At 72.2% G+C, this 57,671-nt stretch carries 50 protein-coding genes (1 of these 50 running past the window's edge); 31 read left to right on the forward strand and 19 right to left on the reverse strand.

Annotation, left to right across the window (positions count from 1 at the left end):
- A partial coding sequence (locus tag ABD691_RS29950) for a TNT domain-containing protein (RefSeq protein ID WP_344685474.1) occupies positions 1 to 966 on the forward strand: 966 nt, incomplete at its 5' end.
- Entirely contained in the window at positions 963 to 1,265 is a 303-nt protein-coding gene (locus tag ABD691_RS29955; protein ID WP_344685476.1) for a hypothetical protein, read from the forward strand. The genes ABD691_RS29950 and ABD691_RS29955, both read left to right, overlap by 4 nt.
- Before the next feature lie 107 nt (positions 1,266 to 1,372).
- Here the strand turns inward: ABD691_RS29955 and hisN are convergent, their stop codons facing one another.
- Positions 1,373 to 2,140, reverse strand: a complete 768-nt coding sequence (gene hisN / locus ABD691_RS29960; protein WP_344685478.1) for a histidinol-phosphatase — start codon at positions 2,138 to 2,140, stop codon at positions 1,373 to 1,375.
- 111 nt (positions 2,141 to 2,251) lie between these two features.
- Between hisN and ABD691_RS29965 the strand changes: the two genes are divergently transcribed.
- Both ABD691_RS29965 and ABD691_RS29970 read left to right on the forward strand, forming a co-directional pair.
- A complete protein-coding gene (locus ABD691_RS29965; RefSeq protein ID WP_344685481.1) occupies positions 2,252 to 2,926 on the forward strand; it encodes a response regulator transcription factor in 675 nt (224 codons plus the stop codon).
- A 2-nt stretch (positions 2,927 to 2,928) separates the two neighbouring features.
- Complete coding sequence (locus tag ABD691_RS29970; RefSeq protein WP_344685482.1) at positions 2,929 to 4,203, forward strand: ATP-binding protein; 1,275 nt, start codon at positions 2,929 to 2,931, stop codon at positions 4,201 to 4,203.
- A 4-nt stretch (positions 4,204 to 4,207) separates the two neighbouring features.
- Here the strand turns inward: ABD691_RS29970 and ABD691_RS29975 are convergent, their stop codons facing one another.
- Entirely contained in the window at positions 4,208 to 4,735 is a 528-nt protein-coding gene (locus tag ABD691_RS29975) for a GtrA family protein (RefSeq protein WP_344685484.1), read from the reverse strand.
- 57 nt (positions 4,736 to 4,792) lie between these two features.
- Complete coding sequence (locus ABD691_RS29980) at positions 4,793 to 7,036, reverse strand: sigma-70 family RNA polymerase sigma factor (RefSeq protein WP_344685486.1); 2,244 nt, start codon at positions 7,034 to 7,036, stop codon at positions 4,793 to 4,795.
- Between the two features lie 202 nt (positions 7,037 to 7,238).
- Here ABD691_RS29980 and ABD691_RS29985 point away from each other — a divergent pair, with 202 nt between their 5' ends.
- The 4 genes from ABD691_RS29985 to ABD691_RS30000 all read left to right on the forward strand — a co-directional run bounded on the left by ABD691_RS29985 (position 7,239) and on the right by ABD691_RS30000 (position 10,480).
- On the forward strand, positions 7,239 to 8,057 hold the full coding sequence (locus tag ABD691_RS29985; RefSeq protein WP_344685488.1) for a hypothetical protein: 819 nt from the start codon (positions 7,239 to 7,241) through the stop codon (positions 8,055 to 8,057).
- Positions 8,058 to 8,142: 85 nt separating this feature from the next.
- Positions 8,143 to 9,327, forward strand: a complete 1,185-nt coding sequence (locus ABD691_RS29990; protein WP_344685490.1) for a 5-(carboxyamino)imidazole ribonucleotide synthase — start codon at positions 8,143 to 8,145, stop codon at positions 9,325 to 9,327.
- A gap of 32 nt (positions 9,328 to 9,359) precedes the next feature.
- Positions 9,360 to 9,866, forward strand: a complete 507-nt coding sequence (gene purE, locus ABD691_RS29995) for a 5-(carboxyamino)imidazole ribonucleotide mutase (RefSeq protein ID WP_344685491.1) — start codon at positions 9,360 to 9,362, stop codon at positions 9,864 to 9,866.
- Positions 9,867 to 10,060: 194 nt separating this feature from the next.
- A complete protein-coding gene (locus ABD691_RS30000; RefSeq protein ID WP_344685493.1) occupies positions 10,061 to 10,480 on the forward strand; it encodes a DoxX family protein in 420 nt (139 codons plus the stop codon).
- On the opposite strand, the gene ABD691_RS30005 is transcribed toward ABD691_RS30000, so the two are convergent.
- From ABD691_RS30005 to ABD691_RS30015, 3 genes are read right to left on the reverse strand one after another with little or no spacing between them, the layout of a single operon-like run.
- The gene (locus tag ABD691_RS30005) at positions 10,462 to 11,202 is read right to left on the reverse strand and encodes a TIGR03089 family protein (RefSeq protein WP_344685495.1); all 741 of its coding nucleotides are present in this window, start codon (positions 11,200 to 11,202) and stop codon (positions 10,462 to 10,464) included. The two genes, ABD691_RS30000 and ABD691_RS30005, sit on opposite strands and share 19 nt — an antisense overlap.
- A gap of 59 nt (positions 11,203 to 11,261) precedes the next feature.
- Entirely contained in the window at positions 11,262 to 12,470 is a 1,209-nt protein-coding gene (locus tag ABD691_RS30010; protein WP_344685497.1) for an LCP family protein, read from the reverse strand.
- Positions 12,471 to 12,527: 57 nt separating this feature from the next.
- Positions 12,528 to 13,976, reverse strand: coding sequence for an LCP family protein (locus ABD691_RS30015; protein ID WP_344685498.1), 1,449 nt, complete (start codon positions 13,974 to 13,976; stop codon positions 12,528 to 12,530).
- Between the two features lie 550 nt (positions 13,977 to 14,526).
- Between ABD691_RS30015 and rfbB the strand changes: the two genes are divergently transcribed.
- Positions 14,527 to 15,513: a dTDP-glucose 4,6-dehydratase gene (rfbB, locus tag ABD691_RS30020; RefSeq protein WP_344685500.1), complete on the forward strand. Its 987-nt coding sequence runs from the start codon at positions 14,527 to 14,529 to the stop codon at positions 15,511 to 15,513.
- Entirely contained in the window at positions 15,513 to 16,430 is a 918-nt protein-coding gene (gene rfbD, locus ABD691_RS30025; RefSeq protein ID WP_344685501.1) for a dTDP-4-dehydrorhamnose reductase, read from the forward strand. Before rfbB ends, rfbD begins: the two co-directional genes overlap by 1 nt.
- Positions 16,431 to 16,738: 308 nt before the next feature.
- On the opposite strand, the gene ABD691_RS30030 is transcribed toward rfbD, so the two are convergent.
- The 4 genes from ABD691_RS30030 to ABD691_RS30045 all read right to left on the reverse strand — a co-directional run bounded on the left by ABD691_RS30030 (position 16,739) and on the right by ABD691_RS30045 (position 22,111).
- Positions 16,739 to 17,527, reverse strand: a complete 789-nt coding sequence (locus tag ABD691_RS30030) for an SAM-dependent methyltransferase (RefSeq protein WP_344685502.1) — start codon at positions 17,525 to 17,527, stop codon at positions 16,739 to 16,741.
- 67 nt (positions 17,528 to 17,594) lie between these two features.
- On the reverse strand, positions 17,595 to 18,632 hold the full coding sequence (locus ABD691_RS30035) for a glycosyltransferase family 4 protein (RefSeq protein ID WP_344685504.1): 1,038 nt from the start codon (positions 18,630 to 18,632) through the stop codon (positions 17,595 to 17,597).
- Positions 18,625 to 21,117, reverse strand: a complete 2,493-nt coding sequence (locus ABD691_RS30040) for a glycosyltransferase (protein ID WP_344685556.1) — start codon at positions 21,115 to 21,117, stop codon at positions 18,625 to 18,627. The genes ABD691_RS30035 and ABD691_RS30040 overlap by 8 nt, the downstream gene beginning before the upstream one ends.
- 76 nt (positions 21,118 to 21,193) lie before the next feature.
- A complete protein-coding gene (locus tag ABD691_RS30045) occupies positions 21,194 to 22,111 on the reverse strand; it encodes a glycosyltransferase family 2 protein (protein ID WP_344685505.1) in 918 nt (305 codons plus the stop codon).
- Between the two features lie 52 nt (positions 22,112 to 22,163).
- Between ABD691_RS30045 and ABD691_RS30050 the strand changes: the two genes are divergently transcribed.
- The 3 genes from ABD691_RS30050 to ABD691_RS30060 all read left to right on the forward strand — a co-directional run bounded on the left by ABD691_RS30050 (position 22,164) and on the right by ABD691_RS30060 (position 25,380).
- Positions 22,164 to 23,252 (forward strand): glycosyltransferase family 4 protein, encoded by a 1,089-nt coding sequence (locus tag ABD691_RS30050; protein ID WP_344685507.1) that lies wholly within the window; start codon positions 22,164 to 22,166, stop codon positions 23,250 to 23,252.
- Between the two features lie 104 nt (positions 23,253 to 23,356).
- Entirely contained in the window at positions 23,357 to 24,487 is a 1,131-nt protein-coding gene (locus ABD691_RS30055) for a glycosyltransferase family 4 protein (protein WP_344685558.1), read from the forward strand.
- A 23-nt stretch (positions 24,488 to 24,510) separates the two neighbouring features.
- Positions 24,511 to 25,380, forward strand: coding sequence for a glycosyltransferase family 2 protein (locus ABD691_RS30060; RefSeq protein WP_344685509.1), 870 nt, complete (start codon positions 24,511 to 24,513; stop codon positions 25,378 to 25,380).
- A gap of 3 nt (positions 25,381 to 25,383) precedes the next feature.
- Here ABD691_RS30060 and ABD691_RS30065 read toward each other — a convergent pair whose 3' ends face one another.
- On the reverse strand, positions 25,384 to 25,719 hold the full coding sequence (locus ABD691_RS30065; RefSeq protein ID WP_344685560.1) for a hypothetical protein: 336 nt from the start codon (positions 25,717 to 25,719) through the stop codon (positions 25,384 to 25,386).
- Positions 25,720 to 25,938: 219 nt separating this feature from the next.
- Between ABD691_RS30065 and manB the strand changes: the two genes are divergently transcribed.
- Together manB and ABD691_RS30075 are read left to right on the forward strand one after the other, a co-directional pair.
- Positions 25,939 to 27,006 (forward strand): mannose-1-phosphate guanylyltransferase, encoded by a 1,068-nt coding sequence (gene manB / locus ABD691_RS30070; RefSeq protein WP_344685511.1) that lies wholly within the window; start codon positions 25,939 to 25,941, stop codon positions 27,004 to 27,006.
- Positions 27,007 to 27,037: 31 nt separating this feature from the next.
- On the forward strand, positions 27,038 to 27,940 hold the full coding sequence (locus tag ABD691_RS30075; protein ID WP_344685513.1) for a DNA-3-methyladenine glycosylase family protein: 903 nt from the start codon (positions 27,038 to 27,040) through the stop codon (positions 27,938 to 27,940).
- Here ABD691_RS30075 and ABD691_RS30080 read toward each other — a convergent pair.
- The 4 genes from ABD691_RS30080 to ABD691_RS30095 are packed head-to-tail and all read right to left on the reverse strand — an operon-like array spanning position 27,925 to position 31,560.
- A complete protein-coding gene (locus ABD691_RS30080) occupies positions 27,925 to 28,464 on the reverse strand; it encodes an NUDIX hydrolase (RefSeq protein ID WP_344685515.1) in 540 nt (179 codons plus the stop codon). The two genes, ABD691_RS30075 and ABD691_RS30080, sit on opposite strands and share 16 nt — an antisense overlap.
- Positions 28,461 to 29,804, reverse strand: a complete 1,344-nt coding sequence (locus tag ABD691_RS30085; protein ID WP_344685517.1) for a coenzyme F420-0:L-glutamate ligase — start codon at positions 29,802 to 29,804, stop codon at positions 28,461 to 28,463. Before ABD691_RS30085 ends, ABD691_RS30080 begins: the two co-directional genes overlap by 4 nt.
- On the reverse strand, positions 29,801 to 30,787 hold the full coding sequence (cofD, locus tag ABD691_RS30090) for a 2-phospho-L-lactate transferase (RefSeq protein WP_344685519.1): 987 nt from the start codon (positions 30,785 to 30,787) through the stop codon (positions 29,801 to 29,803). The genes ABD691_RS30085 and cofD overlap by 4 nt, the downstream gene beginning before the upstream one ends.
- 26 nt (positions 30,788 to 30,813) lie before the next feature.
- Positions 30,814 to 31,560: a site-2 protease family protein gene (locus ABD691_RS30095; RefSeq protein WP_344685521.1), complete on the reverse strand. Its 747-nt coding sequence runs from the start codon at positions 31,558 to 31,560 to the stop codon at positions 30,814 to 30,816.
- Between the two features lie 444 nt (positions 31,561 to 32,004).
- On the opposite strand from ABD691_RS30095, the gene ABD691_RS30100 reads away from it, so the two are divergent.
- Together ABD691_RS30100 and ABD691_RS30105 are read left to right on the forward strand one after the other, a co-directional pair.
- Positions 32,005 to 32,289, forward strand: a complete 285-nt coding sequence (locus ABD691_RS30100; RefSeq protein WP_425565192.1) for a WhiB family transcriptional regulator — start codon at positions 32,005 to 32,007, stop codon at positions 32,287 to 32,289.
- Positions 32,290 to 32,368: 79 nt separating this feature from the next.
- A complete protein-coding gene (locus tag ABD691_RS30105; RefSeq protein ID WP_344685525.1) occupies positions 32,369 to 35,512 on the forward strand; it encodes a glycosyltransferase in 3,144 nt (1,047 codons plus the stop codon).
- Here the strand turns inward: ABD691_RS30105 and ABD691_RS30110 are convergent.
- A complete protein-coding gene (locus ABD691_RS30110; RefSeq protein ID WP_344685527.1) occupies positions 35,496 to 35,969 on the reverse strand; it encodes a metallopeptidase family protein in 474 nt (157 codons plus the stop codon). The genes ABD691_RS30105 and ABD691_RS30110 overlap by 17 nt on opposite strands.
- Positions 35,970 to 36,072: 103 nt before the next feature.
- Between ABD691_RS30110 and ABD691_RS30115 the strand changes: the two genes are divergently transcribed.
- The 7 genes from ABD691_RS30115 to ABD691_RS30145 all read left to right on the forward strand — a co-directional run bounded on the left by ABD691_RS30115 (position 36,073) and on the right by ABD691_RS30145 (position 43,355).
- Positions 36,073 to 36,432 carry a DUF3499 domain-containing protein gene (locus ABD691_RS30115; protein WP_344685529.1) on the forward strand — a complete coding sequence of 120 codons (360 nt, stop codon included), beginning with the start codon at positions 36,073 to 36,075 and terminating at the stop codon, positions 36,430 to 36,432.
- Between the two features lie 154 nt (positions 36,433 to 36,586).
- The gene (locus ABD691_RS30120) at positions 36,587 to 37,936 is read left to right on the forward strand and encodes a phosphomannomutase/phosphoglucomutase (RefSeq protein ID WP_344685530.1); all 1,350 of its coding nucleotides are present in this window, start codon (positions 36,587 to 36,589) and stop codon (positions 37,934 to 37,936) included.
- A gap of 53 nt (positions 37,937 to 37,989) precedes the next feature.
- The gene (locus tag ABD691_RS30125) at positions 37,990 to 38,190 is read left to right on the forward strand and encodes a Trm112 family protein (RefSeq protein ID WP_344685532.1); all 201 of its coding nucleotides are present in this window, start codon (positions 37,990 to 37,992) and stop codon (positions 38,188 to 38,190) included.
- Between the two features lie 5 nt (positions 38,191 to 38,195).
- On the forward strand, positions 38,196 to 39,275 hold the full coding sequence (locus tag ABD691_RS30130; protein ID WP_344685533.1) for a hypothetical protein: 1,080 nt from the start codon (positions 38,196 to 38,198) through the stop codon (positions 39,273 to 39,275).
- A 115-nt stretch (positions 39,276 to 39,390) separates the two neighbouring features.
- A complete protein-coding gene (manA, locus tag ABD691_RS30135; protein ID WP_344685534.1) occupies positions 39,391 to 40,629 on the forward strand; it encodes a mannose-6-phosphate isomerase, class I in 1,239 nt (412 codons plus the stop codon).
- Between the two features lie 118 nt (positions 40,630 to 40,747).
- Positions 40,748 to 41,686 (forward strand): cation diffusion facilitator family transporter, encoded by a 939-nt coding sequence (locus ABD691_RS30140; RefSeq protein ID WP_344685536.1) that lies wholly within the window; start codon positions 40,748 to 40,750, stop codon positions 41,684 to 41,686.
- A 139-nt stretch (positions 41,687 to 41,825) separates the two neighbouring features.
- Positions 41,826 to 43,355, forward strand: coding sequence for an amino acid permease (locus tag ABD691_RS30145; protein WP_344685537.1), 1,530 nt, complete (start codon positions 41,826 to 41,828; stop codon positions 43,353 to 43,355).
- Between the two features lie 225 nt (positions 43,356 to 43,580).
- Here the strand turns inward: ABD691_RS30145 and ABD691_RS30150 are convergent, their stop codons facing one another.
- The 3 genes from ABD691_RS30150 to ABD691_RS30160 form a co-directional block, all read right to left on the reverse strand.
- Positions 43,581 to 43,766, reverse strand: coding sequence for a hypothetical protein (locus ABD691_RS30150; protein WP_344685538.1), 186 nt, complete (start codon positions 43,764 to 43,766; stop codon positions 43,581 to 43,583).
- Positions 43,767 to 43,929: 163 nt separating this feature from the next.
- Positions 43,930 to 46,629, reverse strand: a complete 2,700-nt coding sequence (locus ABD691_RS30155) for a DUF2339 domain-containing protein (protein ID WP_344685540.1) — start codon at positions 46,627 to 46,629, stop codon at positions 43,930 to 43,932.
- Between the two features lie 472 nt (positions 46,630 to 47,101).
- On the reverse strand, positions 47,102 to 47,575 hold the full coding sequence (locus tag ABD691_RS30160; RefSeq protein ID WP_344685542.1) for an OsmC family protein: 474 nt from the start codon (positions 47,573 to 47,575) through the stop codon (positions 47,102 to 47,104).
- 108 nt (positions 47,576 to 47,683) lie between these two features.
- Here ABD691_RS30160 and ABD691_RS30165 point away from each other — a divergent pair, with 108 nt between their 5' ends.
- The 7 genes from ABD691_RS30165 to secA all read left to right on the forward strand — a co-directional run.
- On the forward strand, positions 47,684 to 48,328 hold the full coding sequence (locus ABD691_RS30165; protein WP_344685544.1) for a dTMP kinase: 645 nt from the start codon (positions 47,684 to 47,686) through the stop codon (positions 48,326 to 48,328).
- 291 nt (positions 48,329 to 48,619) lie between these two features.
- Positions 48,620 to 49,297, forward strand: a complete 678-nt coding sequence (mtrA, locus tag ABD691_RS30170; protein WP_344685545.1) for an MtrAB system response regulator MtrA — start codon at positions 48,620 to 48,622, stop codon at positions 49,295 to 49,297.
- Between the two features lie 145 nt (positions 49,298 to 49,442).
- Complete coding sequence (gene mtrB / locus ABD691_RS30175; RefSeq protein WP_425565191.1) at positions 49,443 to 51,194, forward strand: MtrAB system histidine kinase MtrB; 1,752 nt, start codon at positions 49,443 to 49,445, stop codon at positions 51,192 to 51,194.
- The gene (locus ABD691_RS30180) at positions 51,191 to 52,906 is read left to right on the forward strand and encodes an LpqB family beta-propeller domain-containing protein (RefSeq protein WP_344685547.1); all 1,716 of its coding nucleotides are present in this window, start codon (positions 51,191 to 51,193) and stop codon (positions 52,904 to 52,906) included. The genes mtrB and ABD691_RS30180 overlap by 4 nt, the downstream gene beginning before the upstream one ends.
- Before the next feature lie 48 nt (positions 52,907 to 52,954).
- On the forward strand, positions 52,955 to 53,710 hold the full coding sequence (locus ABD691_RS30185; protein ID WP_344685548.1) for a ComF family protein: 756 nt from the start codon (positions 52,955 to 52,957) through the stop codon (positions 53,708 to 53,710).
- Positions 53,711 to 54,061: 351 nt separating this feature from the next.
- Positions 54,062 to 54,736: a ribosome hibernation-promoting factor, HPF/YfiA family gene (gene hpf, locus ABD691_RS30190; RefSeq protein ID WP_344685550.1), complete on the forward strand. Its 675-nt coding sequence runs from the start codon at positions 54,062 to 54,064 to the stop codon at positions 54,734 to 54,736.
- A gap of 168 nt (positions 54,737 to 54,904) precedes the next feature.
- Positions 54,905 to 57,671, forward strand: the 5' portion of a protein-coding gene (gene secA, locus ABD691_RS30195; RefSeq protein ID WP_344685552.1) for a preprotein translocase subunit SecA. Its footprint extends 86 nt past the window's final position; the window shows 2,767 of its 2,853 coding nt (coding positions 1-2,767); it begins with the start codon at positions 54,905 to 54,907; the stop codon falls past the right edge of the window.

A 57,671-nucleotide genomic window follows, 5' to 3' on the forward strand; every position in this document is an offset into this window, starting at 1 on the left:
GTGCCGGTGGCGGGTCCGCGACCTCCGGTCGCACCGCCCCAGCCGCCCGCCGGGTACGCACCCCCGCAGCCGATGCCGCCGGGACGGCCTCCGCAGCAGGGCCACGTGATCCAGCAAAGCCCGCAGCAGCAACAGCAACAACCACAGCAACAGCAACAGCGCGCCCCGCTGCGTCCGGGCCCGCAGCAACCTCCGGCGATGCCGGAACCGCCGCAGCGGGCGCCGCGCCGGAACGAGCGCGACCCGCTGGTGCTCGCGTTCGTGCTCCACCAGTTCCCGATCGGGCACATGCCGGTCGCCGCGAGCAGGCCGAGCGGGCAGGTCGCTCCGGCGGAGGCGGAGGCCGAGGCCCACCGGTCCGGTCGGTTCGCGCCGCAGGACCACCCGCAGGCGGACCTGGTCGACGACACCGACGCGCTGGCCAGGGTCCGGTCCGGCGAGTCCGGCGGGCTGGAGCGGGAGGAGCCCGGCTCGGTTCCGGAGGACGTGATCGGCGCGCACGATCCGCTCGGCGAGCTCAGCGAGATCGAGTGGGAGCACAAGTACCAGGTGCGGGACGGCGAGTACGCCTGGCCGCCGACCGGCGAGCACCCCGAGGGCGGGGTCGCCGAGGCCGAGCCGGTGGTGCTGGAGCCGGACACCGTCGTCGACCGGATCGGCGACGGGGAGGGCCGGATGCTGGCCGCGCTCGGGACCTCCTTCTCCCAGCGCTGCCTGCCGCCCGAGCACCTGGAGCGCGCGTACCGGCGGTACCGGGTGATGCGGCGGCTGCCGGTGTGGCAGATCGCGACCGCGCCGTGGTTCGCCCAGCCCGGCGGCGGCATCCGGTACCGCGCGACCTACCCGCTGGACGATCTGGTCTCCTTGGGCTACCTGGTGGAGCTGACCAGGCAGCGCGAGGCGGCGGAGGCGCAGACGTTGCGCATCGACCGCGAGCAGGCGACAGCCGAGGAGGCCGCGAAGTGAACACCGAATCCGTGCTCGGCTGGCTGGAGGCGATGGGCGTCCCGAACGCCATGGTCTCGGTGGGCGCCGAGGCCGACGACCGCTGGTGCCTGGTGCGCGAGGAGGTCGACGGCGCGACCGGGTGGGAGGTGTTCTGGCGCGAGCACGGCAACCGCTACGACTGGGCGCGCTTCAACAGCGAGCAGGTCGCCTGCTTCTACCTGTTCGGCAGGCTCACCTGGACCCAGGCGCTGCGCGGCGTCATCGGCCCGGTCGACACGACCAGCACCCCGGCAAAGGGGACTCCGGCCCAGGGCTAGGGATCTTCCCGGCAAGCCGCGGTGCACGCACCGGGCGTGCTCGCCGAGGTAGCGCAGCAGTCGCGCGAAGGGCTAGGGATCTTCCCCGCAAGCCACCAGCCAGCTGATCAGCCCAGCAGCCCCAGCGCGGTTTCGTGCAGCTGCCCGTTGGACGACAGAGCGCTGCCGCGGTCGTACCGAGCCGCACCGGACAGGTCGGTGAACCTGCCCCCGGCCTCCTCCACGAGCACCTGCACCGCGGCGACGTCCCAGGGGTTCACGATCGGCTCCGCGGCGAGGTCGATCGCGCCCTCGGCCACCAGGCAGTGCTGCCAGAAGTCGCCGAACGCGCGGTTCTCCCAGCAGGCGTCGACCAGCCGCAGGTAGGACTCCCGCGAGTGGTGCTGCGACCAGGTCCCGAGGTGGGTGGTCGAGACGTAGGCGTCGGAGATCTCGCGCACGCCCGACACCGAGATCCGCTCCGGCTCGCCCCCGGCGACGCTCGCCCAGGCTCCCGCGCCGGACGCCGCCCACCAGCGCTTGCCCAGCGCGGGCGCGCTGATCACGCCGACCACCGGCCTGCCGCCGTCGACCAGCGCGATCAGGGTCGCCCAGGCCGGGACACCGCGCAGGAAGTTCTTCGTGCCGTCGATCGGGTCGAGCACCCAGGCCCGGCCCGGGCCCGCGGTGCCGCCGCGCTCCTCCCCGGCGACCACGTCGTCCGGCCTGCGCTCCGCGAGCACCTCGCGGACCGCGTCCTCCACCGCGAGGTCGGCGTCGGTGACCGGGGTGCGGTCGGGCTTGCGGTCCACGGCCAGGTCGCGCGCCCGGAAGCGGTCCGCGGTGATCGCGTCGGCGACGTCGGCGAGGTGCAGGGCGAGTTCGAGATCGGTCACACCCGGCACCCTATTCGAGCCGCCGCGCCCGGCCCGGACGCGGCCGGGCGCGACGGACCGGGTTCAGCAGTACGCCGCCCGTGATCCTCGCCGACCTCTAGGCTGGGAGGCGTGAGTGTTGTCCTGCTGGCCGAAGACGACCCAGCCATCGCGGTGCCGTTGTCGAGAGCGCTGCAACGAGAGGGCTATTCGGTGCAGGTGATCGAGGACGGCCCCGCGGCGTTACGGGCGGCGTCCTCCGGGGGGATCGATCTGCTGGTGCTCGACCTCGGCCTGCCGGAGATGGACGGGCTGGAGGTGTGCAGGCGGCTGCGCGCCCAGGGCCGCGGGCTGCCGGTGCTGATGCTGACCGCCCGCACCGACGAGGTCGACTTCGTCGTCGGCCTCGACGCCGGCGCCGACGACTACGTCGCCAAGCCCTTCCGCCTCGCCGAGCTGATGGCCCGCATCCGCGCCCTGCTGCGGCGCGGCGCCCCGGAGACGCTGGAGGCGTCCGGGGTCCGGCTGGAGCTGACCGCGCGGCGGGTGCTGGTCGACGAGCACGAGGTGCAGCTGGCGAACAAGGAGTTCGAGCTGCTGCGGGTGCTGATGCAGCACGCCGGTCAGGTGGTCACCCGCGAGGAGATCCTGGACGAGGTCTGGCCCGAGCCCAGCCGCAAGGGCAGCAAGACGCTGGACATGCACATCTCCTGGCTGCGCCGCAAGCTCGGCGACGGCAACAGCAGGCTTGACGACCAGCGCATCGCCACCGTCCGCGGCGTCGGGTTCCGCTTCAACGCCGACTGACCATGCGCCGCCGCATCCTGCTGTCCACCCTGCTCGCGGTGGCCGTCACCGCCGCGGTGTTCGGGTTCCCGCTGGGCTTCAGCGCGCTGAAGCTGGTCGAGGACTTCACCAGGGGCGATCTGGCGACCCGCGCGCAGCAGATCGCCACGCTGCTCGACGAGCAGATCGCCTCGCACCGGCCGATCGACCTCAACGCCGCCCGGCTCGCCGTGCCCGGCGGGGCCCGGCTGGTCGTGCGCACCCAGCACCAGGACTACACCTACGGACCGGATCCGGGGCGCGATCCGCTGGTGGAGATGGTGCCGACGGTCAAGAGCGGCACCGTGACCATCGCCTCGCCGAGCGCCCCGGTGCGGGCTCAGCAGTTGCAGGTCGCCGGCCTGGTGCTGCTGCTGGTGGTGCTGTCGGCGGGGACCGGGATGATCGTGGCGACCGTGACCGCCCGGCGCCTGGCCGATCCGCTGCGCCACGTCGCCGCCCGCGCGGCGCGCCTGGGCGCGGGCGACTTCCGGGCGGACCCGAAGCGGCACGCGGTTCCCGAGCTGGACCGGGTCGCCGACGCCCTCGACGCCTCCGGCGCGGCGCTGTCGCACCTGGTGCAGCGGGAGCGGGAGCTCGTCGGTGACGTCTCCCACCAGCTGCGCAGCCGGCTCACCGCGCTGCACCTGCGGCTGGAGGCGCTGGCCGAGATCAAGGACCCGGACGTGTCCGAGGAGGCGTCCGCGGCGCTGGAGCAGGCGGAGCGGCTGTCGAAGGTCCTCGACGACCTGCTCGCGGCGGCCACCGCGGCCCGCGCCAAGGACGCCGAACCGCTCGACGTGTCGACGCACCTGTCCGACGTGGCGGCCGAGTGGCGGGACCCGTTCAAGGCGGAGAGCCGGACGCTGCGGCTGAAGGTGCCGGAGGGGCTGCTCGCCCGCGCGACCCCGGCGCGGCTGCGCGAGGTGATCGGCGTGCTGCTCGACAACGCCCTCCGGCACGGCGAGGGCACCGTCACGCTCGCCGCGCGGCACGGCAACGGCACGGTCGTGGTCGAGGTGGGCGACGCCGGGCCGGGCGTGCCGGACCAGCTGGTGCCCTACGTCTTCGACCGCGGTTTCTCGGCGGGCGGGTCCACCGGCGTCGGGCTGGCGCTGGCGCGGGCGCTGGTGGAGGCCGACGGCGGCAGGCTGGAGCTGAGCAAGGCCCGGCCCGCGCTGTTCGAGGTGTTCCTGCCGGTGGCGAGGGCCGACGACGTGCTCGGGATTCCCTGGAAGATCGAGTCCCGGCCCCGCTGAGCGCTCAGCGCCGGCTGAAGCTCATCTCCCGGGGCTCGGCCTCGGCGTGGTGGTGCGTGGGGAAGACCCACTTCCGGAAGGCCCACCAGCGGAAGGCCATCCCGACCAGCAGCCCGACGATCTGCCCGGCGGTGAAGTCGGCGATCTCCTCCACGAACCGGCTGGTGAACGGTTCCTGGAGGTGCAGTAGGTACCGCGAGATCCACAGCGGCGCGGCGTAGAGCCCGATCCCGATGCCGCTGACGGCGAAGTACAGCGCGGCCTCGTGGTGCCGCTCCCGGCCGCCGCGGGTGCGGAACGACCACTCGCGGTTCAGCACGTACGACACGATCGTGGCGACCAGCACCGCGACGATCTTCGCGGTGACCGGCTTGGGCGCGAGGATCGTCAGCTTCAGGAAGTAGAAGATCGCCGTGTCGATGAAGAAGGTGATGCCGCCGACTACTCCGAACTTGAGCAGCTCGCGGTGGCGGATAGCGATCCGGCGGTACGGCTGCGGGATGCGCGTGAGCACCGACTCGACAACGGACACGCTTCCGAGTCTACGGATTTACTCCAACCAGGTGACTGCGTCGGTGAAACGTCCGATTTATCGGAGTGGCCGGCCCAGAGCGGGCTCCCTTCCGGGTGGCGTCGAGCTTTCCGCCGGGGTCGAGCTGGTGGTCGGAGGCGTGGTGCTGCTCGTCGTCGACGGCGATGTGCTCGTCGTGGGCGGTTCCGTCGTGGACGTGGGCGGTTCCGTCGTCGAGGTCGGCAGCGGCGGATGGTGCCAGCACGGCCGTTCGTACGCGCCGGGCAGCGGCCACCACGGGCAGTCCGGCCAGCTGGTCTCGCTGGTCGGGCGCGGCGTGCTGGTGGGTTCCGAGGTGCTGGTCGGGTGCGGGTTCTCCGGCGGCTCCGGCCACCACGGGAACCACAGCCACAGCTCGGCGGTGTCGCGGTCGGTCGCCGCGCCCAGGGACGCGGTCACCGGGATCGTGATCCAGCGGTGCAGCGGGTCCGGAAGATCGTGCCGGTCGTCCGGCCATTCCGGCAGGCCGGGAAGGCTGTCGAGCCACACGTCGCCGAGGTAGCGCTGGCCCGGCGCCAGCTCCACCGAGCACTCGACCTGCCCGACCGGCCGCGCGGAGCACTCCGGCGGGAGGCCGGTCGCGCTGACGCCCGCGGGCAGCTCGGCCACCGCCCGGGCGCGGCCGGAGCTGTTGCCGGTGTTGTGCATGGAGATCAGCACCCGGCTGCGCAGCCAGGGCACGTGACCCAGGCCGGTCGCCTCCACGTCGATGCCGTCGACGGGCTCCGGCTCGACCACGACCGGCACCGTCGGCAGCCGCAGGTCGATGGTCTGACCGGCGGTGACGGTGGCGGTGATGGTCCCGCCCTCGGCGGTCTCGTCGGCGCTGACCAGGAACCCGATGGTCAGGTTCTCCCCGGGGGCGAGCCCGCGGTCGGTGGTGCACCGGATGCTGCCGGGGGCCTGGTCGCAGCGCACCGGCGGCCCCTGGACCTGGGTCCGGTAGCCCGCGCCCGCGCTCTGCGGAGTGGTCGACGCCGGACCCGACGACCCGGCGCCCGGCACGGTCGCGGTGACCCCCGGCGGCAGCGTCAGCGAGGTCGTGACCGGCTCCGACGGGCCGGAGCCCGAGTTGTTGATGGTGATCGGCAGCGAGGCCGGAGCCCCGCCGGCGACCAGCTGGATAGGCGCTCCCGGGCCGCTGGCGTTCAGCATCGGCGTGGCGGGCGGTGGTTGCGGCGCCGGTGGCGGCGGGAGCTGCGGTGCGGGCGGCTTCGGCTTGGGCGGAAGCGGAGCCGGCGGCTTCGGCGGCGGTTGCACCGGAGCCGGCGGTGGCGGTGGTGGTGGGGGATCCGCCGCGACGGGGCGGAGCTCCTCGGTGCCCGCGGCTGCCGCGAGAGCGATCGCCGCGGCCAGGGCGACCCCGGAGAAACCGGAGGTCACCGTCTGCCGCGGCACCGAGGTGGCCGCCGCACCGGCCGCCCCGGCGGCTGCCGCGCCCCCGGCGCCCGAGCCGGAGAGCGCGAGGTAGCCCGCGGCACCCCCGCCGAGCACCAGCGGCGCGATGATCAGGTGCAGGGCGCCGTTGACCTCGGCCAGTTCAGCGGCCAGGGCCCGGCACCGGTCGCAGCCGTCGAGGTGCGCCTCGACCTGCGCGGTCTCCCGCTTCGACAGGCCCTTGCGGGTCCAGGCCCCGAGCCGGTCCATGGCCGCGCGGCACTGCTCCACGCCCGGGGTGTTCTCCAGCTGCCCGAGGTGGACCTGCAGGTACGCCTGCCGCAGGCCCTCGCGGGCGCGGTAGGCCAGCGCGGAGACGCCGTTGGCGGTCAGCCCCAGCAGCGGCGCGACCTCGGACGGCGACTGGCCCTCGATCTCGACGTGCCAGAGCACCGTCTGCCACCGCTCCGGCAGCCGGGCGAACGCCTGCGCGGCGAGCGTGCGTTCCAGTCCGGCCACCGCGGTGTCGGTGAACGGGACCCCGACGTCGGCGCCGGAGACCTCGGCGACGTCCGGGGCGAGGTGGAGCTTCTTGTCCCGGCGGGTCCGGTCGTAGGCGGTGTTGCGCAAGGCGGTCAGCAGGTACGCGCGGAAGGCGGTGGTCGGGCCCCGCCCGGCGCGCAGCGTGTCCAGCACCTTGGCGAACGCCTCGGAGACCAGGTCGTCGGCTTCCGCGGTGGACTTGGCCACCTGGCGCGCCATGTTGTAGGCGGCGTTGACGTGCCGTTCGTACAGCTGGGCGTACGCCTCGGTGGAACCGTGCCGGACCGCCTCGATCAGCTCCCCGTCACTGGGGCCCTGCGTATCTGCCGGAGCTGTTGCCACGCCGCACCTTCCTCGCCCGCCCGCGTCCGGGCTGCGCCGGTCCTGCCAGAGCCGTCGTCGTTGTGAGTCATATACACGTTGCTCATGACGGCTGGGAGCTGAAGATTAGTGTGATCTACTTCAAACCCGAAACGCCAACGCGTGCACCGTCATGGGCGAGCGCCTCTTGCGTCCCTTTTGCAGAAAGCGTGAAGGAGGGGCGTTGAGCAGGAGAGAGTGGACCCGGCGGTGTGACGGAGGGCTCGTTCAGGGGAGGAGCCGGGCGCTGCGGTCGAGGTGGCGCACCGCGAGCCTGGCGGCGGGCTGGCCGTTCCCCAGCGACTGGGCCTCCGCGGCGGTGGACCGGGTGTGCCAGGCCGTGGTGACCGGTGGCGATCTGACCGAAGGGCTGGGCGACCTCGGCGCCGCGCGCGCCGAGGCGGGCGTGGGGCTGGCCGGGACGTTGCAGGACCTGGCGGCCCTGCATGCCGCGGGAACCGGCCACCACGACGGCCTGGTCTCGCCGGACCCGGACGCGGTGCCCGCGAACATGATCCGCGCGACCGCGCTGGGCTGGGCGGACGTGATCGCGCGGCTGACCGTCGGGCGCGAGGTCGACGACCCGCTTACCGGGCTGACAACGCTGTCGTACCTGCGCACCCGCCTGCACGAGGTCTACCGCTCGGCGCGGGCCCGGGGCTGCTCGGCGGACGAGGAGTTCACCCTGGTCACGGTGTTCCTCGACGTCCCGGAGGACGACCACGGCTACCCGCGGATGATGGCGATGGTGCTCGCCGCCGACGTGCTGCGGACGGTGTTCGACGGGGGCGAGACGGTGTCGCTGGTGCGGCCTTCGGCGGCGGCGGTGCTGGCTCCCCTGGACGAGTCGCTGGAGAGCCGCTGCACCCGGGTGCGGTGGATGATCAAGCAGCGGATCGCCGACGACCCGGGGCTGTCGCTCAACAGCCCGGTCCGGGTCGAGCGGGAACCGCTCCCGGCCGAGCACGCGCAGGCGTGCGCGTTGCTCACGTCGATGGCCTGACAGCCGGTGCGGGCGGCGCCCGCGTGCCCCCGCACCGACCGGCCCCCTGCGCCGACCGCGCTGCGCACCGCTTTAGTCTTTTGACGTGGACCAGCGCACCGGAACCCCAGTCGTCGGCATGATCGGTGGTGGGCAGCTCGCGAGGATGACCCACCAGGCGGCGATCCCCCTCGGGCAGTCCCTGAAGGTGCTCGCGGTCTCCGCGAACGACCCGGCCGCGCTCGTCGCGCCCGACGTCGAGATCGGCCACCACACCGACCTGGACGCGCTGAAGTCGTTCGCGCAGGGCTGCGACGTGGTGACCTTCGACCACGAGCACGTCCCCGGCGAGCACCTGCGCGAGCTGGTCGCCGCCGGCGTCGCCGTGCACCCGGGACCGGACGCGCTGCTGCACGCCCAGGACAAGCTGGTGATGCGCCGCAAGCTCGCCGAGCTCGGCATTCCGGTGCCGCCGTTCGCCGAGGTCACCAAGCCCGCGGACGTGCTGGAGTTCGGCGCCGAGCACGGCTGGCCGTGCGTGCTCAAGACCGCTCGCGGCGGCTACGACGGCCGCGGCGTGTGGGTCCTCAACACCCCGGAGGGCGCCAAGCGCACCACCGCCGAACTGCTGGACGCGGGCTCGCCGCTGCTGGTGGAGCAGCGGGTTCCGCTGCGCCGGGAGCTCGCGGCGCTGGTCGCGCGCTCGCCGTTCGGCCAGGGCGCGGTGTGGCCGCTGGTGGAGACCGTGCAGTCGGACGGGATCTGCGTGCAGGTGCTCGCCCCGGCGCCGGACGTGCCGGAGGACCTGGCCCAGCAGGCCCAGGACCTGGCCCTCCAGGTCGCCGACGCGCTCGGGGTGGTCGGCGTGCTCGCGGTCGAGCTGTTCGAGACCGACTCGGGCCTGGTGGTCAACGAGCTGGCGATGCGCCCGCACAACTCCGGCCACTGGACGATCGAGGGCTCCCGCACCTCGCAGTTCGAGCAGCACCTGCGCGCGGTGCTCGACTACCCGCTGGGCAGCACCGAGCAGACCGCGCCCGCGGTGGTGATGGCCAACGTCCTCGGCGCCCCCACCGAGCCGAAGATGGGCGTCGACGAGCGCCTGCACCACCTGTTCGCGCGCTTCCCGCACGCCAAGGTCCACCTCTACGGCAAGGCCGAGCGACCGGGCCGCAAGGTCGGCCACGTGACGCTGCTCGGCGACCGGATGGCCGAGGTCCGCCGGGAGGCCGAGCTCGCGGCGCACTGGCTGTCGAACGCCGAGTGGGCCGACGGCTTCCGGATCCACTGAAACCCCGCACGGAACAACGGAAGGGCGCGCAGGTGAACCCTCTGGTCGGCGTGATCATGGGCAGCGACTCGGACTGGCCGGTGATGGAGGCGGCCGGGCAGGCGCTGTCGGAGTTCGACGTGCCGTTCGAGGTCGGCGTCTACTCCGCGCACCGCACGCCGCAGCGGATGCTGGACTACGCCCGCGAGGCCGCCGACCGGGGTGTCCGCGTGATCATCGCCGGGGCCGGGGGAGCCGCGCACCTGCCGGGCATGGTCGCCTCGGCGACGGTGCTGCCGGTGATCGGCGTCCCGGTGCCGCTGAAGTACCTGGACGGGATGGACTCGCTGCTGTCGATCGTGCAGATGCCCGCGGGCGTGCCGGTCGCGACGGTGTCGGTCGGCGGGGCGCGCAACGCGGGCCTGCTCGCGGTCCGGATGCTGGCCGCCGACTCCGGTGAGCTCGGCGAGCGGCTCCGGTCGGCGATGGCGTCGTTCCAGGCCGGCCTGGAGAACCTGGTGCTGGACAAGCACGCCGGCCTGCAGGACCGGCTCGGGTAGTCCGGGAACCGGTTGTTCGGCGGCGGGACGGCCACCGTTTAGTGGTTTAGACCATTACGATGCGGTGTCGGTTGCCCGCCGCGTCTCGCCATGCTTCCGAATGCGGTGTGACGATGTTCTCCGCCCCGGAAATACTTGAAGCTTCACGTATATCCTCGTGTCCGAGCTCCACCGTCCTCGGAAAGGGATCCGCGATGCAGCAACGTGCTCGTGAACTGACGGTCCTGCTGGCACGACTGGTCGTCGGCGCGACGTTCATCGCGCACGGCTACCAGAAGGTCGCCGTCAACGGCATGGACAAGGTGGTCGAAGGTTTCGGTCAGATGGGGATCCCGCTGCCCTCGGTGGCGGCGTGGTTCACCGTCGCCGTGGAGTTCCTCGGCGGCGCGACGCTGATCCTCGGAGTTCTGCTGCCGGTCGCGGGCGTGCTGCTCGCCGCGCTGATGGTCGGCGCGATGGGCTTCGCCCACCTGTCGTCCGGCTTCTTCACCGGAGACGGCGGGTTCGAGTACGTCCTCGTGCTCGCCGTGGTCAGCCTCGTGCTGGGCTTCAGCGGCTCCCGCTACACGCTGCCCGCGCTGTTCGCGAAGCAGCCTCAGCGCGCCGAAGCCTGATCCGCCGTTCCGGCGCCGAGTTCGACGGTGATCCGCTCGTCGGACCGGCGCCGGTCCAGCTTCGCCGGGTCGGGGTTGGCGCACTGCACCAGCGCCGCCTGCGCGGCGAGCACGGTCAGCAGCCCGTCGACCGCCCCGGCGGGCAACGTCCAGTCCAGAGTGGACAGAACCCGGTCGTCCCGCCCGATGCCCACCGCCTCGGCGCGTTCCCGGGCGGTGCGCACGACCTCGTCGACGGTCGCGCCCAGCAGCGCGGGCGAGTCGCCCGGAACCGGGGTGATCGCGAGGAAGTCGTCGCCGTGGGCCCGGATGTCGGAGACGTAGTCCACGACGTCGTCGGGCAGCCCCCGCACCGGAGCGCCGAGCGAGTCGAGCCCGACCGCGGCCACCACGTGCGCGCCGTCGCCCCGGTCGAGGTCGTCGGCGGGCACGAAGGCGACCTCCGCGCCGTCCGGCGCGTCGACGACGTGCGCGCCGGCCCACCACGCGCCCAGCAGCACGCCGACGGTCTGCCAGTGCGCGGGCAGGGCGACCGACACCGGCGTGCCGGGTTCGAGGTCGATCTCGTCGACCAGCCAGTTGGCCGTCTTCGCAGCCCAGTTGCCCACCGTCAGCCGGGACAGCTCGATGCGCGCATCCGTCGCGTCGTCGTAGTAGGTGACCAGCGGCTTCGGTCCGCCGGAGGTCAACAGCGGGCCCAGCAACTGCTGCGTGACGCTCATGCTTGAAGCCTAGGGGATGGTTTTGACTCGTCTTGCGCTGCGGTGCGACCGGGCCGCGGTCAGTTCACGCAGGGGATGCCGCCGGGGGTGATCGGCGGGGTCTGCTCGGGGGCCGCGCCGTCGAGGCGCACCGGGCGGTGCGCGGCGAAGCCCTGGGTGGTCGGCGGCGCCGCGGCCGGAGCCGTGGCCAGGCCCGCGACGAACGACTTCACCTGCCCCGGATCGATGGTGACGATGCTCTGCCCGCGGTCGTCGCGGGCGCTCGTGCTGACCACCGGCATGGTCACGAACTCCACGCTGCCGGAGGCCAGCGCCTGCATCTGCTGGGCGAACCCGCCCACGTCCCAGTCCTTGTCGAGCACGACCGACCGGCGGGCGGCGTTGATCAGGCCGTTGACCTTCGCCGGGTCGGTCAGCGTGCCGGTGGACAGCACCTTCCGCAGCACCGAGGCCATGAACGCCTGCTGCCGCACGATCCGGTCCAGGTCGCCGCGCGGCAGGCCGTGGCGCTGGCGGACGAACGCGAGCGCGTCCCCGCCGGAGATGTTCTGCGTCCCGGCGGCGAACTCGGCGCCGGAGTCCTTGTCGCTGGTGGCCTGGTTCAGGCAGACCTCCACCCCGCCGATGGCCTCGGTGACCTCGTAGAAGCCGAGCATGTTGACCTCGGCGTAGTGGTCGATGCGGACCCCGGTGAGCCCCTGCACGGTCTCCACCAGCGCGCGTTCGCCCGCCTGCTTGGACTGCTGCTCCACGTCGCCGCCGGTGCGTCCGCCCGCGGCCGCGGTCTTGGCCAGCCCGTACACCGCGTTGATCTTCTCCTGCCGCCCGTCCGGGCCCGCGGTGTAGGTGTCGCGCGGGATGGACACCGCCGACGGCGTCACGCCGCTGTGCGGAACCCGCACCAGGATCAGCGAGTCGGTGTTGTAACCGTTGCTGGACTCGGTGCGCAGCTCCTTGAGGACGTGCTCGGGCAGCGGTGCGCCCTGGGCGTCGGTGCGGCTGTCGTTGCCGACCAGCAGCAGGTCGGTCGCGCCGTCGTCGGCCGGCGGTCCGCCGGTGGCCTCGGCCAGCACCGGCGAGGTGCTGACGTCGCTGGTCAGCCGGTCCAGCGTGACCCACCCGACGGCGGTCATGCCGAGCACCACCACCGACACCAGCGCCGTCATGCCGCGCCCGGCGAACCGGGCGACCCGGTGCGTGCGGTGCGCCGGCTCGGCTAACTCGCCGGCATCTGTCCCGGTCGGTTCCTGGTCCTGTCCGTCCCCCACGCTCGCCTCCCGATTGCGCCCACGCGACAACCTAGAGTACTGCGCTGGGTAACGCGATCAGTTGACGCAGGGAACTCCGTCGGCGGTGATCGTCGGCTGGTCCGGTACCTGAGCGGGTGCGACCGGGGCCTGCTTCACCCCGTCCAGTGCCACCGCCCGGGGGCCCGCGAAGTTGTTCTTGCCGGGGCCGTCGTAGTCCTTGCCCAGGTAGACCTCGACGTTGCCCGGCTTGACGTTCGGGCTGGCCTGCACCTTGAGCCCGCCGAGGGTGTCGGCGACCTGCTGGGCGACCGCCTCCTCGCCGGGCGCGCTGTAGACCACCGAGCTCGGCATCGTCTCGGCGTTGGCGCTGCCGCCCTGCGCGAAGCCGTCGGCGACGATCTCCTCCAGCACGTTGGCGGCCAGCCCGCTGAGCTCGGAGGCGTTGTAGACGCTGACCGTGGTCTTGGAGCGCAGCTGCTCGGCCGTCGCGTCGGCCTGCTGCTTGACCTTGCGCTGGTCCGGCGGCAGCAGCAGGTCGGCGGCGAACTGCTGGACCTCGCGCGGCTTGACCGTCACGTCCTCCTGGCCGGAGGGACCGACCAGGTGCACCGGAATGGTGTGGAACTCGATGTCACCACCGGCGATGCCCTGCAGCTGCTGGGCGAAGCCCATCATGTCGTTGCCCAGGTCGTCGTCCACCACGATCGACTTCTGGATGGCGCTGACCAGCGCCGAGAGCTTGCCGGGGTTGCTCAGGGTGCCGCTGGACAGGACCTTGCGCGCCAGGCCGGACATGAACACCTGCTGGCGGACGCCGCGGTCGAGCTCGTTGGTGAGCCCGTGCCGCTGCCGGACGAACGCCAGCGCGTCAGCGCCCTGGATGGTCTGCGGGCCGGCCTTGAACACCGCACCGGAGTAGTTGCTGTCGTCGACGTCGTCCTTGAGGCAGACGTCCACGCCGCCGACGGCCTTGGTGATGTCGTAGAAGCCGAGCAGGTTGACCTCGGCGTAGTGGTCGACGCTGACGCCCGAGAGGTCCTCTATGGTCTGGATCAGGAACTTCTGGCCGGCCTTGTGCGATTCCTGCTCCAGCTGCTTGGGGTCCTTGACGCCGTCCTTCTGCAGCTTCGCCCGCTCGGCGGCCTTGGCCTGGCGCATCGCCTCGGTGAGCTTGTGCTCGCCGAAGCCCTGGCCCAGCTCGACCATGGTGTCGCGGGGGAACGTCATCGCGCTGGCACGCTGTCCGCCGTTGGGGATGCGCACCAGGATCATCGTGTCGGTGAGGTCGCCGCCCTCGTCGTCGGTGGTGCGCAGCTCGCGCAGGACCTGCTCGGGCAGCGGGTTGCCGTGCGCGTCGAGGCGGGAGTCGTTGCCGACGAGCAGGATGTCGGTGGCGCCGTCGGGGGAGCTCAGGCCCTTGCCGATGACGTCGTTGGTCTTGATCCCGCTGTTGAGGCCCTGCAGCGTGGCCCAGGCGTATCCGGTGGTGCTGAGCACGATCACCGAAAGGAGGGAGATCAGCACTCGCCCGAAGGTGCGGCCGCCCATTCCTCGTTGCCGTCCGCGATCCCAGGTGTCCCCGTTGGGGGCAGTGGTGGGCCGGTTCGTCCGGGCCGACTGCCGGTCCCGGTCGCCCGGCCGCGGCGGACGCCGCGCGGCGGGTCCGGACGAGGCCGCGCCGCGCGCGGTCCGGCCTGCCTGGGCGGCCCTGTCGTGGCCGGTTGTGGGCCCGTTCCCGGTGCGCGGGGCGTTGCCGGAACCCGCGGGCGGAACAGGTCTGCCGGGCCGGCCCTGCGGGCCCCCGGACCACCGCGACCGGTCGTCCACCGAATCCTCCTTGGCCTGCTTCGAGCGTTACACCCGCGAGAGGTGATTTTGCTCGTGTTCCACCGCAAGGCTAACGGTGATCGAGTGGGAGCGGGTCCGGTCCCGTCAAGACAGGTGACATCCCTCATACGAGTGAGAAGTGGTGTCACGCAGAGTCAGCAGGGAACCGGACCGTCGGTGGCGGCAAGCGTGACAGACTTCGGGCGGACCCCCGGCAGGGGGGGCAGGTGTCAGGAAGGCGCGATCGATGCGGGTTTTGGTCACGGGTGGGGCCGGTTTCATCGGCTCGCACTACGTACGGCAGCTTCTCGGCGGGCACTACCCGGCGTTCTCCGACGCGGAGGTGGTGGTCCTCGACAAGCTCACCTACGCGGGCAACCTGGAGAACCTGCGCCCGGTGGCCGACGATCCGCGGTACCGGTTCGTGCGCGGCGACATCTGCGACTGGGACGTGGTCTCGGACGTGATGCGCGGGATCGACGTGGTGGTGCACTTCGCGGCCGAGTCCCACGTGGACCGATCGATCCTGGGCGCGTCGGAGTTCGTGGTCACCAACGTCGTCGGCACGAACACCCTGCTGCAGGGTGCGCTGGCGGCCGGGGTGGAGAAGTTCGTGCACGTCTCCACCGACGAGGTCTACGGCACGATCGACGAGGGTTCCTGGCCGGAGGACCACGTGCTGGAGCCGAACTCGCCGTACTCGGCGGCGAAGGCGGGTTCGGACCTGATCGCCCGCTCCTACCACCGCACGCACGGCCTGCCGGTGTGCATCACGCGCTGCTCCAACAACTACGGGCCCTACCAGTACCCGGAGAAGGTGCTGCCGCTGTTCGTCACGAACCTGATGGAGGGCAGGAAGGTCCCGCTGTACGGCGACGGGCTCAACGTGCGCGACTGGCTGCACGTCACCGACCACTGCCGCGGCATCCAGCTGGTGGCGGAATCGGGGCGGCCGGGGGAGATCTACAACATCGGCGGCGGCACCGAGCTGACGAACCGGGAGCTGACCGAGCGGGTGCTGGAGCTGATGGGGCGGGACTGGTCGATGGTCCAGCCGGTGACCGACCGCAAGGGGCACGACCGCCGCTACTCGGTCGACCACCGCAAGATCACCGAGGAGCTCGGCTACCGGCCGGTCGTGGCCTTCGAGCAGGGCCTGGCCGAGACGGTGAAGTGGTACGAGGAGAACCGCGACTGGTGGGAGCCGCTGAAGCACCCGAACGGAGCGAAGTGATGGAGCGCCTGGCGGTGCTGGTCCCCGGTGGCAGGGGCCAGCTCGGGTCCGAGATCGTCCGAGCCCTGGCGGGAAGGCCGGAATCTCTGGTGCACGCACCGGGTTCGGCCGAACTCGACATCACCGACCGCGAGGCGGTCGCCGACGCGATCGAGTCCTTCGGCTCGACAGCGCGCGACGCCGACCTGCGACCGGTGGTGGTCAACGCCGCGGCGTACACGGCGGTCGACGCCGCTGAGGAGAACGAGAAGCGAGCCCGCGCGGTCAACGTCGACGGCGCCGCCGCCCTGGCCGCCGCCTGCCGGTCCTGCCGCATCCCGCTGCTGCACGTCTCCACCGACTACGTCTTCTCCGGCGACGCGCGGCGGCCGTACGAGCCGGAGGACGAACCCGGCCCGCGCAGCGTGTACGGCCGGACGAAGCTGGAAGGCGAACGCGCGGTCCTGGCGTCCGAAGCCCGGGCGTGGGTGGTCCGCACCTCGGGCGTGTACGCGGCAGGCGGAGGTGGGAACTTCGTGAAGACCATGGCCCGCCTGGAAGCCGAACGCCCGGAACTGTCCGTTGTGGACGATCAGATCGGCGCACCGACCTGGGCGGCGGACCTGGCGGCGGGAGTGCTGGAACTGGCGGGACGAGCGGCCTCCCGCCAGGGCCCGGAGCGCAGGGTCCTGCACTGCACCAACAGCGGCCGAGCCAGCTGGTTCGAGTTCGCCCGAGCGGTGTTCGAGGAACTCGGAGCGGACCCGGAGCGGGTCAAACCCTGCTCGACCGAGCAGTTCCCCCGCCCCGCACCACGCCCGGCGTTCTCGGTGCTGTCCGGCGAGTCGTGGCGCGCCAGCGACCTGACCCCGCTGCGCCCATGGCGGGAGGCACTGGCAGCCGCGTTCGCCGCAGACGGCGCCGCACTGCGGGGTTGAAGTCCCCACCCACAAGGGTGGGGTTTGGTTCTCATCCCGTCGACCTGGCGCCAGCCCGATCAGGCCGTGTCAAGGGGGCACCGACCGGCAAACCCGCAGCGCAACAACGAAACCGCCCCCTTGACGCGGTCTGATAGCCCTCCGTGGAGGTCGACGGGATGAGAACCACCCCAACCGAACCGCAGCGGACCGCCCCATCTCATCCCGGAGACCTGCCTGGGGTCCGGGGGCGGCGAGCGCCCCGGAACCACCCACGCAACGGAACCCGAACCGGCCAAGCCGCTTCGGCCCCAAACCCCCTCCGCCCCCTACCCCTTAACCCCCACACCCCCCAAAGCCCCAACGGAAGCGGTCCCACCCCCGTCACCCCGCCACTGCGGATACTCCACCAACCCGGGCGGAACGAGCTCCAACCCCCGGAGAAACCCCCGAATCTGCTCCGCACTCCGAAGCCGGTAAGGCTGAGCGGCCCCGGAGTCGTTGTAGTGATCCTGCGCCTTGACCAGAGCGGTGTCGGAGTTCGTGGCGTCGCCGAACACCAGGTAACTCCCCGCAGGCAACGCGGACAGCAGCTCGGCGACGACGGACCGAGCGACGTCGTCATCGGGCACGAGCCCCATGACCCCGAGCAGCAGCAACGCGGTCGGACGGCTGAAGTCCAAGGTCGAAGCGGCGTGATCGAGAACCCTGCGCGGATCGCGCACGTCCGCGTGCAGGTAGTCGGTCGCGCCCTCCGGAGTGCTGGTGAGCAGCGCACGCGCGTGCGCGAGGACCAGCGGATCGTTGTCGACGTAGACGATCCGCGACTCGGGCGCGATCCGCTGCGCGATCTCGTGCGTGTTGTCGGCGGTGGGCAGCCCGGTCCCGATGTCGAGGAACTGGCGGATCCCCGCCTCGCCCGCGAGGTACCCCACCGCGCGGGCGAGGAAGCCCCGCCCGGTGCGCGCCATGTCGACGATCCCGGGGTACGTCTCGCGGTACCGGTCGCCGGCCTCGCGATCCACGGTGTAGTTGTCCTTGCCGCCCAGCCAGTAGTTCCAGATCCGGGCCGCGTGCGGAGCCGTGGTGTCGATCGTGATCGGCGGCTCGTGCGTCATGGAAGTGCCTTTCGGGACGGCGTCGTCACTCATAGTGCCGCAAAGATCACCATCGCGGGTGGAAGTTTCACCGCGCTGCGATCCGGTACGCGCGCAGCGTCGCCTCAGCGCAGCGGCTCCACGTGAACCCCGCCGCGTGCGCGCGAAGCGCGGCGGACTCCGGCGGAGACTCCAGCGCTCGGCGCAGCGCAGCGCGCAGCGCGTCGGTGTCGCCGTAGCGGAACAGCGAGGCGTGCCCGGAAGTCACCTCGCGGAGCGCAGCGACATCGGAGCAGACGACCGGTACGCCGCAGGCGAAGGCTTCCAAGGCCGGCAGGCCGAAGCCTTCGTCGCGCGAGGGGAGCACGAGCGCGCGGGCGCCCGCGACGAGGCGGCGCAGCCGCGAGTCGGGGAGGTAGCCGGTGCGGAGCACCCGGTCGCCGCGGGCGGCGTCGCCGGGACCGGCGACGACCAGCGGCGGGAGGTCGTCGGCGTGGGCGCGGAGCAGGCCGGGCAGGCCCTTGCGGGGGCCGTCGGCGCCGACGAACAGCAGGTAGTCGTCCGGAATGCCGTGGCGGGACCGCACTTCCTGGTCCGGGGGCGTGGCGTCGAACCACTCCGGGTCGACGCCCAGCGGTGTCACGACGATCTTCGACCGGTCCACGCCGAGCCGCGAGCACACCGAGTCCGCGACTGCCTCGGTCGGCGTGCACACCGCAGCGGCCCGCCGCACCGACGCCCGCACCAGCTCGGCCAGCCCCGGCGCCTCCTCGGGCGCGTCGAGGAAGGCGAGGTCGTGCACGGTGACCACGCCGCCCGCGCGAACGGATGGCGGCAGCACGAAGTTCGTGCCGTGCACGACATCGCAACGCCCAGCGAGCAGTTCCACCGGCGGGAAGGCGCCGCGCGACCACAGCGCGCGCAGGACGCGCGCCGGGATCGGCGGTCCGACGACCCGCGACGGCGCCAGGGAACGCAGTTCCCGCCAGCCGCGCGTGGTGAAGCCGATCAGCCGCAGATCCACTTCGGACACCAGCGCGGCGGCCAGCGACGCGGTGTACCGGCCGATCCCGGTCCGGCTGCCGAGCAGCGGCGTCCCGTCGAGCAGGACGCGCAGGTCAGCCATCGCGGCGCAGCCGCTCGGCGGCGAGCCGCCGGATGCGGCCGGTGGCTCGCTTCGCGACCTCCAGCGGCCCGCCCGCGTCGAGGTATTCGCGCAGCAGCGCCACATCCCGCCGCACGGTTTCCACGCCCTTCAACTTCGGCGTCCGCACCAGCGGCCCGGAAGCGCCGAGCCGGTCGGCGGCCGGACGCGGGTCGCGGCAGAACTCCGTGAGCGGCGCGAGCACCGCCTCCCAGGTGAACCGCTCCCGCACACCGACGATCCGCTCCTGGCACCCGGCCGCGAACTCCTCGTCGTAGAGCACCTTCTCCAGCGCGTCCGCCAGCGCGTCGGGGTCCTCGGGCGGGACGACCACGCCCAGCCCCTCCTGCCGCACCAGATCGGCGAAGGAGTCGCCGTCGGTGGTCACCACCGGCAGCCCCGACCACAGGTAGTCCAGCACCCGGGTGCGGAACGCGAACGTCGTCTCCACGTGCTCGAAGTGCGTGGTGACCCCGCAGTCCGCGTCGAGCAGGTAGTTCTGCCGCTCCTGGTAGGGAACCCAGGTCTCGTTGAAGAACACGTGCTTGTCGGTGAGCCCGAGCCGCGCCGCGAGGTGCCGGGTCTGGTCGGCCATCCCCATCTCCGGCACGTCCGGGTTCGGGTGCTTCATCCCGAGGAAGAACAGCCGGACGTCGTCGCGCCGCTGGGACAGCCCGTGCACCGCGCGCACCAGCGTCAGCGGGTCGAACCAGCTGTAGACGCCACCGGCCCACAGCACGACCTTGTCGTCCGCGCCGATCCCCGGCCGCGCACCCTTGATCGCGGGCCCGGTGCGCCGGGGTGCGACCGACGGCAGGCCGAACGGCACCACCGACAGCAGCGAGCGCACGGTCGGGTCGGTGTCGTAGAGCCCCGGCGTCAGCCTGCCCAGCGAAGCGAGGTGCCCGAGCCAGAAGTGCCGCTGCCGCTCGGACGCGCACAGGAAGAAGTCGCCGCGCTCCAGCTGCGTGTTGAGCACCTTGGTCACGCCCGCCAGGTCGAGCGCGCGGCGCTCGTCGTCGGTGTCGCGGCCCTGCTCCAGCAGCTCCAGGTGCATCGGGTCGTAGACGTCGCAGACCACGATCTTGGTCGAGTCCGCCTTCTTCAGCGCGGGCACCATCTCCAGCACGTGCCCCTGGAGCACGACGATGTCGGCCCACTCCACGTGCGGGCCGAGTTCGCGGGGCCTGGCCGCGACCACGTCGAACGGCGACTCCGGCGGGTTCACGTGCGCGTTGACGCTGACCAGTCGCACGTCGTGCTCGGAGGAGAGCACGTCGGCCATGTGCCAGGCCCGGATCGCAGGCCCGGCCATCCGCTCGGTGACCGCGTCCCCGGTGATCACCGCGATCCGCCGCGGCCTGCCGAACACCTTGTCCAGCTCGAACGCCTCGACCAGCGCGTCGTGCGCGGCGAGGTAGCGCGGCAGCGGGTACGCCGGTTCCATCGCCTTGCGCATCAGCGGCAGCAGGTCGGCGTCGGTGCGCACCCGCGCCCGCTGCTCGGCCTCCCGCGCCTCCTTCAGCTCCGGCAGCAGCTCGACGAACTGGTCGATCGCCAGCATCCCGGCGAGCGCGGCGCGGTCGATGGAGACCTCGGAGACGTCGTCGGGACCGTCCGGCCGCCGCGTGATCTCCAGCTGCCCCGGATCGATCTCGCCGCGGGCGGTGGCCCGGCGCACCGCCAGCGCCATCGCCGCGGGCAGCGCCTTGGCCAGCGTCTCGTCCGAGACGTTCTTGTAGAGGCTGGCCAGCGCGTTGCGCTCAAGCAGGTAGTACTCGCGGGCCGAGGCGATCTCGGTCATCGAGGCGTGGTGGCGGTGGTAGGCCAGCGAGCGCGGCTCGTAGCGGACCCGCCAGCCGCGCAGGTTCAGCCGCCAGCCGAGGTCGACGTCCTCGTAGAACATGAAGTACCGCTCGTCGAACCCGCCGAGCGCGGCGAACAGCTCGGCCCGCACGAACAGCGCGGACCCGGTGCCGAACAGCACGTCGCGGGCGGCGTCGTGCGACCCGTCGTCCACCTCGCCCGCGTGCCGCTTGTAGCCCATCCCGAACCAGGTCAGGCCGCCGTCGACGAAGTCGACGTGCCTGCCCTCCCAGTCCAGCACCTTGCTCGCCACCGCACCCACGGTCGGCTCGCTGCGCAGCACCGACACCGCCGCGCGGGCCCACGCCCGGTCCGGCCGGGCGTCGTTGTTCAGGAACGCCAGCACCTGGCCGGTCGCCTCGCGCGCGCCCAGGTTGCAGCCGCCCGCGAAGCCGAGGTTCTCGTCGGACCGGATCAGCCGGACGCCCGGCTCGGCGGCCTCGATGCGCTCCGCCCCGCCGTCCCCGGAGGCGTTGTCGACGCAGATCAGTTCCAGCTGGTCACCGGGGTAGTCGAGGTCCTCCCGGAGCGCGCGCAGGCAGGTGATGGTGTCGTCGGCGCCCCGGTGGTTGACCACGATCACCGAGACGGTCGGCAGCATGGTGGGCTTTTCGGTCACGCCCTAAGCCTGCACCATGCGTTTGCCGGGGATGTGGGCTGCCTGGGGCGTCTTGCGCTCAGCCCGCCCAGTCCTGCCACACCTGGGCGCGGCTGACCGTCGAGCGCCGTCCGATGGCGCGGCGCTCGTTCAGCGTGGATGGCAGCCGCAGCGCGATCTCGGCGAGCACCCGCAGCCGCAGCCCGACCCGGAAGTTCGCCGCCGGGACCCGGCGTCGGAACGGCAGTGCCGCTGTGATCGCCGCGAAGCGCGCGATCTCGCGCACCGCCACCGCGGCAGGCGCGCAGCGCAGCAGCATCAGCAACCGGTTCCGCTCGTTCCAGCGGTGGAACAGCCGCGAACCGGGGTTCGCGGACGCGCCGTGCAGGTGCCGGGCACCGGCCTCGGGAACCTGCACGACGCGGCGGTCCGCCAGGCGCAGCCGCCACGAGGTGTCGGTGTCCTCGTAGTAGCAGAAGAAGGCGGCGGGCACGCCGCCGATCGCGCGCAGGTCCGCCAGGCGCAGCAGAGCGGCGCCGCCGCAGAAGCCGAAGGCTTCGGAGGCGGTCGTGTCCGCGCCGTGGCCGTCGGGAGTGAGGCGGACGCCGAGCGACTGGAGGCGGCCGTCCGGCGCGCGGAGCGCGGCGGAGGCCGCGGCGACGCCGTCGGCGTCGAGCGCCGCCTCCAGCGCGGAGAGCCAGCCGGGGTCCGGCGCGGCGTCGTCGTTGAGCCAGGCGACCAGCGGGGTGCGCACGCGCGGGAGTGCGGCGGCCACGCCGCCCGCGTAGCCGAGGTTGCGGGGCAGGCGGAGCACTTCCGGGCGGGACGGGTGCGCGGCGAGCACCTCGGCGGTGCCGTCGTCGGAGGCGTTGTCCACCACAAGAGTCCGATGTGGACGGTCCTGGGCGGCGAGCGCGTCCAGGCAGGCGCCGACGTGCTCCCGGCCGCGCCAGGTCACCACCACCACGGTGCTGCGAACCGGTTCCGATGCGGTCACGGCGAGCCACGCTACGCCCGGCGCCGTCACCCCGTCGTGGCAGGCTGAACCCGTGCCCGAACTCGTCGCCATCGCCGAGCAGCTGCTCGCGCCCGTCCCCGGGGGGACCGGTCGCTACACCCGGGAGCTGCTCCGCGCGATGGCGTCGACCGCGCCGAGCGGCTGGCGGCTGACCAGCGTCGTCAGCCGGACCGGCGATCCGGCCGCCGCCGCGGTCGACGGGGTCGGCGGGCCGCGGGTGCTGCGCCTGCCGCGCCGCGCGCTGATCGCGGCGTGGGAGCGCGGGGTTCCGCTGTGGCCCGGCGGTGATTCGGTGCACGCCATGACCCCGCTCGCCCCGCCAGCGCGCCGCGGGCGCCGGCTTGTCGTCACCGTGCACGACACCGTCCCCTGGACCCATCCGGAGACCCTGACCCCGCGCGGCGCCGCCTGGCACCGGCGGGCGATCACCCGCGCCGCGCGGGCGGCGGACGCGATCGTGGTGCCCACCCGGGCCGTCGCCGCCGACCTCGCCCGGCACGTCGACCTCGCCGCGGACGTGCACGTGATCGGCGAAGGCGTCACGGCCTCGGTGACCGCCGAATCCTCCGCGCGGCTGGACCTGCCGCCGCGGTACGTGCTGGTCGTGGGCACCGTCGAGCCGCGCAAGGGACACGAGCACCTGGTCCGGGCGCTGGCCGAACCGGACGCCCCCGACCTGGCGCTGGTGGTCGTCGGCAGCCCCGGCTGGGGCGCGGTGGACCTGCGCCGGATCGCCGCCGACCACGGCCTGGCACCGGAACGCCTGCGGCTGCTCGGCGGCGTCACCGACGCCGAACTCGCGGAGGTCCTGCGCCGGGCGGCCGCGCTCGCCGCCCCGAGCCTGGCCGAGGGCTTCGGCCTGCCGGTGCTCGAAGCGATGGCCGCGGGCGTCCCGGTGATCCACTCCGACGCCCCGGCCCTGGTGGAGGTCGCGGGCGGCGCGGGCATCGAGGTCCCCCGCGCGGACCACCGCGCGCTGGCCGCCGCCCTGCGCACCGCCGCCGACGCCCCGGACCGCGACCGGATCGAAGCGGGCAGGCGCCGGGCGGCCGAATTCACCTGGGAGCGCGCCGCGCGCGAGGTGTGGCGCCTGCACACCGAGGACACGACGACCGCATGACCGCGACCCGATCACCCCTGCACGCCGGGGATTTATCCCCGAACCCGTCACGGGCCCTCCGCACTCCCCCGTACGCTGCTGGCGTGCACAGACGCGAGCCGCGCATCCTCATCGACGCAACCGCGGTACCCGCGGACCGCGGTGGTGTCGGCCGCTACGTCGACTCGTTGCTCGCCGCGCTCGACGCCGACGGCACCCGCACCGCCGTGGCCTGCCAGCCGCGCGACGCCGAGCTCTACAGCACGATCGCGCCGCACACCGAGGTCGTGCCCGCCGCCGAGTCGGTCGCCACCCGCACCGCCCGGCTGGCCTGGGAGCAGACCACCCTGCCCCGGCTGGTCCGCCGCCTCGGCGTCGACGTCCTGCACTCCCCGCACTACACGACGCCGCTGGCGAACCCGGTCGCCTCGGTGGTCACGCTGCACGATGCGACGTTCTTCACGGACCCGGCGCTGCACTCGCCGGTCAAGGCCCGGTTCTTCCGCGCGTGGACCCGCACCGCGCTGCGCCGCGCGACGCTGTGCGTGGTCCCGAGCGAGGCCACCGCGAGCGAGCTCGCCCGCACCGTCGGCGCCGACCGCGGCGCGATCCAGGTCATGTTCCACGGCGTCGACCCGGATCGGTTCCACCCGCCGTCGCCCGCCGAGGTCCAGGCCGTGCGGGACCGGCTGGACCTGTTCGACCAGCCCTACGTCGCCTTCCTCGGCGCGCTCGAACCCCGCAAGAACGTGCCCGCGCTGATCCGCGGCTTCACCCTCGCCTGCCAGGGCCGCTCGGACGCGCCCGCGCTGGTGCTGGCCGGACAGCCCGGCTGGGACACCCGGGTGGAGCGGGCGCTGATGTCGGTCCCGCACCGGATCCGGGTGATCCGCGCGGGCTACCTGCCGTTCTCCCAGCTGGCCGGGTTCCTCGGCGGCGCGCACCTGGTCGCCTACCCCAGCGTCGGCGAGGGCTTCGGCCTGCCGGTGCTGGAGGCGATGGCCTGCGGTGCGGCGGTGCTGACCACGCGCAGGCTGGCGCTGCCGGAGGTCGGCGGCGACGCGGTCGCCTACTGCGGCGTCGGCGCGGGCGACATCGCCGCCGGGCTGACCGAGCTGCTCGACGACCCGGCCCGCCGCGCCGCGCTGGCCGAGGCGGCGCAGCGCCGGGCCAAGGAGTTCACCTGGGCGGCCTGCGCGGCGCAGCACCGCGACGCCTACGCCCGCGCCGACCACGTCCACCGCAACCGCCGCTGACGCCCTTGGCAGAATGTGGCGGCGTGACCGACTCGCGCACCTACGGCGACGAGCTCGCCGTCGTCACCGTGACCTACTCGCCCGGCGACACCCTGACCCGGTTCCTAGACACCCTGGCCACGGCCACCGACCGGCCGGTGCGGGTGATCCTCGCCGACAACGGGTCCACCGACGGCGCCCCGGAGAAGGCGGCCGAACGCCCGGAGGTCGACCTCGTCCCGACCGGCGCGAACCTCGGCTACGGCGGCGCGGCCAACCGCGGGGTCGCCGAGCTCGGTCCGGAGCACGGCTGGATCGTGATCGCCAACCCGGACCTGGAGTGGCAGCCGGGCGCGCTGGACGAGCTGCTCGCCGCCGCCGGTCGGTGGCCGCGCGGCGGCAGCTTCGGCCCGCTGATCAGGGAACCGGACGGCGCGATCTACCCGTCGGCCAGGCTGATCCCGTCGCTCGGCCGCGGTGCCGGGCACGCCGTGCTCGGCAAGATCTGGCCGTCGAACCCGTGGAGCCGCGCCTACCGGCAGTCCGAGACCGCGATCTCGGAGCGGACCGCGGGCTGGCTTTCCGGCTCCTGCCTGCTCATGCGCCGCGAGGCGTTCGACTCGGTGGACGGCTTCGACCCGCGGTACTTCATGTACTTCGAGGACGTGGACCTGGGCGAGCGGCTGGGCCGGGCGGGCTGGCTCAACGTCTACGTGCCGTCCGCGGAGATCATGCACATCGGCGGCCACTCGACCGGGAAGGCGTCCGCGCGGATGCTCACCGAGCACCACCGCAGCGCCTACCGCTACCTCGCGGACCGGCACCGGGGCGCGGTCTGGGCACCGCTGCGGCTCGCGCTGCGCGCGGCCCTGGCGGCCAGGGCCCGGCTGGAGATCCGCGCCCAGCGCGGGTAGCGGTCAGTACTGCGGGTACTGCTGTTGCGCGGCGCGGGAACCGAGCGGTCCGAACTCGCCCGGACCGCGCTGCGCCTGGTACGGGTTCGGCGGGACCTGCTGCTGCGGGTCGTCGGTCGGCCACCCGGTCTGCTGCGGAGCGGGCGGGACCGTGGGCATCGGCTGCGACTGGGAGATCACCTGGGTGTGGTCCGGATCGGAGTTCTCCACCACATCCCGCGGGATCCGAACGGTCGTGGACGCATCCATCGGCGAGGTCGCGTTGTCGGGAGTGACGACGAACGCACCTCGCGCCCGCGCGCGAGCAAGTGCTTCGTCGGCTCGAAGGCGCGGGTCCATGGGGATGCCCTCTCAGTACTTCGCCGGTCAGGGGGGTCGAACGTGGCCACCGCGGAGATCGGTGCGGTCGCCAGTGCTGGACCCGGTGACCATTATGCCGTTGCTCCTGCCAGAGTATTCCCCCCAACGGGTTTTCGTCAGGGAAACTTCGTCAGGTAGTGGAGCCCGGTGGAGGAGAACCCGGTGGAGGAGATGCCCAGTGAAGGAGAACACTGACTGATGTCCACGGAAGCGGTGGTGCTGGTCGGAGGTCGGGGCATGCGGTTGCGCCCGCTGACCCTCTCGGCACCCAAGCCGATGCTGCCGACCGCGGGTGTTCCGTTCCTGAGCCACCTGCTGGCCCGGATCCGCGAGGCCGGGATCGAGCACGTGGTGCTCGGCACGTCGTACAAGGCCGAGGTGTTCGCCGAGCACTTCGGCGACGGCTCGGACTTCGGGCTGCGGCTGGAGTACGTCGTCGAGCGGGAACCGCTGGACACCGCGGGCGCGATCCGCAACGTCGCGGACCGGCTCAGCGCCGACGACGTCCTGGTCTTCAACGGCGACATCCTCTCCGGCGCCGATCTCGGCGACCTGCTGCGCACCCACCGGGAAGCCGAGGCGGACGTCACGCTGCACCTGGTCAAGGTCGGCGATCCGCGCGCTTTCGGCTGCGTTCCCACCGATCCCGACGGCCGGGTGACCGCGTTCCTGGAGAAGACCGAGAACCCGCCGGTCGACCAGATCAACGCCGGCTGCTACGTCTTCCGCCGCTCCGTGATCGAAGACATCCCCGCGGGCCGCCCGGTGTCGGTCGAGCGCGAGACCTTCCCCGGTCTGCTCGCCGCGGGCGCGCGGATCCAGGGCTACGTCGACGACTCGTACTGGCTCGACATCGGCACGCCGGCCGCGTTCGTGCGCGGTTCGTCCGACCTGGTGCTCGGCAAGCTGCCGTCGACGGCCCTGCCCGGCCCGGTGGGCGAAGCGCTGCTGCTGGACGGGGCCAAGGTCGACCCGGAGGCCACCGTCGTCGGCGGCAGCACCGTCGGTGCCGGAGGCGTGGTCGCCTCCGGCGCGGAGGTGACCGGGTCGACGCTGTTCGACGACGTCCGGGTCGACGCCGGTGCGGTCGTCGAGCGCAGCGTGGTCGGCGCGGGCGCGGTGATCGAGGCGGGCGCGGTCGTGCGCGGCGCGGTGATCGGTGACGGCGTGACCGTCGGAGCGGGCTGCGAGCTGCTCGACGGGGTGCGAGTGTGGCCGGGCGTGGAACTGCCGCCGGGCGGCGTACGGTTCTCCGCAGACCGATGACGGAACAGCCTGATCATCGGACCGACTGATCATGAAACAGCTCGACCGCACCTGGAAACCCCCGTACCAGCTGGACCTGGCCGGGGTCCTGTCCCCGCTGCGCCGCGGTTCCGGCGATCCGACCACCCGCGTCTGCACGGACGCGTTCTGGTGGGCCACCACCACGCCCGAAGGTCCGGTCACCCTGCGGCTTTCCGCCGGTTCCGAGGTGCGCGCGACCGCGTGGGGCGCCGGTGCGGAGCGGGTGCTGGAGGGCGTGCCGGATCTGCTCGGAGCCTCCGATGACGACAGCGGTTTCACGCCGCTGCACGACATCGTCGAGCGCGGCAGGCGGGCCTCGCGCGGCGTGCGGTTGTGCTCGTCGGGCCGGGTGTGGGACGTGCTGGTCGCGGCCGTGCTGGAGCAGAAGGTCACCAACCGCGAGGCGTGGCGCTCCTGGCGCGAGCTGTGCCACCGCTTCGGCAGCCCCGCCCCCGGGCCCGCGCCGAAGGGCATGCGGACCGTGCCGGATCCGGCGCAGGTCCGGCAGATCCGGGACTGGGAATGGCATCGCGCTGGAGTGGACGGAGCCCGCCGCCGCACCCTGATCGCGGCCGCGTCGGTGGCGCGCAGCCTGGAACGGGCCGTCGAACTGGGCGGTGTCGAGGGGCAGCGGTTGCTGCGGCACATCCCGGGCATCGGACCGTGGACGGCGGCGGAGGTCGCCCAGCGCGCGTGGGGCGACCCGGACGCGGTCAGCGTCGGCGACTACCACCTGCCGACGATCGTCGGCCTCGCGCTCACCGGCGAACCGCTCGACGACGACGGCATGCTCGCCGCACTCGCGCCCTACGCGGGCCAGCGCCAGCGCGCCGTGCGCTACCTCGCCGCCGCGGGCGCTTCCCGTCCGCGCTTCGGCCCCCGCCTGCCCGCGCGCGACTACCGCGCGATGTGACGCGCGGCGGCCATCAGCGGCCCGAGGTCGGAACCGTCCGGAAGCCGGTCAACCGGCCACCACCGCAGGTCCAGCGACTCGTCGCTGCGCGCGGGCTGCGCGCCCTCCGGCGCGCGGACCACGAACCGCACGTCGAAGTGCCGGGTCGGAACGCCCAGCGAGCAGGTGATCGGGTGCACGTCCAGGTGCACCGGCTCGGGCTCCAGGACCAGGCCCTCGATCCCGGACTCCTCGGTCGCCTCCCGCAGCGCGGCACCGGCGATCGTCCCGTCCTCGGGTTCGCAGTGCCCGCCGAGCTGGAGCCACTGCCCGACCCGGGGGTGCAGCGTCAGCAGCACGTTCTCGCCCGCCGCGTCGAGCAGGACCGCCGACGCGGTCACGTGCCCGGGCTCGCACGCGCGCAGGCACGCGTCCGCGCGCGCGTCGATGAGCGCGAGGAAGGCGTGCCGCAGCGCTTCCTGCTGCGGGTCGGCGGGTTTCCAGTCCGAAAGCACCCGCCGGGCGTCGAGGTGCGGTCCGCTCACAGCTCCACCAGCCCGTCGTCGAGTTCGCGCGGCGGACGCGGCCCGGACACCGCCTCCGCGGGACGGCCGACCGCCACCGCGCCGAGCGGTTCCCACTCCGCGGGCAGCGCCAGCGTCGAGCGCACCACGTCGGGGCAGAACATCGTCGACGACACCCAGCACGAGCCCAGGTCCTCGGCCGCCAGCGCGACCAGCAGCCCCTGCACCGCGGCACCGGCGGCGACGGTGAACATCTCCCGCTCCGCACCCCGGCGCCGCTCGTCCGGGTAGTCGTGCGAGCCCTCGCGGACCATGAACGGCACCACCAGTTCCGGTGCCGAGTAGAGCAGATCGCCCCGGCCGACCCGGCGCTGCGCGGCCTCCTCGGACATCCCGTCGGCGCGCAGGTCGTCCAGCCACGCCGCGCGCATCGCGTCCAGCAGCTTCATCCGAAGTGGACGGTCGCGGAGCCAGACGAAGCGGACCGGCCGGGTGTGGTGCGGCGCGGGAGCGGTGAGCGCGGCGCCCACCGCGCGGCGCACCGCGTCCGGCTCCACGGGGTCGTCGGCGAACGCGCGGACCGAGCGGCGCATCAGCACCGCCTCCCGGCGGCCCTTCGCCACCGCCTCCGCCGTGCCCATCCGGAACAGGTCCTCGTCGACCGAGCGGACCAGGTCGCGGGCCGACGAACCGTCGTCGGTGACGTGCAGCCCGCGCACCACCGCCACCGGGGTGCCCCCGAGCTTGCCCTTGACCAGGTCGGCCGCCGCCGCGATCTCGTCGGCGACCGCGACCTGGGTGACCGCCAGCTCGTTGCCCTGCGAGTCCGTGGCGCCCGCGTACCCGTGCAGCACCGCCAGCCCGGCCGAGCCGATCGCGGCGTCGGTCTGCCCGACCCGCCAGGTGCGGCCCATCGTGTCGGTGATCACGACCGCCACGTCCACCCCGAGCCGCTCGGCCAGTCCGGCGCGCAGCCCGCGCGCGGAGGCGTCGGGGTCCTCGGGCAGCAGGGCGATCTGGTCGAGCGCGACGTTCGAGGCGTCGACCCCAGAGGCGGCCTGGACGATGCCGAGCCGGTTTTCGGTGATCAGCGTGCGCCCGGCGCGGGCGAGCACCTGCACGGCCTCGGACCGCACCAGCTCCCGCCGCAGCTGGTCGCGCAGCGCCGGATCGCGCGGAGTGCGCACGATGCGGCCCTCGGCCTTGGACACCACCTTGCTGGTGACGACCACGACGTCACCGTCGGACAGCCACGGCGCCGCCGCGGCGATCGACGCGGCCAGGTCGTCACCGGGACCGAACTCCGGCAGTCCCGGCACCGGGATCAGCCGCAGCCCGTCGCCCGCTGCGTGGTCCTTCACGGCTCCACCCCCGCGATCTCGAACGCCGCGCGGGCCATCGCCGCGGTGGCGTCCACATCGGACATCAGCAGCGGGACCGCTCGCACGGTCACGCCGGGCACCTCGGCCGAGTCGCCGGAGTGCACCAGCCATGCGTCCAGGATGCCCTCGTCGGAGCCCTTCCGGGAGCCGTAGTGCCTGCCCACCGCCTCGGCGGTGGTGTCGACTCCGATCGCGGTGAGGCACGCGTCGGCCATGCCCCGCAGCGGCTTGCCGCCGATGATCGGCGAGAGCCCGACGACGGGTGCCTCCGCCTCGCGCAGCGCGGTGCGGAAACCGGGCACCGCGAGCAGCGTCCCCACGCTCACCACCGGGTTCGACGGCGCGATCAGCACGACGTCGGCCCCGGACAACGCCTCCAGCACCGCGGGCGTGGGCTTGGCCTCCTCCGCGCCCACCGGCGCGATCGCCTTCGCCGCGGGCTCCGCGCGGTACCGCACCCACCACTCCTGGAAGTGCACCGCGCGCGGTTCCGGGTCCTCGATCGCGATGTGGGTCTCGACCCGCTCGTCGGTGACGGGCAGCAGCCGCACGCCCGGCCGCCACCGGTCGCACAGGGCCTCGGTCACGTCGGTCAGCGAGTAGCCCGCGCGCAGCATCCGCGACCGGACCAGGTGGGTGGCGATGTCGCGGTCGCCCAGCCCGAACCAGCTCGGCTCGGCGCCGTAGGCGGCCAGCTCCTCCTTCACCGACCAGGTCTCGTCGACCCGGCCCCACCCCTTCGCGGAGTCGATGCCGCCGCCGAGGGTGTACATGCACGTGTCGAGGTCCGGGCAGACCCGCAGCCCGTGCATCCACACGTCGTCGCCGACGTTGACCACCGCGGTGACCTCGTGCGGTGAATCCGCCTCCGGCGCGCCGTGGGCGGGCAGGCCGAGCGCGGCCTTGACCCCGAGCAGGAAACGGGCGCCGCCGACGCCCCCGACCAGAACAACGACCTTCACGATGCCGATCCTCGCACGCTCGGAACTCACATCCAGAAGCGGAACGTGCTCATGCCGTCGATGGTCAGCTCCAGGTTGCCGCCGACGACGTCGAACAGCAGGTACGAGACGCGGAAGAACATCGCGCCCACCGGCGTCGCCAGGATCAGCGCGAACAGCACCAGCGGAGCCCACGGCCGCGCCTTCTCCCCGAACTGCCGGGCCTGCCCGGACAGCCACGGCTCGATCGCGCCGTACCCGTCGAGCCCGGGGATCGGGAGGATGTTCAGCACGAACGCGATCACCTGGAGGAACGCGAGGTAGCTGAGCCCGGCCCCGAGCCCGGGCGCCATCGGCACCGAAGCCACCACGGCGGTGAGCGCCACGCCGAGCACCAGGTTCGTCAGCGGACCGGCCAGCGACACCGCCGACTCGATCCGGCGGGTCCGGAGCGCGGAGTGGTTGATCCACACCGCGCCGCCGGGAAGCGGGATGCCGCCGATCGCCACGAACAGCAGCGGCAGCACGATGCTGAGCACCGGGTCGGTGTAGTGCCGGGGGTCCAGCGTCAGGTAGCCCTTGGCCTGGACCGACCGGTCACCGCCGCGGAAGGCGGTGACGGCGTGGCCGAACTCGTGCAGGCACAGCGAGGTGGCCCAGCCGCCGAGCACGATCAGCACGACACCGGCGGTCATCGCGTACACGTTGTCGAAGGTCGCCAGCACGCAACCGGCAGCCGTGGCGGCGACCAGGGCGAGGAACAGCGGGCTGACTCGCACTGCGGAGTTAATCACCCCTCCAGTGTCCCCGGCCGTGAACGGGCGCGGCACGCCGCTCGGTGGTATCCATTGATCATGATTTGCCGATACCGCTGGACGGAGTACTCGATCATGAGCTGAAAGTGCTCTTCCGGTAGCGCTGAGTGGATCAGGTCGGGGTATCCCCCTACGGATGGTCTCCACTTGACCGCATGGAGCTACACGGGTGTAATCACAGTGGTGTCATTCTCCGTTGTCGCCTTCCGAAGACCAACGACTCCCGCGGATCGTCGGTCATCGGTTTCCGCACCTCGGGCCTGAACCGGGCCCCGGTGTTCCGGCGACGACGGCCGGCCGGAGGGGAGAACCGGCTGGGGAATCGCAAGTGGGAGTGCGTCCCGTTTCGGGTCCTGGGGAGGGCCCGGGGAATGGGAGAGACCCGGGGGAGGACCAATGTGGGAAACAGCCGAGAGCCGTCTCATGGAGCGGGGAGACCCGCAGCTGGCGGAGCTCGACATTCTGGGCCTGTTCGACCTCGACGAGGAAGAGCAGGAATGGCAGGAACGCGCCCTGTGCGCGCAGACCGACCCGGAGGCGTTTTTTCCGGAAAAGGGCGGTTCGACCCGGGAGGCGAAGCGCATCTGCGCGGGATGCGAAGTGCGTTCCGAATGCCTTGAGTACGCGCTCGAACACGACGAGCGGTTCGGCATCTGGGGCGGGCTTTCCGAACGCGAGCGCCGCAAGCTCAAGCGCCAGGCCGTCTAGCGCCCGGGTTCGAGGGGTTCTTTCCCGCCGCCCGTCCACTACCGTCACGGTCAGCTGATCACGACGGCGGGAGGACAGGTTGGCCGCGAGCGCGCCACGGCTGGACACGGCACCGGTGCTCGCCGTGCTGGTGTCCCACGGCGGTGACGAGCGCGATCTGCTGGACGCGCTGCGCGGGCTCACCGTCCGACCACGGCACCTGCTCGCGGTGGACGCCGGTGCGTCCACATCGGAGGAACTGGCGCGGGCGCGCCGGGACGGCCTGGTCGACGGGGTCCTGGAGCTCCCGGCCGGAACCGGTTTCGGCCCGGCGGTCGCGGCGGCTCTCGACCACGCCACCGACCGCTGGGGCGATCCCGGCCGCTGGCTGTGGCTGCTGCACGACGACTCGGTGCCGGAGCCGGACTGCCTGGAGAACCTGCTCCGGGTGGCCGACCTCGACTCGACCGCCGCGATGCTCGGCCCGCTCGGGCTGGACCGGGACGACCCCCGGCTGGTCGTCGACGCGGGGTTGTCCACCGACTCCTCGGGAAACCGGCAGACCGGCATCGGTCCGTCCGAACTGGACCCCGCGCTGGGTGCGTCGGGTTCGGCGCTGGCGGTGTCGGAGGTCCTGGCCGTCTCGTCGGCCGGGGCGCTGGTGCGCCGGGACGTCTTCCAGCAGCTCGGCGGGTTCGACGCGGTCGACGCCTTCGCCGACATCGACCTCGGCTGGCGCATCAACACCGACGGTCATCTGGTGCTCTTCGTCCCGAGCGCCCGCATGCGCCACGCGGGCACCTGCCGCAAGCCCGGCACGGGCACGCGGAAAGCCGGGCGGGTCAACGGTGTCCGCACCTTTTTGGTGAACACGACTCTGACGTCGTTCCTCATAGGACTGCCCAGGCTCTTCGTTCTCGCGTTGCTGCGGACGCTCGGTTTCACGGTGCTGCGCCGGTGGCCGGAAGCCCTCGCGGAGCTGGCGGTTCTCGGCAGCTTGCTGACCGGCAGGCTCGGGTTGCTGTCCGGCCGGCGTCGGCGTGCCGCGACGATCTCGAAGCGGCACGGAGTGCGCGGGTTGCTGACGAGTCGCCTGACCCGGCTGCGCAACGGTTTGCGCGCTGCGTTCGCGGGGCTCGTGCGCGAGCGGGTGCGCCGGGACTTCGTGCTCGGCCAGGCGAGCGAGCAGCTGAAGGCGGTGCCAGCGACGGCACCACGTGCGGTCGGTCCCGACGCGCTTCCGGCCGGGGCGGTCGGCAAGCGGGTCGCCGGGCTTCGCCGACCTGCCGCCCCGGTCGTCGTTCCCGTCGAGCCCGCGCCGACGCCGAGTCCCCGCCCGCGTCCGTCGCCGGTGCCGCGCGGAGGGACCACCCGGGAATCGGAACTCCTGCTCGTTCCAGTGGACCGCTGGCGCGTGCTGCGCGAACTGCTGCTGACGCCTCCGGTCGTCCTTGCGGTTGCGCTGCTGGTGTTCGCGCTGGTCACCAACGGTGTGCTCGCCGAGATGCCCCGGTTCGGCCCGGGGCTGCACGGCGGGCAGCTGCTCCCGGTCGGCGACCTCGGCCGGACGTGGGCGGACTACCTCGCCGCCTGGCATCCGGTCGACGGCGGCACGGCTTCACCCGCGTCCCCGTCGCTGCTGGTCCTCGCCGTCCTGGGTAGCGTGCTCGGCGGACCGCCGGTGGTCGTGTCGATCTTGCTGCTGTTCGGAGTTCCTCTCGCGGGGATCGCGGCTTACCTCGCCACCCGCGCGGTGCCGATCTCGCGGGCGTGGCGCGCGACCGCCGCAGGTGCGTACGCGCTGCTGCCTGCGGCGGTGCTCTCGGCGGGTCACGGGCGACTCGACGTCGTAGTGGCGCACATCCTCGTTCCGCCGCTGCTGGCCGGGATCTCGGCAGCGGTCGGTCTGTCCCGTCTCGCGCCCGTCCACGCCGAACGCAACTGGCTCGGCACCGCGTGCCTGACCTCGCTCGGTCTGGCGGTTCTAGGCGCGTTCACTCCGCTCATGCATGCGGCGCTGGTCGTCCTCGCGCTGCTCGGCTTCGTGCTCGTACCGAGCGAAGCGCGGCGCGCGCCCAGGCGGGTGGCGGCGTTGACCGCGATCGTGCTTCTGCCGGTGGCGTGCCTGCTGCCGTGGCCGATCGTGCTGGCAGGCAACCCGCGACTCCTGCTGGCCGGGCCGGGGCAGGTGAGCCCGTGGCTGCTGGCCCTGACCCCCTCGGCGGAAGGCTGGGCTGGCGGCCTGCTGGTGCTGGCCGTCGCCGCGGTGCTGATCCGCGGAAGGCGGCGGCCGATGGTGCCCGGACTCGCGGTGATGCTGTTCGGCTGGGTCCTCGCGGTACTGGTGCCCACCGGAGCACCGCTGATCCTCGTCGCGGCAGGAGCCATGTGGGCGGTGCTGGCCGGAAAACCGTCCGTGCACCGCGCTGTGCCCGCGTGCGTGCTGGCGGTTCTCACGGCGGGTGCCGTCCTCGCCGGGATCGGAGGCCCGCTGACCACCCAGCAGGCAACCACCACCCCGGCCCTGACCGAAGACCTGCAACGCCCCGGCTACCTGCTGCTCCTCGGCCCCGGCCCGGCCCGCCTGGTCGACGGAACCCACCCCCGCTACGGCGACGACGCCCTCGTCCGCCGGCCCACGTCCGCCGACTGGCTCCGCCGCGTCGACGCGGACCTCCGGTCCGGCGACCGCGACCGCGTCCGCGGCGCTCTCGCGGCGACCGCCGCCCGCAGCGCGGGCTTCGTCGCGGCTCCGCCGCTCGACGCGGCCCGCGTGCGCGAGGTCGCGGGCGACCTCGTGCAGCCGCACGGCCACCTCGCCTCCGGCGAGGACGCGCTCCGCGTGCTGCTGCCGAGCAGCCCGGTCGCGCTGCTCGGCCCCGACCTGGCCCGCCAGGCCAGGGCCGAAGCCGCACCGACGCCCGAGGCCAAGCCGCTGCCGGTGGACGCCGTACCGCCGGACTTCGCGGTCCGCGTGTCGGACGGCGGCGTCGGCCGGGCTCTCGTCCTGGGCGCGGAGAACGAGCCCGGCTGGTACGCCCGGATCAACGGCGCTCCGGCGCCGCTCGCGACCACGTGGGGACACCAGGTGGCGGTACCGCTACCCGAGCACACCGCCGACGTCGAGGTCGGCTACGAGGCCGCTCCGCGCACCGCGCTGCTCGTCGTGCAGGCGGCCGCGAACCTGTTCGCGCTGGTCGGGGCACTGCCCGAACGGCGTCGCCGGGTCACTGCCCCTCGATGACGTCCGGATCGAGCCCCAGGTAGGTGGCGACCTGCTCGATCAGCACGTCGTGCAGCAGGTCGGCCATGTCGGTGCCGTCGCGGGCCCTGGCCTCCAGCGGCCTGCGGTAGAGCACGATCCGGGCGCGGGTCGGCAGGCCGCGCCGGTCCACCCCGGCGGGCACCAGCCGGGCCAGCGGCACGTTGGCGTCGACCACCACGTCGTCGTCCCAGACGACCTTCTCCGGAACGGTGTTGGTGATCTCCGGGACCTCGTCCACGGCGACGTCGAGCTGGGTCAGCTCGGCGTGCCAGCGCTGCTCGATCGGTTCCAGTGCCTCCAGCACCAGGGCGTCGAAGCGCTGCGATCGGCTGCGGGCCACCGGGACCGAAGACGGGTAGAGGGGTCCGCGCAGGCCACGGCCCCGCCGGTCCCGCCGAACCAGCGTTCGGCGCCGAGATCCACGTGCGGTCACCACGAGGTGAGGGTACGCCGTCGCCAACCGGCTTGGCGCCGTCCTCCAGAGGTCGTTTCCGCGTGCCTGCGGCGCGCGCCGGAAGCGGGACGCTATCGTGCGTGTCGTGCGGAGCGTGAGGCGTTGCTCGCGGACCGGGTGTACCAACCCGGCCGTTGCCACGCTCACGTATGCCTACGCGGACTCCACCGCCGTGGTCGGCCCGCTGGCCACCTACGCCGAACCGCACAGCTACGACCTCTGCGAGGAGCACGCGCTGCGCCTCACCGTGCCGAAGGGCTGGGAGGTCGTGCGGCACGAGGGGGAGTTCGCGCTCCCCGAACCGTCCGCCGACGACCTGACCGCGCTCGCCGAAGCCGTCCGCGAGGCAGGCCGCCCGGACCGCCCGGCGGAGGCGCCGGACTTCTCGGTGGGCAACGGCCGCCGCGGTCACCTGCGCGCCCTGCCCGATCCGCGCGAAGAGTAGCGAGCTGCGTCACCCGGCGGAGGACCATCGCGCGAACAGCGCGAAGACACGTGATGAACAGCTCGCCGGGTCTCCACACAACGCCACGGAGCCCTCGATCGCCGGTAGGCTTCGATCCGCATCGTCCGATGTCGCGGAATGGGGAGTGGGCAGCGTGCGGGACCTGTCGGGGATCGTCAAGGCGTACGACATCCGAGGGGTGGTGGGCGAGCAGCTCGACACCGGCGTGGTCCGGGAGATCGGCGCCGCCTTCACCAGGCTGGTCGGCGGGCCCGCCGTGGTGATCGGCCACGACATGCGCGAGTCCTCGCCCGGCCTGGCCGAAGCGTTCGCCGAGGGCGTCACCGGACAGGGCGTCGACGTGATCAACATCGGCCTGGCCAGCACGGACATGCTCTACTTCGCCTCCGGTCGGCTGGAGCTGCCCGGCGCGATGTTCACCGCGAGCCACAACCCGGCCAAGTACAACGGCATCAAGCTGTGCCGCGCGGGCGCCGCCCCGGTCGGGCAGGACAGCGGCCTGTCCGAGATCCGCGAGCTGGTCGCGCACGGCGTTCCCGAGTTCCTGGGCGCCAAGGGCACCGCGTCCGAGCGGGACATGGCCGCGGACTACTCGACGTTCCTGCGCGAGCTGGTCGACCTGCGCGGCATCAGGCCGCTGAAGGTCGTCGTCGACGCCGGGAACGGGATGGGCGGCCACACCGTGCCCACCGTGTTCGAGGGGCTGCCGATCGAGCTGGTCCCGCTGTACTTCGAGCTCGACGGCACCTTCCCGAACCACGAGGCCAACCCGCTGGACCCGGCCAACCTGGTCGACCTGCAGGCCAAGGTGCGCGAGGTCGGCGCGGACGCGGGGCTGGCCTTCGACGGCGACGCCGACCGCTGCTTCGTCGTCGACGAGAACGCCGAGCCCGTCCCGCCCAGCGCGATCACCGGTCTGGTGGCGGTCCGCGAGCTGGCCAAGGAGCCGGGCGGGACGATCATCCACAACCTGATCACCTCGAAGGCGGTCCCCGAGATCGTCGCGGAGCACGGCGGGAAACCGCTGCGCACCCGGGTCGGCCACTCGTTCATCAAGCAGTCGATGGCCGAGACCGGCGCGATCTTCGGCGGCGAGCACTCCGCCCACTACTACTTCCGCGACTTCTGGCGCGCCGACTCCGGCATGCTCGCCGCGCTGCACGTGCTGGCCGCGCTCGGCGGGCAGGACCAGCCGCTGTCGGCGCTGATGGCCGACTACAACCGCTACGCCGCCTCCGGCGAGATCAACTCCACCGTCGACGACCAGCAGGGCCGCATGCGCGCGGTCGCCGAGGCGTTCGGTGACCGAAATGGTGCTCGTGTCGACGAGCTCGACGGGCTTACCGTGGAGCTGGCCGACGGTTCCTGGTTCAACCTCCGCCCGTCCAACACCGAACCACTGCTCCGGCTCAACGTGGAGGCCAGGGACACTAACGCCGTGGCCGCGTTGCGCGACGAGGTACTCGCGGTCGTTCGGGGCTGATCGATGCGACGGCCGGCGCGGCGATGGCCGCACCGGCGGGCTTGGGAGGAAACGTGGCCGTTGAGGTGGAACCGCAGTTGCTGGAGATCCTGGCCTGCCCCTGCCCGGCGCACGCTCGGCTGCGGCCGACCGACGACGGGCTGCTGACCTGCGCGTCCTGCGGGCGAGGCTTCCCGGTGCGGGACGGCATTCCGGTGCTGCTGCTGGAGGAGGCCGTCGGAGGTCCTGCCCCAGGGGATCCCGGAGAGGGGTGACGTTCGTGCTGGACGACAGTCTCTTCGACGACCCGGCCCGGCTGGCCGACACCGACACGAGGGGCCTGCTGCGGTCCGCGGCGCTCGCGGGCGCCCAGGTCCGCGCCACCGCCGAGGCGGTGGCCGAGGTGGGGCTGGACGAGCTCGCGGACAGCAGGCCGCGCGCCGTGGTCCTGCTCGCCCGCCCGGGCGTGTCGCCCGCGGTGTGCCGGCTGCTCGCGGCGCTGGCCGGACCGATGTGCCCGGTGCCGGTCGTGGTGACCGACACGGCGCCGACCTGGATCGGCGCGCTGGACGTGGTGTTCGCCCACACCGACGACGTCGGTGACCCGGTGCTCGCGGAGTCGGTCTCGGTGGCCGCCCGCCGCGGTGCGGCGGTGGTGCTCGCGGTTCCGTCGGAGGGACCGGTCGCCGCCGCGGTGGCGGGGCGGGCCAAGGTCATCCCGCCGAAGATCCCGGTGCCCTCCGCGCTGAGCTTCGCGCACGCGTTCACCACCGGTCTGAGCGTCTTCGGCGCGCTGGGCCTGCTGCGGCCCGACTTCGACACGCTCGCCGACGAGCTCGACCGGGAGGCCGCCCGCGCCCACCCCTCCAACGAGCTGCTGATGAACCCGGCGAAGTCGCTCGCGCTCCGGCTCGCCGACCGCGCGCCGCTGCTGTGGGGCCTCGACCCGGTCTCGACCGCGGTCGCCGAGCACGGCGCGTTCGCCTTCGGCTGCCACGCCGGGGTGCCGTGCGACGTCTCGGACTACGCGCAGGCGATAGCGCGGCACGCGCTGCACCGCGCGGCGCAGCACGTCGGCTCGGCAGCGGACCTGTTCGCCGACCCCGAGGACAACCCGGGTGCGGCGATGCGCGTGTTCCTGGTCAGCGCCCGCTTCGACGCGGAGAGCGAGGCCGGTGAGCGCGCGGCGGTCCGCGACCTGCCGGGCGCGGACCTGGTGACGCCGGGCGAATCGGTGCGGGACGACGCGGTTCTGCGGTCGGCGTTGCTGGCGGCCAGGTTCGACCTGGCGGCCGTGTACCTGGGGCTGGCGGCGGGGACGCTGAACGGCCCCGGCTGGCAAGCCCTGGCGATGCACTGAGGGAAAGGTCAGGGACAGCCCGGATGCGGGCTGCACCCGGGAGGCGGTGTGCTGTGCCAGGCACGGCACCACCGGTGTCGACCAGCAGGTCCGAGACGAGGAAGCGAGAACGACTGTGGAGTTACTGCGGAACGCGGTGCGTCCCTATGCATGGGGCTCGCGGACCGCGATCGCGGACCTGCTCGGCCGTCCGGTCCCCACCCCGCATCCCGAGGCGGAGCTGTGGATGGGTGCTCACCCGGGCGATCCCTCGCGGGTGACCGGCCACGACGGAACCGAGGTCTCGCTGCTGTCGCTGCTGGAGTCCGACCCCGCGCACCACCTGGGGGACAAGTGCTGCGACCGGTGGGGGACCAGGCTGCCGTTCCTGCTCAAGGTGCTGGCCGCGGACGAGCCGCTGAGCCTGCAGGCGCACCCGTCGGCGGAGCAGGCGGCCGAGGGCTTCGCCCGGGAGGAAGCGGCGGGCATCGCGCGCAACGCGTCCAACCGCAACTACCCGGACCCGACGGCGAAGCCGGAGCTGATCTGCGCCCTGACGGAGTTCCACGCCCTCGCGGGCTTCCGCGACGCCCACCGCACGGTGCGGCTGCTGGACGAGCTGGACGTGCCGAGCCTGCGCGCGCATCGCGGTCTGCTGCACGCCCAGCCGGACGCGGACGGGCTGCGGGCGCTGTTCACCACCTGGATCACGCTGCCCGAGCACTACCTGCGCGACGTCATGCCCGAGCTGCTGGAGGCGTGCGTCGACCACGTCCGGGCGCGCGGCGAGTTCGCGCTGGAGTGCCGGACGGTGCTGGAGCTGGGCGAGGCCTACCCGAACGACGCGGGGGTCCTGGCGAGCCTCCTGCTCAACCGCCTGGTGCTGCAACCGGGCGAAGCGATCTTCATGCCCGCCGGGAACCTGCACGCCTACCTGCACGGCACCGGCGTGGAGATCCTGGCCAACTCCGACAACATCCTGCGCTGCGGGCTCACCCCCAAGCACGTCGACGTGCCCGAGCTGCTCCGCGTGCTGGACTTCGCCTGCGGTGACATGCGGGTGCTCAAGGGCGAGTCGCTGGACTCGAACCTGACCGTCTACCGGACCTCCGCCGAGGAGTTCGAACTGTCCAGGTTGGACTGGACACCCGCCGAGTCCGGTGCCGTCCGGCTGGACTCGGCCGGGCCGCAGATCCTGCTGTGCACCAGGGGAAGGGTGCGGCTGTCCACTGTCGACGGTGGGCGCGCGCTCGAACTGGACCGCGGCGAATCGGTGTGGCTGGCCGCCTCCGACCCCGCCGTGACCGCCCGCCCGGTGACGCTCGACCAGGACGGAGCAGCGCAGATCTTCCGCGCGGTGGCGGGCGCGGTCTGATCCCTCCGGTTGGGAGGTTCGCACGAAACAGGTACTTTCCGGCGGGCGCGGCGATAGATTTCACGCGACCTCGGCCGGTGAGCGGTTCACCGGCGACCACCGGAACGGGAGTGACAGCGTGTCAGCAGGTGGCGGCACCAAAGCAATTCTCGCGGCGCTCGCCGCTAACGCGGGTATCGCGATCGCGAAGTTCGGCGGCTTCCTGGTCACCGGGTCGTCGTCGATGCTCGCGGAGTCGGTCCACTCGGTGGCCGACACCTCCAACCAGGGCCTGCTGCTGCTCGGTCAGAAGACCTCGCAGCGCAAGCCGACCCCCGAACACCCCTTCGGCTACGGCCGGGACCGGTACTTCTACTCCTTCGTCGTCGCCCTGATGCTGTTCAGCCTCGGTGCGGTGTTCGCGCTGTACGAGGGCTACCACAAGGTCTCCCACCCGGAACCGCTCAGCAGCCCGATGGTCGCGGTGGTCATCCTGGTGATCGCGATCGCGCTGGAGACCTACAGCTTCCGCACGGCGATCAAGGAATCCGCCGCCATCAAGGGCGGGCTGAGCTGGTGGCAGTTCATCCGCAAGGCCAAGACGCCGGAGCTGCCGGTGGTGCTGCTCGAGGACGCCGGTGCGCTGTTCGGCCTGGTCCTGGCGCTGGGCGGGGTGGGGCTGTCGGTGCTGACCGGCAACCCGGTCTGGGACGGCATCGGCACCATGTGCATCGGTGTCCTGCTCGGCGTCATCGCGATCGTCCTGATCGTCGAGACCAAGAGCCTGCTCATCGGCGAGGGCGCCGACCGGTCGGTGCTCGACGACATCGTCTCCGAACTCCAGCGCGAACGAGTCGACAAGGTCATCCACATCCGCACCCAGTACCTGGGTCCGGAAGAGCTGCTGATCGCGGCCAAGATCGGCATTCCCGGCGAGCTCTCGGTGACCGAACTGGCCGCGGAGATCGACGCCGCCGAGGCCAGGGTGCGCGCGAAGGTGCCCGCGGCGCGCCTCATCTACCTCGAACCCGACCTCGACCGCGCCACTGAGGACACCGCCGCGAGCAAGAACGGGTAGTGGCCGAACGGTAACCCTGTGAACATGAGTCACAAGGCGTTAACGAATTCCGCTTCAGGTTCCGGAGGACGCCGTTTCCATTGCGAGACTGCGGAGCTAAGGTGCGACCCACCATTTGGGAAGAACGAGGGAGGCGGCAGTGCCAGGTACTGGGCTGTGGCGAACCAAATCGGTCGAGCAATCGATCTTGGACACCGATGAGCCGGACACCAAGCTCCGAAAGAACCTCGGGGCCTGGGACCTGATCGTCTTCGGCGTGTCGGTCGTCGTCGGCGCCGGCATCTTCACGCTCGCCGCACGTACGGCGGGTGACGTCTCCGGGCCGTCGGTCACGCTGGCCTTCGTGCTCGCCGCGATCGCGTGCGGGCTCGCGGCGCTGTGCTACGCGGAGTTCGCCTCCACCGTCCCGGTCGCGGGCAGCGCGTACACGTACTCCTACGCGACCTTCGGCGAGTTCATCGCCTGGATCATCGGCTGGGACCTGATCCTGGAGTTCGCGGTCGCCGCCGCGGCGGTAGGCAAGGGGTGGTCGACCTACCTGCAGGAAGTGCTCGAACTGATCGGGCTGAACGTTTCGACGGTGCTGCCGCTGGGGCCGTTGCAGTTCGACTGGGGTGCGGTCCTGCTGATCGCGGTGCTGAGCACCCTGCTCGCGCTGGGCACCAAGCTGTCCGCCCGGGTCAGCCTGGTGATCACGGCGATCAAGGTCGCCGTGGTGCTGCTGGTGGTCGTGGTCGGCGCCGCCTTCATCAAGGTGGCGAACTACACCCCGTTCATCCCGCCCGCCCAGCCCGCGTCCGAATCGGGCCCGGCGCTGGAGCAGTCGCTGCTCTCGCTGATCCTGGGCGGTGAGACCAGCACGTTCGGCATCTTCGGGCTGCTGGCCGCCGCGTCGCTGGTGTTCTTCGCGTTCATCGGTTTCGACGTGGTCGCGACCACCGCGGAGGAGACCCGGAACCCGCAGAAGGACGCGCCGCGGGGCATCTTCGGCTCGCTGGCGATCGTCACCGTGCTCTACGTCGCCGTCGCCCTCGTGGTCACCGGCATGTCGGGCTACAAGGAGCTGGCGACCCAGCCCGACGGCAGCCGGTCCACCCTGGCGACCGCGTTCTCGCTCAACGGCGTGCACTGGGCCGCGGCGATCATCTCGGTGGGTGCGCTGGCCGGTCTGACCACGGTCGTCATGGTCATGCTCCTGGGCCAGATCCGGATCCTGTTCGCCATGTCGCGGGACGGCCTCATGCCGCGCTCGCTGTCCAAGACCGACCCCAAGAAGGGCACCCCGGTCCGGGCGACCGTGATCGTCGGCGTCGTGGTCCTGGTGGCCACCGGTTTCTTCCCGGCGGACAAGCTGGAGGAAATGGTCAACGTCGGCACGCTGTTCGCGTTCGTCCTGGTTTCCGCCGGTGTGATCGTCCTGCGCAGGACCCGCCCGGACCTGCCGCGCGGGTTCCGGGCGCCGCTGGTGCCGCTGGTGCCGATCCTGGCGATCCTGGCCTGCCTCTGGCTGATGCTGAACCTGACCGCGCTGACCTGGGTCCGGTTCGTGGTCTGGATGGCCGCGGGCGTGGTGATCTACTTCGTCTACGGGCGCAGCCACTCGCGGCTGGGCCGGGGCGAGGTGCCCGAGGTCGCGGCAGGCGGCGGGGCCAAGCACAGCTCGGAGTAGCAACAGCTCGGCTGAGCGAAGCGGCGCCGTCCTGCGGGGCGGCGCCGCTTTTCCGTTCCCGCATTCGAACAGATGTTCACTCCGGCGTGTGATGATTTCCGCTGGTCAGCTCGGGATCATGGAGTCATGGAACTGAACAGGAACGACATCCCCGCCCACTCCGAGGCCATCCACGCCGACGCAATCCACTCCGACGCAGCCCACGCCGACGCCATCCACTCTGACCTAGCCCACGCCGACGTAATTCACCACTCCGGCCCAGCCAGCCACTTCGGCCCCGCTCAGCACTCCGACCCAGCCCACCACTCCAGCCCAGCCGACCACTCCGACCCAGCCCACCACTCCAGTCCCACTCAGAACCACGACCCGGCCCAGCACCACGACGCCCAGCGCCCAGACCTGGACCGGCATCCCGACGACACCCCGGACCGGCCCGCCCGAAAGCTCCGGGTCGTGGGGCCGGACTTCATCCCGGCTCCCCGGCCAGGACCGGAACGGGCGCCGACCGAGGAACGCCCGATCGACGAACCGCCCCCGCTGAGCGACTACGTGCGGGGCTACCTGACGGCAGCCTTCAATGCTCGGAGGAAGAGCGCAGGGAGAGGCCGCGCTCCCAGGGGGCCGTGCGACCCCGCGGCTCGGTGATCTCGGGCAGCACCCTCGGCTCGGCTCGTGACGCGTCGTCCGGCACCGCCGCCCCGGCGGTGATGTCGACGGGCGTCTCCTGCTGCTCGGCGTCTTCCGGCGCGTCCAGCTCGGCTTCGGCGCGCTCGGCTTCGGCCCATCCGGCGAACCGGGACTCACCGTTGCCGCCCTCGGGTTCGGCCTCGCCGGACCGCTCGGTCATCACGAGCGGTCCGGCGAGCGAATCGCCGTCGCCGCCCTGCGCGTGCAGGGCCGGGGGTTCGGCGGGCTTGGGCGGTGCCGGGACAGCGGTGGTCGTCGGCGTGAGCAACGGCAGCGCAGCCGCGCGAACCGGAACCTCCAGGCCGGCCGCCATCGCGACCGCGCGGTCCCACTCGGGGTCGCCGCTGTAGTCGGTGTGCCCGAGCACGCCGGGTACCCAGCGGCGGAACGAGAACGGTCCGCGCTGCGGGTCGGGCAGCCAGTGGTCGCCGCCGAGCACCAGCGCCCCGGTCGGTCCGCGGGTGGCCGCGGGCAGCGGTCCCTCGGAGCCGTCGGCGCGGAAGCCCACGCCGATGAGCATCCCGTCGAAGACTTGGCGGTTCCAGGTGGTCACGGCGCCGCCGAGGCTGTCGGTCCCCCGGCACAGGGAACGCCACCGCCCACCGAGCGAGCCGGACAGGTCCCGCAGCGAGTTGTGCGACACCACGCCCGGGAACGCCCGGGGGTAGGCCCACTGCAACTGCGAGCCCGCGGTCACCAGCCCGACGCGTTCCCGGTCCTCCTCGGGCAGGGACTCCATCAGGCGCGCGGTCGCGACCGCGGCGAGCAGGCTGCCCTGGCTGTGGCCGACCAGGACGACCCGGGTGTTCGGGTCGGACAGGTGCTCGGTGACGCGGGCGGCGAGCTCGGGGATGACCTTGAGCGCGTAGCACGGCGGGACGACCGGGTGCGCCTCGCGCGGCCAGAACAGCGTGAGGTCGCACAGGATTCCGAGGTACCGGGCCGTCTTCTTCTCCGTGGCGGCCAGGAAAACCATGCGCAGCAACCCGATCGCGAGCGCGGCGAGCGTCGCCACGCCCAGCGTGATCAGCCAGTCGGACCAGACACCCCTGGGCAGGTCCAGGGAACGCAGCAGGAAGGTCAGCGCGGTGCTGACGGTCAGCACCGCCGCGATGAGCAGGAGAACACGATGTGCGTTGCGACGTTGCAGATCGGCCTGGCGCCAGGCGGAGGCGGCCGACTGCTGGTCCTGCTGGCGGCCCGCGTGCAGCAGTGCGACCTCGGCGGGCACCGGCCCCTCGGCCTGCGCCGTCCGCCAGCTCCGGATCAGCGTCCACGGCACCAGGACGACGCCGGCCAGACCGAGCAGGACCGCGGCGGTTCCCCAGAAGATCGTCATGTCGTCGTAGGCGGTCGGCAGCACGAGGCCCGGGTCGCCCAGCGCCTGGGCCACGCTCAGGCCGAGTCCGGCGCCGAACCCGCTGCCGAGCAGGCAGGCGATCATCAGCATCGGTGCGGTCATCCAGCCACCGGCCCACGGGCGCAGCTGCGCGGGGATCTTCGCCCACGCCGGCCGGGCCAGCAGCGCGGCCGGAACCAGCAGCACCGCGACCGCGACGCAGGTGGCGATCAGCACCGCGGTGAGCGCGCCGATCGTCACGTCCGAGCCCGGCAGCGGTCCGCTCAGCTCACCGGGCAGCAGCGCGACGGTGATCAGCACCAGGCCAGCCGCGCCCATCAGCGCCAGCCGGGGGCCGCGGCTCAGGACGGACCGCAGCGCGCGACCGCTGCGGCGGTCGTAGGAACCGGTCGGGTCGTCCGCGACCACGGTTCCGACCAGCGAGAGGAGGGCCAGCGCGGCGGCGACCAGTCCGCGCGGGTCGGTGAGCGCCCCGAGCGGTCCGCCGAGAGCCAGAAGCACCACAGTGGACAGTGCCGCGGTCACGTGCAGCGCGCGGAGCGCGGGCGTGTCCGGGTCGGAGACGACGTTCGTCCCCGGCAGCACCGGCGCGTTCGCGGAGTGGCTCGGGGTTTCGGACCTGCCCGCCAGGACCTTCCAGGAGACGCACGACAGCCGGTACATCAGCACCACGACCAGAGCCACCGGCAGCAGCCCGGCGGATGCGCGCAGCACGTCGCTGCTCCGCGCGGAGTCCGGCACGATGCCCAGGCATCCGGACGTGGGGCTGAGGCACTGGGAAGCGAGCAGGTCGAGGCTCACCACGGTGAGCTGCGCGACCATCAGCATCGTCAGCAGCAGCGCCGCCAGCCGCAGCAATGCCCGCAGCACGCCGGAAATCGCGCGGCTGATCACGTTGTTCTGGCGCGGCGCTGGCAGCATCCAGTGCGCGACGTTGGCCAGCGCGAACGGGAACAGCAGCGCCCAGGTTGCCTTGCCCCAGCCGCCGGAGGTCATGCCGCCCCAGACGTAGCCCTCGACGATCCGGGGCACGGTCCGCTCCCCGGCCGACAGCATCGGCCCGGGGACCGGGCGGCGAAGCCGGTCGGCCGGGCGGACGATCCGTCCGACTCCGTCGCCGGCGACGTCGACGGACGCGACCGAGTCGGTCAGCGCATCGCCGGTGGTGCCGAGAATTCCGTGCACCCGCAGCTCGACAACGCGGGTGTCGGGCCCGGGAATCCGCACAGGTCCTCCTGGCTCGCTTCGCTGGTGATCTCGTGCTGGTCGATTCTCCATCGCAGATCCACTCCTGGCGACCTATCCGCGCTCGATTGTGGTCGCCTCGACTGCCCGGTGTCCCGGAATCGGCCGAGTCGAGCGCACTCGATCGTTTCAATCCGGAACCGCACGAACACTCTCGGTAGGGCCGACGTTGCCGCGAGACCCTCGCCGAGGAGCGCGGAGGAGATCAGCGACGAACGCCTTCAGATTCGCAACGGTATCGACTTCGCGATCACCGACCTCTTCGAGGCGGCGATGAGCAGGCAGCGCAGATGCTTGCGCGGCACGGTGATCCGGCGCCGACCATGGATCTCGGCGACCGCGGCGACGCGACTCCGCTGCTGCACAAGGAGGTTCAGCGCAAGCGGGCAGGTGCGGTTCCGGTCGCCGACGAAGCGGCTCCGGCCGACCTGGCCGACTGCCGGCGCGCGTGCGCCTACGGCTCCACGCGGACCTCCGGGGCGTGGCGGACGGGGAAGTTCACCGAGTTCGCGATGAAGCACTTGCGGTGCGCTTGTTCGTGCAGCTCGGTGGCCTTGGCCACCATCGACCCGTCGGCCACGGCGACCTTCGGCCGCAGCACGACCTCGGTGAACCGACCGGCGCCGTCGGCTTCTTCGACCATCACGCCGTTCGCCTCGTCCTCGTAGCCGGTGACCACGACTCCGGATGTGCTGCACAGCGCGAGGTACCAGAGCATGTGGCACTCGGACAGGGAGGCGACGAGCAGGTCCTCCGGGTTGAGCTTGGCGGGGTCGCCGCGGAAGGCGGGGTCGGCCGACGCCGGCAACGCGGGTTTGCCGTCGACCTCGACGAGGTGGTCGCGTCCGTACTCGCGGTACGAGGAGGTGCCGGTGCCGGAATTGCCGGTCCAGGTCACCTTGGCCCGGTACCCGTGGTGCTTCGTCATGCACGTTGTATACAGCAGATCCCCTTGTTCTGAAAGGAGAATCAACCACCGGTGAAGCAGGGCCGGGTACGTGCTCGACGTGCGGTGCGCTCGGGCTACCGTTGCCGCGTGGGTCGGCTGATCGTGATCGAAGGACTTGACGGCGCGGGCAAGCGCACTCTCGCCGATGGGCTCGAAGCGGAACTGGTCCGCCGCGGGAACTCGGTGGCCAGGGGCGCGTTCCCCCGCTACGAAGCCGACATCCACGCCGCGCTCGTCGGCGAGGCGCTGCGGTCGCAGCACGGCGACCTCGGCGAGTCGGTCTACGGCATGGCGGTGCTGAACGCGCTGGACCGCCGCGCCGCGGCGGAAGGGCTGCGCGCCGATCTCCAGTCGCACGACGTCGTCCTGCTCGACCGCTACGTCGCCTCCAACGCCGCTTACGGAGCCGCGCGGCTCCACCAGGACGCGAACGGCGATTTCGTCGCCTGGGTCGAGCAGTTGGAGATCGAGCGGTTCGCCGTTCCCGGGCCCGACCTGCAGCTGTACCTGCAAGTGCCGATCGAGGTGGCCGCGAGCCGGGCCGAGCACCGGGAACGCACCGAGTCCGACCGGAGGCGGGACCGGTACGAGTCGGATTCTTCGCTCCAGCAACGCTGTGGCGAGGTCTACGCCCAGCTCGCCGCGAAGGCCTGGTGGTCGCCGTGGCGGGTGATCGACGGGGTCTCGCAGGTGGACTTCGCGGATCTGGCCGACTCGGTCCTGGCGCTCTGACGCCAGGAACCAGCCGCGCCGAACGCGTTGTGTGACCGCCTGAACACGGGTTTCCGCGCCGAGGCGATCCGGTTCCTGCGGCGCGGCCGGGCGGGGTGGCCCATCGGCCCCGGAGCGGGACCTCCGAAGGCACCAGTGCGGAATTTCCCGCCCCGTCCCCGATCCGCTCGTGTCCACAATGCTCCGTTCGGCGGTACCGTACATGTCCGGGCGTCCGGCGATCCGGCGACCTGCGGTGACGACGAACGGGTGGTGCACGGCTGGGGAGTGACAAGTGCAACCATGTGGGGCATGAAGGCACGCGTGCTCGTGGTGGACGACGATCCGGCTCTGGCTGAAATGCTGACCATCGTGCTCCGGGGCGAGGGTTTCGAGACCGCCGTCGTCAGCGACGGCACCAAGGCCATGCCTGCCCTGCGGGAACTCAAACCCGACCTGGTCCTGCTGGACCTGATGCTGCCCGGCATGAACGGCATCGACGTCTGCAAGGCGATCCGCACCGAGTCCGTCGTGCCGATCGTGATGCTGACCGCCAAGAGCGACACCGTGGACGTCGTCCTCGGCCTGGAGTCCGGCGCCGACGACTACGTCGTCAAGCCGTTCAAACCGAAGGAGCTGGTCGCGCGGCTGCGGGCGCGCCTGCGCCGCACCGACGCCGAGCCCGCCGAGGTGCTGTCGATCGGTGATCTCACCATCGACGTGCCCGGCCACGAGGTGACCCGCGAGGGCCAGCCGATCGCACTGACCCCGCTGGAGTTCGACCTGCTGGTCGCGCTGGCCCGCAAGCCGCGGCAGGTGTTCACCCGCGAGGTCCTGCTCGAGCAGGTCTGGGGCTACCGGCACGCCGCCGACACCCGGCTGGTCAACGTGCACGTCCAGCGCCTGCGGTCGAAGGTGGAGCGCGACCCGGAGCGTCCCGAGGTGGTGTTGACCGTGCGCGGCGTCGGCTACAAGGCCGGCCCGCCGTGATCGAAGCCGGTCGGATCGGGCGCCCCGCGGACGTGCGCCGGCGGGACGACCGGCTCGGCCGCTCCGGGACGCCCGCGACTCGCGGGGCGCGGTTCGCGGGGCGGTGCTCGATCACCCGCACGGGAGTTTCCGAGGGATGGTTGGCGTGAGCGTCTGGGCACGTCGTGGCCGGGTGGCGCGGCAGCTGGCCACGCGCGCCAGGGACGAGGTCCGCGACCGCTGGCACCGCTTCGAGCGGATGTGGCGCCGGTCGATGCAGCTGCGGGTGGTCGTCAGCACCCTCGCACTGTCGTCGGCGGTGGTTTCCGCGCTGGGCATGGTGATCCAGACGCAGATCACCTACCAGCTGCTGGAGGCCAAGAAGATCGCGGCGATCGCGCAGGTCGACTCCATCCTGCCGAGCCTGGAACGCGAGCTGACCGCCGTCGACCCGAACTCCGACCGGGTCGCCGAGCAGCTGGAGGCCGCGCTGAACCGGCTGACCACCACCGCGTCCGGCCACTCGACCAGCGGCGGCACCGCGGCCGGGTCGTTCACCCCGGTCCTCGTCGACGGGTTCTCGCAGACCCGCGACTTCCAGCCCTCGGCAGGCCCGGTGGACGAGGTCCCGACGTCGCTGCGGCGGTTCGTCGAACGCGGCCAGCTCGCGACCATGATCACCACGCCCGAGAACCGCAAGCCCGACGACCGGGTCACGATGTTCGCGGTCGGCACCCCGGTGGGCAGCTCGACCCGGCCGCTGCAGATCTACCTGCTGTTCCCGCTGACCGCGGAGCAGAACACGCTCGGGCTGGTCCAGAACACGCTGGTGGTCGGCGGTGGCGTGCTGCTGGTGCTGCTCGGCGGGATCACGAACCTGGTGACCAGGCAGGTCGTCCGGCCGGTCCGGCAGGCCGCGCAGATCGCCGAGCGGCTGGCCGACGGCGACCTGGACAAGCGGATGCGGGTGATCGGCGAGGACGACGTGGCCCGGCTGGCCGAGTCGTTCAACGAGATGGCCGACAGCCTCAAGCACCAGATCAAGCAGCTGGAGGAGTTCGGCCAGCTCCAGCGCCGGTTCACCTCCGACGTCTCGCACGAGCTGCGGACCCCGCTGACCACGGTCCGGATGGCCGCCGACGTGCTGCACGCCTCCCGCGAGCAGTTCCCGCCGGGGCTGTCCCGCTCGACCGAGCTGCTGGTCGACGAGCTCGACCGCTTCGAGTCGCTGCTGGCCGACCTGCTGGAGATCTCCCGGCTGGACGCAGGTGTGGCCGAGCTGGCCGCGGAACCGCTGGACATCCCCGAGATCGTGCGGCGCACGGTCGAGTCGCTGCGCCCGATCGCCGTCACCAGCCGGGTCGAGCTGCGGCTGGACCTGCCCGCGGAGGAGTTCACCACCATCGCCGACGCCCGCCGGGTGGAGCGGATCGTCCGCAACCTGGTGGCCAACGCCATCGACCACGCCGAGGGCGGCCCGGTCGAGGTGCGCTTCGCCAGCAACGAGAACGCGGTCGCGGTCACGGTGCGGGACTACGGCGTGGGCCTGCGCCCTGGCGAGGCGGAGCTGGTGTTCACCCGGTTCTGGCGGGCCGACCCGTCGCGCGACCGCAAGACCGGCGGAACCGGGCTCGGGCTGTCGATCAGCTCCGAGGACGCCCGGCTGCACGGCGGGACCCTGGACGCCTGGGGCGAACCGGGCGAGGGTTCCTGCTTCCGCCTCACGCTGCCGCGCGCCCCGGGCGAGGACTTCGAGGACAGCCCGCTCGCGCTGCCGGCGACCAGGCGCATCGCCGCGCCCGGCGCCTTGCTGGCCGCGACTCCCGACCCGCCGCCGGAGGGCGAGGACGAGTCCGAGCCGGAACCCCGCGACGAGGGGCCGGCCCGGCTGTCGCAGGCATGGGAGGAGATGCAGTGAGAGCCCGGCTGGTAGCGCTGTTCGCGCTGTTCGCCCTGGTGATCTCGGGGTGCGCGTCGATCCCGGAGAACTCCGACCCGGAGGCGGTCCGGCGGGTGGACGAGTCCAACACGACCATGCCGGTGACCGCGCCGCCGGAGGGGATCGACTCCTTCACGCTCGTCCGCAACTTCGTCAACGCCAGCGCCGCCCCGGAGAACGACCACCTCAACGGCAGGCTGCACCTGACCGAGCAGGCCAAGCGCTCGTGGATGCCCACCTCCGGCCTGCTGGTCGTCGACGACGTCGACACCATCCCCGCGGCCTCGCCGGAGCCGCTGCCCGAAGGGGTGCAGCTGGTGAGCCTCCAGGCCAACCGGGTCGGCCGGCTGCTCGCCGACCAGTCCTTCGTGCCGGAGGAGGGCGAGTACACCGCCCAGGTCAGGGTCGAGCGGCAGGCCGACGGGCAGTGGCGGATCGCGAACCCGCCGCCGGAGCTGGTGGTCAGCAGGGCGTCCTTCGAGAGCAACTACCGCCAGGTGCCGATCTACTTCTTCGACCACGACTGGACCGGGGTCGTCCCGGACCTGCGCTACGTCGTCGCGCAGCCCCAGGCCACCCTGCCCAGCCGGGTGGTGGACCTGCTGATGAAGGGCCCGTCGGAGGGCCTGCGCACGTCGTTGGGCAACGCCATCCCGGAACAGGTGCAGCCGAAGACGAACGTCACCGAGGCCGCTAACGGAGCTCTGGAGGTGAACCTGAGCAGCCTCCGCGGCCTCTCGCAGGAGTCGCGCCGCCTGATCGCCGCCCAGATCGTGCTGTCGCTGCAAAGCGTCAGCAACGCTCGGGTGCAGCTGTCCGAGGAAGGGAGCCCGCTGCTGGAGGGCGGTCGCGACCTGTGGCCAACCGACTTCACGTCCTTCGAGACCGACAACGCCGGTCGCCCGGACCTGTCCGGCCTGGCCGTGGCCAGCGAACGCCTCCACGTGCTCGACGAGCAGGCCGAACCGGTGCCCGGCCCGGCCGGTTCCGGGGAGCTCGACGTGGTCCGGGCCGCGCAGTCGGCCGACGGGGCCGAGATCGCCGCGGTGACCCGCAAGCCGGGCGGCGTCGGCCTGCGGATCGGCCAGTACGGCGGTCAGCTGCCCGAGCTCCAGCTGTCCGGAGCGGACATGAGCAGGCCGTCCTGGCGCGGTGAGGGCGAGCTGTGGACCGTGGTGAACCGGCACGACATCGTCCGGCTGGTCGAGGACGGCGGCACCTGGGTCCAGAAGCCGGTCGACGCGCGGGAACTGGGCGCGGGCAAGGAGATCACCGACCTGCGGCTGTCGCGGGACGGAGCGCGCGCGGCCGTCGTCGTGGACGGCAGGCTCGTCGTCGCCGGGGTGTCCGACGAGGACGGGCGGATCTCCCTGCGGCGGCCGACCGTGCTGCCGATCGGCGGCAGGGACGTGCGGGTGACCGGTGTCGAGTGGCTCGGCCAGCAGTCGCTGGTGGCGATCACCGACAGCAACTCGCAGCCGGTGGTCGAGGTGACCGCCGACGGGTTCCGGTGGACCCCGTACGCCTCGGTGAACCTGGTCCAGCCGCTGGTCGGGGTCGCGGTCGGTCCCGGCGGCAACGTCGTCGTCGCTGCGCAGAGCGGCCTGTGGCAGGCGGGAGACTCCCGCGACGTGTGGACGCACCTGCAGACCTCGCTGGGCGGGAACTCCCTGCCGTTCTTCCCGGGCTGACGACACGCGCGGGTGAGTCGCGACCGCGGTTCGCGGCACCATCGCCCGGTGATCACCTGGCTGCGCCGGACCTGCCACGGCCTCGTCGACCTGGTCTTCCCGCTGCACTGCGCGGGCTGCGGGCGGACCGGCACCGGCCTCTGCGACGACTGCGGCGGGGCGCTCGGCGGACTCCGGCGAGTGGCCCGCCCGCTGCTCGCGGCCGGGCCGCCGGTGTACGCGCTGGGCAGGTACGCCGGTGCCGCCCGGCGAGCGGTCCTGGCCTACAAGGAGAACGGCCAGCGCCACCTGGCCGAACCGTTCGGCCGGCTGCTCGCGTCCGCGAGCCGCGGCGTCGCGGAGCTGCACGGCTGGCGCACCGACCGGCCGTGGGCCGTGGTGCCCGCGCCGTCCCGCGCGATCGCGTCGCGCAGGCGAGGCGGGGCGCACATGGCACGGGTCGCGTGCTCGATGGCTGAGTCCCAGGAGCCCCGCGCCGAGGTCGCCGACTGCCTGGTGACCGGGGCGGGAGCGCGGGATTCGGCCGGGCTCGACGCGGCCGAACGGGTTCGTAACCTGTCCGGCGGTGTCGTCGTCCGAACCGGTTCTCTTCCCGCTCAGGCCGCCCGAATCGTGCTGATCGACGATGTCATCACCACCGGAGCGACGGTCGCGAGCAGCCTCGCCGCGCTCGGTTCGCGCGGTGTCGAGGTCGATGTCGTGCTCTCGCTGACCGCGACGGCCGGACGCGGCGAACAGGTGTCGCCCGCGGCCCCGAACGGCCGCAGGAACTCTGCGCGCGGCCGAACCGTTCCCCGGGTGTGAGCAGCTCGGAGCGGGTCTCGGCGGATCTCCGCAGCGCGACGAGGCGACTAGGTCGAACGGGTGAATCTGCATCTCTGGATAGCCCGATCGGTTTGAGGTCGGCACGCTTGAGCTGTGCTTCTAATGGCGGTGCCGATCACGCTCAGTGGCCGCTTGACTTCGCCCGACTCGGGGGGTGTCACAAAACAGTAAAGCGGGCTAACGTGCCACCAACCAGCCGAACCCGGGCTGCGGGAAGGAGTGAAGAACCCATGTTCCTGGCGCCGGAAGTGAGCTGAGATCACCACCTCTCCGGCGCTGTCGTGACCGTCGCCCAAGGGCGAACGCACGGATCGGATACGGAGGTCGTGAATGGACATCGTCGTCAAGGGCCGCAACGTCGAGGTGCCCGACCACTACCGGCAGCACGTCGACGAGAAACTGACCCGGCTCGAGCGGTACAGCAAGAAGACCATCCGGGCCGACGTGGAGCTGTTCCACGAACGCAACCCACGTCAGGCCAAGAACTGCCAGCGGGTCGAGATCACCCTCAAGGGCAAGGGCACGCCGGTGCGTGCCGAGGCAGCCGCTGGTGACTTCTACGCCGCTCTCGACGCCGCGACCAGCAAGCTCGAGAACCGCCTCCGCCGCATGCACGACCGGAGGAAGGTGCACTACGGGCAGCACAACCCGACGTCCGTGGCTCAGGCCACCGCCGCGATGGCCGACCGGACGGTGGTGACCGGACCCGTCGCCGGGCGCACCGCGCTCTTGGAAGCTCCCCGGGAGGAGGGCACCGAGTACGCCGCAGAGGTGCCCGAGCAGCGCTGGAGCTCCGACAACGGTCACGAACCGGGGCGCATCGTCCGGGAGAAGGAGCACGCCGCCGAGCCCATGACCGTCGACCAGGCCCTCTACGAGATGGAACTGGTCGGTCACGACTTCTACCTGTTCTCCGACGCCGACAGCGGTATGGCCAGCGTCGTGTACCGCCGAAAGGGGTTTGACTACGGAGTGATCAGGCTGGCCGCCTCGTCCGCCCGCTGACGGGCGAGTCTGCGCCAAGCACGACCCGACCAGCTGTCCCCCGCGTACCGTGGTGCGCGGGGGACAGCGACGTTGTTGGGGACGTCGATGTTCTCCGACCAGCTCTAATACGATGACCGCAAAGCGTCCGTGACGGGCGCGTCACGATCAGCAAGTGAGGTCGACCGGATGGTCCTGTCCCGACTGCTTCGCGCCGGCGAGGGCAAGATGCTCAAGCGCCTGCGCAATATCGCGGCGCACATCAACGAGCTCGAAGACGATGTCGTCACGCTGTCCGACGCCGAGCTGCGGGCCAAGACCGAGGAGTTCAAACGCCGGTACAACGACGGTGACTCGCTCGACGAGCTCCTCCCGGAGGCGTTCGCGGTCGCACGGGAGGGCGCCAAGCGGACCCTCGGCCAGCGGCACTTCGACGTCCAGCTCATGGGCGGTGCCGCGCTGCACCTCGGCCAGATCGCGGAGATGAAGACCGGTGAGGGCAAGACCCTGACCTGCGTGCTGCCCGCCTACCTCAACGCCATCGCGGGCAAGGGCGTGCACGTGGTCACCACCAACGACTACCTCGCCAAGCGCGACGCGGACTGGATGGGCCGGGTGCACCGCTTCCTCGGCCTGGAGGTCGGCGCGATCATGGCCGACATGACGCCGGAGCAGCGGCGCGCGGCCTACGCGGCGGACATCACCTACGGCACGAACAACGAGTTCGGCTTCGACTACCTGCGCGACAACATGGCCTGGAGCCTGGCCGACTGCGTGCAGCGCGGGCACTACTTCTCCATCGTCGACGAGGTCGACTCGATCCTCATCGACGAGGCCCGGACCCCGCTGATCATCTCCGGTCCCGCCGACCAGTCCTCGCGCTGGTACCAGGAGTTCGCCCGGCTCGCCCCGATGCTGAAGAAGGACGAGCACTACGAGGTCGACGAGCGCAAGCGGACCGTCGGCGTCACCGAAGACGGCGTGTCGATCATCGAGGACCAGCTCGGCATCGACAACCTCTACGAAGCGGCGAACACCCCGCTGGTCGGCTACCTCAACAACGCGCTGAAGGCCAAGGAGCTCTACAAGCGCGACAAGGACTACATCGTCCGCAACGGCGAAGTGGTCATCGTCGACGAGTTCACCGGCCGCGTCCTGCACGGCCGGCGCTACAACGAGGGCATGCACCAGGCGATCGAGGCCAAGGAAGGCGTCGAGATCAAGGCCGAGAACCAGACGCTGGCCACGATCACGCTGCAGAACTACTTCCGGCTCTACGAGAAGCTCGCCGGCATGACCGGTACCGCCGAGACCGAGGCGGCCGAGTTCCACGGCACCTACAAGCTCGGCGTGGTGCCGATCCCGACCAACCGGCCGATGGCGCGGACCGACCAGCCCGACCTCGTCTACAAGAGCGAGGTCGCCAAGTTCGAGGCGGTCGCCGACGACATCGAGGAGAAGCACCAGAAGGGCCAGCCGGTCCTGGTCGGCACGACCAGCGTCGAGCGCTCCGAGTACCTGGCGAAGCTGCTGGTCAAGCGGGGCGTTCCGCACAACGTGCTGAACGCCAAGCACCACCAGTCGGAAGCCGCGATCATCGCCGAGGCGGGTCGCAAGGGCGCGGTCACGGTCGCCACGAACATGGCGGGCCGCGGTACCGACATCGTGCTCGGCGGCAACACCGACCACCTCGCCGACGCCGAGCTGCGCAAGCGCGGGCTCGACCCGGTCGAGAACCGCGAGGAGTACGAGGCGGCCTGGCCCAGCGTGGTCGAGAAGATCAAGGAGCAGGCCGAGGCCGAGGCGGACGAGGTCCGCGAGGTCGGCGGCCTCTACGTGCTGGGCACCGAGCGCCACGAGTCCCGGCGCATCGACAACCAGCTGCGCGGCCGCTCCGGCCGTCAGGGCGACCCCGGCGAGTCCCGGTTCTACCTGTCGCTGGGCGACGAGCTGATGCGGCGGTTCAACGCCGCGATGGTCGAGGCCGTCATGACCCGGCTGCGCGTCCCGGACGACGTGCCGATCGAGAACAAGATGGTCACGCGGGCCATCCGCAGCGCTCAGACCCAGGTCGAGCAGCAGAACATGGAGATCCGCAAGAACGTCCTCAAGTACGACGAGGTCATGAACCAGCAGCGCACCGTCATCTACGACGAGCGGCGCCGGGTGCTGGAGGGCGAGGACCTGCAGGAGCAGGTCACGCACATGATCAACGACGTGATCACCGGCTACGTCAACGCGGCGACCGCCGACGGCTACGCCGAGGACTGGGACTTCGACAAGCTCTGGACGGCGCTGAAGAGCCTCTACCCGGTGTCGCTGAGCTGGGAGTCGCTGGTCGACGGCGACGAGGACCTGACCAGGGAGCGACTGCTGGAGCTCCTGCTCGACGACGCCAAGCAGGCCTACGCGGCGCGCGAGGCGGAGGTCGACGGCAAGGTCGGCGCGGGCGCGATGCGCGAGCTGGAGCGCCGGGTGGTGCTGAGCGTGCTCGACCGGAAGTGGCGCGAGCACCTCTACGAGATGGACTACCTCAAGGAGGGCATCGGCCTGCGCGCGATGGCCCAGCGCGACCCGCTGATCGAGTACAAGCGCGAGGGCTTCGACATGTTCGGCGCGATGCTCGAAGCGCTCAAGGAGGAGTCCGTCGGCTTCCTGTTCAACGTGCAGGTGGAGGCGGCGCAGCCGGAGCCCGCGCAGGAGCAGCCCTCGGTCCCGGTGTCGGTGAGCCAGGCCGACCAGCCAGCGGCCGAGGTGCCGCAGGCGGAGCCGGCCGCCGCGCAGCCGCGGTCGAAGCGCGCCAGGACCTCGGCCGGGCCCGCGCTCAGCCAGCTGCCCGGCGACACCACGCAGGCGCCCTCGGCACTGCGCGGCAAGGGGCTCGACGCACCGGAGCAGCAGCGCCTGAGCTACTCCGGCCCGACCGAGACCGGCGACGTGCAGACCAGCCGCGACT

The organism is Saccharopolyspora taberi (assembly GCF_039534165.1).
Lineage (GTDB): Bacteria > Actinomycetota > Actinomycetes > Mycobacteriales > Pseudonocardiaceae > Saccharopolyspora_D > Saccharopolyspora_D taberi.

Bases quoted from the DNA above. Each gene is read 5' to 3' on its own strand.
- ABD691_RS29970 (WP_344685482.1), top strand. From the start codon at position 2,929: ATGCGCCGCCGCATCCTGCTGTCCACCCTGCTCGCGGTGGCCGTCACC.
- ABD691_RS30000 (WP_344685493.1), top strand. From the start codon at position 10,061: ATGCAGCAACGTGCTCGTGAACTGACGGTCCTGCTGGCACGACTGGTC.
- ABD691_RS30005 (WP_344685495.1), bottom strand. From the start codon at position 11,202: ATGAGCGTCACGCAGCAGTTGCTGGGCCCGCTGTTGACCTCCGGCGGA.
- rfbB (WP_344685500.1), top strand. From the start codon at position 14,527: ATGCGGGTTTTGGTCACGGGTGGGGCCGGTTTCATCGGCTCGCACTAC.
- rfbD (WP_344685501.1), top strand. From the start codon at position 15,513: ATGGAGCGCCTGGCGGTGCTGGTCCCCGGTGGCAGGGGCCAGCTCGGG.
- ABD691_RS30030 (WP_344685502.1), bottom strand. From the start codon at position 17,527: ATGACGCACGAGCCGCCGATCACGATCGACACCACGGCTCCGCACGCG.
- ABD691_RS30035 (WP_344685504.1), bottom strand. From the start codon at position 18,632: ATGGCTGACCTGCGCGTCCTGCTCGACGGGACGCCGCTGCTCGGCAGC.
- ABD691_RS30040 (WP_344685556.1), bottom strand. From the start codon at position 21,117: ATGCTGCCGACCGTCTCGGTGATCGTGGTCAACCACCGGGGCGCCGAC.
- ABD691_RS30065 (WP_344685560.1), bottom strand. From the start codon at position 25,719: ATGGACCCGCGCCTTCGAGCCGACGAAGCACTTGCTCGCGCGCGGGCG.
- manB (WP_344685511.1), top strand. From the start codon at position 25,939: ATGTCCACGGAAGCGGTGGTGCTGGTCGGAGGTCGGGGCATGCGGTTG.
- ABD691_RS30075 (WP_344685513.1), top strand. From the start codon at position 27,038: ATGAAACAGCTCGACCGCACCTGGAAACCCCCGTACCAGCTGGACCTG.
- ABD691_RS30100 (WP_425565192.1), top strand. From the start codon at position 32,005: ATGGAGCGGGGAGACCCGCAGCTGGCGGAGCTCGACATTCTGGGCCTG.
- ABD691_RS30150 (WP_344685538.1), bottom strand. From the start codon at position 43,766: ATGCCGGTCCAGGTCTGGGCGCTGGGCGTCGTGGTGCTGGGCCGGGTC.
- ABD691_RS30160 (WP_344685542.1), bottom strand. From the start codon at position 47,575: ATGACGAAGCACCACGGGTACCGGGCCAAGGTGACCTGGACCGGCAAT.
- mtrA (WP_344685545.1), top strand. From the start codon at position 48,620: ATGAAGGCACGCGTGCTCGTGGTGGACGACGATCCGGCTCTGGCTGAA.
- hpf (WP_344685550.1), top strand. From the start codon at position 54,062: ATGGACATCGTCGTCAAGGGCCGCAACGTCGAGGTGCCCGACCACTAC.